At 31.0% G+C, this 57671-nt stretch carries 56 protein-coding genes and 1 pseudogene (1 of these 57 running past the window's edge); 17 read left to right on the top strand and 40 right to left on the bottom strand.

The window, feature by feature from the left end; translation table 11 throughout:
• The 3 genes from QNK89_RS07315 to QNK89_RS07305 form a co-directional block, all read left to right on the top strand.
• Nucleotides 1-1192 carry part of the coding region annotated (locus QNK89_RS07315; protein WP_340170366.1) for an MFS transporter on the top strand (this coding region is incomplete at its 5' end). The annotated region extends 31 nt beyond the left edge of the window, so 1192 of the 1223 annotated nt are shown.
• 70 nt (nt 1193-1262) lie between these two features.
• Complete coding sequence (locus QNK89_RS07310; protein WP_340170365.1) at nt 1263-1697, top strand: hypothetical protein; 435 nt, start codon at nt 1263-1265, stop codon at nt 1695-1697.
• A gap of 60 nt (nt 1698-1757) precedes the next feature.
• On the top strand, nt 1758-1922 hold the full coding sequence (locus QNK89_RS07305; RefSeq protein WP_340170367.1) for a peptidoglycan-binding domain-containing protein: 165 nt from the start codon (nt 1758-1760) through the stop codon (nt 1920-1922).
• Here QNK89_RS07305 and QNK89_RS07300 read toward each other — a convergent pair.
• The 3 genes from QNK89_RS07300 to QNK89_RS07290 form a co-directional block, all read right to left on the bottom strand.
• Nucleotides 1919-2671, bottom strand: a complete 753-nt coding sequence (locus QNK89_RS07300; RefSeq protein WP_340170364.1) for a UDP-2,3-diacylglucosamine diphosphatase — start codon at nt 2669-2671, stop codon at nt 1919-1921. The two genes, QNK89_RS07305 and QNK89_RS07300, sit on opposite strands and share 4 nt — an antisense overlap.
• A gap of 187 nt (nt 2672-2858) precedes the next feature.
• Nucleotides 2859-3311, bottom strand: a complete 453-nt coding sequence (locus QNK89_RS07295; protein WP_340170363.1) for a 6-carboxytetrahydropterin synthase — start codon at nt 3309-3311, stop codon at nt 2859-2861.
• A gap of 128 nt (nt 3312-3439) precedes the next feature.
• Nucleotides 3440-4774, bottom strand: a complete 1335-nt coding sequence (locus tag QNK89_RS07290) for an MATE family efflux transporter (RefSeq protein ID WP_340170362.1) — start codon at nt 4772-4774, stop codon at nt 3440-3442.
• A 90-nt stretch (nt 4775-4864) separates the two neighbouring features.
• Between QNK89_RS07290 and QNK89_RS07285 the strand changes: the two genes are divergently transcribed.
• Complete coding sequence (locus QNK89_RS07285; protein WP_340170361.1) at nt 4865-5662, top strand: universal stress protein; 798 nt, start codon at nt 4865-4867, stop codon at nt 5660-5662.
• On the opposite strand, the gene QNK89_RS07280 is transcribed toward QNK89_RS07285, so the two are convergent.
• The 5 genes from QNK89_RS07280 to QNK89_RS07260 all read right to left on the bottom strand — a co-directional run bounded on the left by QNK89_RS07280 (nt 5646) and on the right by QNK89_RS07260 (nt 15353).
• Nucleotides 5646-6491: an alpha/beta hydrolase gene (locus QNK89_RS07280; RefSeq protein ID WP_340170360.1), complete on the bottom strand. Its 846-nt coding sequence runs from the start codon at nt 6489-6491 to the stop codon at nt 5646-5648. The genes QNK89_RS07285 and QNK89_RS07280 overlap by 17 nt on opposite strands.
• Nucleotides 6488-9244 carry a PD-(D/E)XK nuclease family protein gene (locus QNK89_RS07275; RefSeq protein WP_340170359.1) on the bottom strand — a complete coding sequence of 919 codons (2757 nt, stop codon included), beginning with the start codon at nt 9242-9244 and terminating at the stop codon, nt 6488-6490. The genes QNK89_RS07280 and QNK89_RS07275 overlap by 4 nt, the downstream gene beginning before the upstream one ends.
• Nucleotides 9245-9409: 165 nt before the next feature.
• Nucleotides 9410-10840, bottom strand: a complete 1431-nt coding sequence (locus tag QNK89_RS07270) for an OmpA family protein (RefSeq protein WP_340170358.1) — start codon at nt 10838-10840, stop codon at nt 9410-9412.
• A 121-nt stretch (nt 10841-10961) separates the two neighbouring features.
• The gene (kbl, locus tag QNK89_RS07265; protein WP_340170357.1) at nt 10962-12158 is read right to left on the bottom strand and encodes a glycine C-acetyltransferase; all 1197 of its coding nucleotides are present in this window, start codon (nt 12156-12158) and stop codon (nt 10962-10964) included.
• A 39-nt stretch (nt 12159-12197) separates the two neighbouring features.
• Nucleotides 12198-15353 carry a UvrD-helicase domain-containing protein gene (locus tag QNK89_RS07260; RefSeq protein WP_340170356.1) on the bottom strand — a complete coding sequence of 1052 codons (3156 nt, stop codon included), beginning with the start codon at nt 15351-15353 and terminating at the stop codon, nt 12198-12200.
• 206 nt (nt 15354-15559) lie between these two features.
• Here QNK89_RS07260 and QNK89_RS07255 point away from each other — a divergent pair, with 206 nt between their 5' ends.
• The gene (locus tag QNK89_RS07255) at nt 15560-16168 is read left to right on the top strand and encodes a superoxide dismutase (protein WP_340170355.1); all 609 of its coding nucleotides are present in this window, start codon (nt 15560-15562) and stop codon (nt 16166-16168) included.
• 311 nt (nt 16169-16479) lie between these two features.
• Here the strand turns inward: QNK89_RS07255 and QNK89_RS07250 are convergent, their stop codons facing one another.
• Entirely contained in the window at nt 16480-18378 is a 1899-nt protein-coding gene (locus QNK89_RS07250; protein ID WP_340170354.1) for an amidophosphoribosyltransferase, read from the bottom strand.
• Nucleotides 18379-18463: 85 nt separating this feature from the next.
• The gene (locus QNK89_RS07245) at nt 18464-19393 is read right to left on the bottom strand and encodes a PfkB family carbohydrate kinase (protein ID WP_340170353.1); all 930 of its coding nucleotides are present in this window, start codon (nt 19391-19393) and stop codon (nt 18464-18466) included.
• A 201-nt stretch (nt 19394-19594) separates the two neighbouring features.
• Here QNK89_RS07245 and QNK89_RS07240 point away from each other — a divergent pair, with 201 nt between their 5' ends.
• Entirely contained in the window at nt 19595-20176 is a 582-nt protein-coding gene (locus QNK89_RS07240; protein WP_340170352.1) for a hypothetical protein, read from the top strand.
• Between the two features lie 432 nt (nt 20177-20608).
• On the opposite strand, the gene QNK89_RS07235 is transcribed toward QNK89_RS07240, so the two are convergent.
• Genes QNK89_RS07235 through QNK89_RS07225 form a run of 3 tightly spaced genes read right to left on the bottom strand, consistent with a single transcriptional unit; the run spans nt 20609 to nt 22654 of the window.
• On the bottom strand, nt 20609-21250 hold the full coding sequence (locus tag QNK89_RS07235) for a ribonuclease H family protein (RefSeq protein WP_340170351.1): 642 nt from the start codon (nt 21248-21250) through the stop codon (nt 20609-20611).
• A gap of 47 nt (nt 21251-21297) precedes the next feature.
• The gene (locus tag QNK89_RS07230) at nt 21298-22095 is read right to left on the bottom strand and encodes a hypothetical protein (RefSeq protein WP_340170350.1); all 798 of its coding nucleotides are present in this window, start codon (nt 22093-22095) and stop codon (nt 21298-21300) included.
• Nucleotides 22088-22654, bottom strand: a complete 567-nt coding sequence (locus tag QNK89_RS07225; protein WP_340170349.1) for a phosphoribosylglycinamide formyltransferase — start codon at nt 22652-22654, stop codon at nt 22088-22090. Before QNK89_RS07225 ends, QNK89_RS07230 begins: the two co-directional genes overlap by 8 nt.
• Nucleotides 22655-22836: 182 nt before the next feature.
• On the opposite strand from QNK89_RS07225, the gene QNK89_RS07220 reads away from it, so the two are divergent.
• The 5 genes from QNK89_RS07220 to pyk all read left to right on the top strand — a co-directional run bounded on the left by QNK89_RS07220 (nt 22837) and on the right by pyk (nt 27149).
• Nucleotides 22837-23070, top strand: coding sequence for an acyl carrier protein (locus QNK89_RS07220; protein WP_340170348.1), 234 nt, complete (start codon nt 22837-22839; stop codon nt 23068-23070).
• 11 nt (nt 23071-23081) lie between these two features.
• Nucleotides 23082-24332, top strand: a complete 1251-nt coding sequence (gene fabF / locus QNK89_RS07215) for a beta-ketoacyl-ACP synthase II (RefSeq protein ID WP_340170347.1) — start codon at nt 23082-23084, stop codon at nt 24330-24332.
• A gap of 9 nt (nt 24333-24341) precedes the next feature.
• Nucleotides 24342-25085, top strand: coding sequence for a ribonuclease III (gene rnc, locus QNK89_RS07210; protein ID WP_340170346.1), 744 nt, complete (start codon nt 24342-24344; stop codon nt 25083-25085).
• A gap of 148 nt (nt 25086-25233) precedes the next feature.
• Nucleotides 25234-25722, top strand: a complete 489-nt coding sequence (locus QNK89_RS07205; RefSeq protein ID WP_340170345.1) for an IPExxxVDY family protein — start codon at nt 25234-25236, stop codon at nt 25720-25722.
• Nucleotides 25722-27149, top strand: coding sequence for a pyruvate kinase (pyk, locus tag QNK89_RS07200; protein WP_340170344.1), 1428 nt, complete (start codon nt 25722-25724; stop codon nt 27147-27149). The genes QNK89_RS07205 and pyk overlap by 1 nt, the downstream gene beginning before the upstream one ends.
• Before the next feature lie 239 nt (nt 27150-27388).
• Here pyk and dinB read toward each other — a convergent pair whose 3' ends face one another.
• Nucleotides 27389-28489: a DNA polymerase IV gene (gene dinB / locus QNK89_RS07195; RefSeq protein WP_340170343.1), complete on the bottom strand. Its 1101-nt coding sequence runs from the start codon at nt 28487-28489 to the stop codon at nt 27389-27391.
• A gap of 43 nt (nt 28490-28532) precedes the next feature.
• Between dinB and QNK89_RS07190 the strand changes: the two genes are divergently transcribed.
• Nucleotides 28533-29000: a CYTH domain-containing protein gene (locus QNK89_RS07190; protein ID WP_340170342.1), complete on the top strand. Its 468-nt coding sequence runs from the start codon at nt 28533-28535 to the stop codon at nt 28998-29000.
• 71 nt (nt 29001-29071) lie between these two features.
• Here the strand turns inward: QNK89_RS07190 and QNK89_RS07185 are convergent.
• From QNK89_RS07185 to QNK89_RS07155, 7 genes and pseudogenes are all read right to left on the bottom strand, one after another.
• Nucleotides 29072-29334 (bottom strand): annotated as a pseudogene (locus QNK89_RS07185) (LysM peptidoglycan-binding domain-containing protein); the annotation flags it as partial.
• A 512-nt stretch (nt 29335-29846) separates the two neighbouring features.
• Nucleotides 29847-30809, bottom strand: a complete 963-nt coding sequence (locus QNK89_RS07180) for a hypothetical protein (protein ID WP_340170341.1) — start codon at nt 30807-30809, stop codon at nt 29847-29849.
• A gap of 11 nt (nt 30810-30820) precedes the next feature.
• Nucleotides 30821-31783, bottom strand: coding sequence for a DUF6175 family protein (locus QNK89_RS07175; RefSeq protein WP_340170340.1), 963 nt, complete (start codon nt 31781-31783; stop codon nt 30821-30823).
• A gap of 11 nt (nt 31784-31794) precedes the next feature.
• Nucleotides 31795-32322 (bottom strand): hypothetical protein, encoded by a 528-nt coding sequence (locus QNK89_RS07170; RefSeq protein ID WP_340170339.1) that lies wholly within the window; start codon nt 32320-32322, stop codon nt 31795-31797.
• 2 nt (nt 32323-32324) lie between these two features.
• Nucleotides 32325-33632, bottom strand: coding sequence for a hypothetical protein (locus QNK89_RS07165; RefSeq protein ID WP_340170338.1), 1308 nt, complete (start codon nt 33630-33632; stop codon nt 32325-32327).
• Between the two features lie 65 nt (nt 33633-33697).
• On the bottom strand, nt 33698-34195 hold the full coding sequence (locus QNK89_RS07160; RefSeq protein WP_340170337.1) for a hypothetical protein: 498 nt from the start codon (nt 34193-34195) through the stop codon (nt 33698-33700).
• A gap of 45 nt (nt 34196-34240) precedes the next feature.
• Nucleotides 34241-34513, bottom strand: coding sequence for a hypothetical protein (locus QNK89_RS07155; protein ID WP_340170336.1), 273 nt, complete (start codon nt 34511-34513; stop codon nt 34241-34243).
• A 131-nt stretch (nt 34514-34644) separates the two neighbouring features.
• Between QNK89_RS07155 and QNK89_RS07150 the strand changes: the two genes are divergently transcribed.
• A complete protein-coding gene (locus tag QNK89_RS07150; RefSeq protein WP_340170335.1) occupies nt 34645-35646 on the top strand; it encodes an NAD(P)H-dependent glycerol-3-phosphate dehydrogenase in 1002 nt (333 codons plus the stop codon).
• A 24-nt stretch (nt 35647-35670) separates the two neighbouring features.
• Here the strand turns inward: QNK89_RS07150 and QNK89_RS07145 are convergent, their stop codons facing one another.
• The 3 genes from QNK89_RS07145 to QNK89_RS07135 are packed head-to-tail and all read right to left on the bottom strand — an operon-like array spanning nt 35671 to nt 37503.
• Nucleotides 35671-36066, bottom strand: coding sequence for a hypothetical protein (locus tag QNK89_RS07145; RefSeq protein ID WP_340170334.1), 396 nt, complete (start codon nt 36064-36066; stop codon nt 35671-35673).
• Between the two features lie 24 nt (nt 36067-36090).
• Nucleotides 36091-37110: a phenylalanine--tRNA ligase subunit alpha gene (pheS, locus tag QNK89_RS07140; RefSeq protein WP_340170333.1), complete on the bottom strand. Its 1020-nt coding sequence runs from the start codon at nt 37108-37110 to the stop codon at nt 36091-36093.
• Nucleotides 37111-37146: 36 nt separating this feature from the next.
• On the bottom strand, nt 37147-37503 hold the full coding sequence (locus tag QNK89_RS07135; protein WP_340170332.1) for a hypothetical protein: 357 nt from the start codon (nt 37501-37503) through the stop codon (nt 37147-37149).
• Nucleotides 37504-37554: 51 nt separating this feature from the next.
• On the opposite strand from QNK89_RS07135, the gene QNK89_RS07130 reads away from it, so the two are divergent.
• On the top strand, nt 37555-38073 hold the full coding sequence (locus QNK89_RS07130) for a CvpA family protein (RefSeq protein WP_340170331.1): 519 nt from the start codon (nt 37555-37557) through the stop codon (nt 38071-38073).
• Between the two features lie 60 nt (nt 38074-38133).
• Here the strand turns inward: QNK89_RS07130 and QNK89_RS07125 are convergent, their stop codons facing one another.
• From QNK89_RS07125 to QNK89_RS07060, 14 genes are all read right to left on the bottom strand, one after another.
• The gene (locus tag QNK89_RS07125; RefSeq protein WP_340170330.1) at nt 38134-38763 is read right to left on the bottom strand and encodes a carbonic anhydrase family protein; all 630 of its coding nucleotides are present in this window, start codon (nt 38761-38763) and stop codon (nt 38134-38136) included.
• Nucleotides 38764-38801: 38 nt separating this feature from the next.
• Nucleotides 38802-40670 (bottom strand): SulP family inorganic anion transporter, encoded by a 1869-nt coding sequence (locus QNK89_RS07120; RefSeq protein WP_340170329.1) that lies wholly within the window; start codon nt 40668-40670, stop codon nt 38802-38804.
• Nucleotides 40671-40750: 80 nt separating this feature from the next.
• A complete protein-coding gene (locus QNK89_RS07115; protein WP_340170328.1) occupies nt 40751-41422 on the bottom strand; it encodes a DUF2490 domain-containing protein in 672 nt (223 codons plus the stop codon).
• Nucleotides 41419-42231: a universal stress protein gene (locus QNK89_RS07110; protein ID WP_340170327.1), complete on the bottom strand. Its 813-nt coding sequence runs from the start codon at nt 42229-42231 to the stop codon at nt 41419-41421. Before QNK89_RS07110 ends, QNK89_RS07115 begins: the two co-directional genes overlap by 4 nt.
• 10 nt (nt 42232-42241) lie before the next feature.
• The gene (locus QNK89_RS07105; protein ID WP_340170326.1) at nt 42242-43810 is read right to left on the bottom strand and encodes a SulP family inorganic anion transporter; all 1569 of its coding nucleotides are present in this window, start codon (nt 43808-43810) and stop codon (nt 42242-42244) included.
• 87 nt (nt 43811-43897) lie between these two features.
• Entirely contained in the window at nt 43898-44197 is a 300-nt protein-coding gene (locus tag QNK89_RS07100; protein ID WP_340170325.1) for a hypothetical protein, read from the bottom strand.
• A 58-nt stretch (nt 44198-44255) separates the two neighbouring features.
• Complete coding sequence (locus QNK89_RS07095; protein WP_340170324.1) at nt 44256-45011, bottom strand: tetratricopeptide repeat protein; 756 nt, start codon at nt 45009-45011, stop codon at nt 44256-44258.
• A 42-nt stretch (nt 45012-45053) separates the two neighbouring features.
• Nucleotides 45054-46820 (bottom strand): BatD family protein, encoded by a 1767-nt coding sequence (locus tag QNK89_RS07090; protein WP_340170323.1) that lies wholly within the window; start codon nt 46818-46820, stop codon nt 45054-45056.
• 43 nt (nt 46821-46863) lie between these two features.
• The gene (locus tag QNK89_RS07085; RefSeq protein ID WP_340170322.1) at nt 46864-47685 is read right to left on the bottom strand and encodes an aerotolerance regulator BatC; all 822 of its coding nucleotides are present in this window, start codon (nt 47683-47685) and stop codon (nt 46864-46866) included.
• 57 nt (nt 47686-47742) lie between these two features.
• Nucleotides 47743-48777: a VWA domain-containing protein gene (locus QNK89_RS07080; protein ID WP_340170321.1), complete on the bottom strand. Its 1035-nt coding sequence runs from the start codon at nt 48775-48777 to the stop codon at nt 47743-47745.
• Between the two features lie 107 nt (nt 48778-48884).
• The gene (locus QNK89_RS07075) at nt 48885-49889 is read right to left on the bottom strand and encodes a VWA domain-containing protein (protein ID WP_340170320.1); all 1005 of its coding nucleotides are present in this window, start codon (nt 49887-49889) and stop codon (nt 48885-48887) included.
• Nucleotides 49889-51574: a hypothetical protein gene (locus QNK89_RS07070; RefSeq protein ID WP_340170319.1), complete on the bottom strand. Its 1686-nt coding sequence runs from the start codon at nt 51572-51574 to the stop codon at nt 49889-49891. The genes QNK89_RS07075 and QNK89_RS07070 overlap by 1 nt, the downstream gene beginning before the upstream one ends.
• A gap of 8 nt (nt 51575-51582) precedes the next feature.
• Complete coding sequence (locus QNK89_RS07065) at nt 51583-52446, bottom strand: DUF58 domain-containing protein (protein ID WP_340170318.1); 864 nt, start codon at nt 52444-52446, stop codon at nt 51583-51585.
• Between the two features lie 83 nt (nt 52447-52529).
• A complete protein-coding gene (locus QNK89_RS07060) occupies nt 52530-53531 on the bottom strand; it encodes a MoxR family ATPase (RefSeq protein ID WP_340170317.1) in 1002 nt (333 codons plus the stop codon).
• 195 nt (nt 53532-53726) lie between these two features.
• Between QNK89_RS07060 and QNK89_RS07055 the strand changes: the two genes are divergently transcribed.
• The 3 genes from QNK89_RS07055 to QNK89_RS07045 are packed head-to-tail and all read left to right on the top strand — an operon-like array spanning nt 53727 to nt 56421.
• Entirely contained in the window at nt 53727-54476 is a 750-nt protein-coding gene (locus tag QNK89_RS07055) for an SDR family NAD(P)-dependent oxidoreductase (protein WP_340170316.1), read from the top strand.
• Nucleotides 54477-54483: 7 nt separating this feature from the next.
• Complete coding sequence (locus tag QNK89_RS07050) at nt 54484-55257, top strand: phosphodiester glycosidase family protein (protein ID WP_340170315.1); 774 nt, start codon at nt 54484-54486, stop codon at nt 55255-55257.
• A 30-nt stretch (nt 55258-55287) separates the two neighbouring features.
• Complete coding sequence (locus QNK89_RS07045) at nt 55288-56421, top strand: ATP-binding protein (protein ID WP_340170314.1); 1134 nt, start codon at nt 55288-55290, stop codon at nt 56419-56421.
• A 346-nt stretch (nt 56422-56767) separates the two neighbouring features.
• Here QNK89_RS07045 and QNK89_RS07040 read toward each other — a convergent pair whose 3' ends face one another.
• Both QNK89_RS07040 and QNK89_RS07035 read right to left on the bottom strand, forming a co-directional pair.
• Complete coding sequence (locus QNK89_RS07040; protein ID WP_340170313.1) at nt 56768-57061, bottom strand: hypothetical protein; 294 nt, start codon at nt 57059-57061, stop codon at nt 56768-56770.
• A 19-nt stretch (nt 57062-57080) separates the two neighbouring features.
• Nucleotides 57081-57671, bottom strand: a 591-nt coding sequence (locus tag QNK89_RS07035; RefSeq protein ID WP_340170312.1) for an OmpA family protein, incomplete at its 5' end; no start/stop codon positions are given.

Raw genomic sequence — 57671 nt, 5'->3', positions numbered from 1 at the left:
TTTATTGGTTTTTGCTTGGTCTATGCAATTTATAGTTATAGAATGGCAAGTGTATGCACTTACAAAAAGTCCTTTAGCACTAGGAATAATTGGCTTAATGGAGTTTTTACCTGCCTTTATTATGGCATTATTTGCTGGACATATTGTAGACCAAAAAGAAAAACGAAATCTACTAGCGCTTTGTATTACAGTATTTTCTTTAATTAGTTTTGGTCTTTTTTGGTTAGCATCAGATCAAATTATCGAAACATTCTCAACCAAAACTATTCTATACTCTACTTACGCATTAGTTTTTTTAGGTGGTATTCTTCGTTCCTTTTTTGGTCCAGTACTTTTTTCTCTTGTAGCCTTAATTGTACCAAGAAAAATTTATCCTAATGCTGCAACCTGGAGTAGTAGTATGTGGCAAATGGCTCGTGTTTTAGGTGTTGGATTTGCTGGTTTTTCTATTGCATGGATTGGTGTACAATGGTCTTTGTGTATTGTTTTTAGTTTAGTAATACTGTCTATATTTGTTGTTTTTCTAATAAAAAAGAAGCCTATTTTAAATCCTAAAATAGGAGAACCTATACTGCAAAGTTTAACCGAAGGCCTTAGTTTTGTTTTTAAAAGCAAAGCTATTTTAGGAGCTTTAACATTAGATATGGTGTCGGTTTTATTTGGAGGAGCAGTAGCGCTTTTAGCCGTTTTTGCAGAAGATATTTTAAAAGTTGGACCACGTGGTTTTGGTATTTTAGTTGCTGCACCTTCAGTTGGTGCTTTTTTAACGATGTTAGTAATTACTTATATTCCAATAAGTAAAAATGCAGGAATAAAATTACTAGCTGCTATTTTTGGGTTTGGTGTTTGTATTATTACATTTGGGTTATCATCTACATTCTGGGTTTCGGTAGTGGCATTGTTTTTTAGTGGTGTAACAGATGGTGTGTCTATGGTAATTAGGCAAACCATTCTTCAACTTAAAACACCAGATAATATGCGTGGTCGCGTCTCTTCAGTTAACTCTATGTTTGTTGGATCTTCTAACGAGCTTGGTGCTTTTGAAAGTGGTGTTACGGCTAAATTAATGGGAACAGCAACTGCTGTTGTATTTGGTGGCACCATGACTTTAATAACTGTAATAACCACAGCAATTGTCTCTCCTAGTTTTAGAAAGCTAGATTTAACAAAAGACTTTGAAGCTAACGATTAATTAATTACCTCTAAAATTCTCTGATCTTTACTACTAGTCTAAGTGCTAAATCAACCAATACAAGTAACTAATGAAAAAAATATTACTCTTTATTCTTGCAGTTATAGTTCTAATGTTTGCCTATTCAGAATACAAAGAACACCAACGTTTTCATCCCAATAATGCAAATATTCCAGTTTCTAATACTATAGATCTAAATTACCACAATCCAGAAATTGTTTCTAATTATTATAACGCTTTAGAAGCTGCAAACAATTTTATGCAAATGCAATGGAGTGCTAACCAAATAGACGTTAGAAGTCCTGAAAAAGTTAATGAAGAAACTACTTATGCTGTTTTAGAGTATGGAAAGAAAGTAGCAATTATAAACTTATACAAAGCTATTTTAGAGCGTTCTAAAGGGCTTAAAGCAGACGGATTAACTAACGATGACATTAAGATTTTTGAAACCAAAGGTCTTTCTATAGAAGATTATAAGAAAGTAGAACTTGCATTAAAACAATAAGGAGTTAATATTAAAAATGATGCCAAAACAGGCACTTTACCCTAAGCAAATAGCCCATTTATTTTTGAACTACAGAAGCTGTTGGTTAAAAAAGGATACTCAATTCCTGTAGATGGTGTTTATGAGAGTATTACTTCTGAAGCTTTGAAAAGCTTTGAGAAAAAAAACAATCTGTATCCAGACGGGAAAATTGATATTATGACTTTAAAGGCATTACTAGATTAGTATTTTTTTAACTCCATGGTGTCTCCATTAAAAACGCCATAAGTATAGTAACCAACCCAATCGCCTAGATTTATATATCTTGAAGTGTCGTTTAGTTTGATGTCTAAAGGTAAATGTCTGTGTCCAAACACAAAATAATCGCGATGCTTAGTTTCTAATTTACGTTTACAATATTGTGCTAACCACTCGTTATCTTCGCCTAAAAATTTAGCATCGTCGTCTCCAGAGATTAATTTATTTTTCACAGAAAGGTACTGTGCAATACGTACACCAAAATCTGGATGTATCCAGCGATATAACCATTTAAAAAACGGATTGGTAAAAATCTTTTTCATACGCTTATAACCTTTATCTCCTGGACCTAAACCATCTCCATGGCCAATAAAAAAAGTGGTATTATTAAACGTGTATTCTTGTGGTTTGTGAAAAACAGGAATGTTTAACTCCTCTTCAAAATAACCATTCATCCATAAATCGTGATTCCCAACAAAGTAATAAATTGGGATTCCAGAGTCACTAATTTCTGCCAGTTTGCCTAGTGTTCTTGTAAAGCCTTTTGGAACTACGGTTTTATATTCCATCCACATATCGAACAAATCGCCTAAGAGGAAAATTGCTGCTGCATCTTCTTTTACTTCATCTAACCAAGCAACAAATTTTTGTTCGCGAGGAAAGGACTGCTCTTTTGTTGGAGCACCCAAATGATTATCTGAAGCGAAATAAATTTTCTTTCCTTTTGGAATTTGCATGTTGTAAATATAACCAATTCCTACAAAGGTAGGAACCTCTTAATAAATAGTAGCTTGTCTTTTTCTTTGAACTTAAACTTAATAGATAAGTGCGTTTAGGATTGCAACGGCATCCTTTTTTTGCTACCATAAATGGCAAAAAAAGATATAGTGGAAAGCCTGACCTTTAGGTAACGCTCAAAACATCTTAACTATTCTCGGATGCGTACCACTCTGCATAGGAACTTTCTGTTTCTTGAAGTTTTAGAGAATGTAATGCTATGTTTTCTGGCAAACGCTTTTTAATTTTTTTTGCAAAATCTATTACCATCATTTCACTTGTTGGTTGATAATCTACCAATAACACATTGTGTCCTCGGTCTTCAAGTTCTTTGGCTAATTCTACATGTGGTGTATTTTTATTGAATACTGTTGCATGGTCGAACACATTAACAATTTCTTCTTTTACAATTTTTTTTAAATCTGAAAAATCTATTACCATTCCAAATTTTACATTTGTGTTGTCTGAAATTGGTTTTCCAAAAACGGTTACAGAAAGTTTATAACTGTGTCCATGTACATTTTTACATTTTCCATCGTAACCATATAGTGCGTGGCCTGTTTCGAAAGAGAATAGTTTTGTAATACGAATGTTTCCCATTATCTACGGTTTTTGTACCTGTTATATAAATAAATTATAACAATAACAAAGGCTAGAATTGCAAAAAAGCCACTGCCTCCTAAAAAATTTAATATTTCCATATATTTATAATACTTAAAACACCAAAGTTAATTCTTTTGTGATAGTGGTGAAAATTCTTTTCTAAATTTTATTATTAATGGCAAACCTCTTGCTATAATCCAGAATGTAAGCGCTATAAAAATTCCTGTTAATTTTAAATTGTTTTTATCGAGTAAATATAATATTGGTAAAAAAATAACAAACGTAGAGAATAGGAGAAGGTTTCTAAGATCTTTCATTTTACCTAATCCTTTAAACATGCCATCAAAAATAAAGGCTAAAGCGCAAATTGGCTGCATGGCTAATACAATCCAAAATACTTTATAAAATTGTTCTAAAACTTCTGGGTCTTTTGTGAAGACATGACCTAAAGGATAATAAACTATAAAGCCTAAAACAGCTATTACTAACCCAATAATTACTCCATATTTAATTAATTTATTGCTTAAGGTTAAGAGCTTATTGTATTCTTTACCTCCTAATAACTTACCAGATAAAATATTGCCTGCACTTGCATATCCATCTATTAAAAAAGCACCTAAAAACCATAAATTTATTGCAATGGTATAAGCTGCAATGTATTCTTTACCATAGCTAGTTGCATATCTTGTTGCAAAGTATAAAGTAACATTTAAAGCTAATGTTCTTATAATTAAATTACCAATCATTAATAAAAAACGCTTAATTTCTTTATTAAAAGGAAAACTTATTAATAACGGAATATCTGTTTTTTTAAGCATAAAGTAGGCTGAAAGTAACGCCATTAAAAATTGTGCAATAACACTTGCATAAGCTGCACCTTGAATATGCATTGCTGGAATAATATCTGTAATACCATATACTAAAACAAAATCTAAAACAATATTAACTAAAGCGCCAATAATAGCTATAACCATTGGGTAATAAGTATTCTGGAGACCTCTAAACACACCAAAAACTGCAATTGTAAATAATGTGAATGGAAAACCAAAAACTCGAATTCTATAGTAAGAAACCGAGTAGTCTAAAATAATATCTGAGGCATTATATAATTTAAATATAGACTCTGCAAAAGGATAAGTACCAATAATAATTAATATACTTAAAGAAGTGATTATAAAAATTGCTTGAGCTGGAAGATTTTTAACCTTATCTAATTTGTTCGCTCCTAAGTACTGTGAAACAATAGAAGAAATGGAACTTCTAGTTTGACCAAAAACCCAAATTAGCATTGATAGAAAAACAGAAACAATACCAACAGCAGCTAGAGATTCTGTAGCATTAAAATCTACATTTCTAACAATGGCAGTATCTGTTAACGATAATATTGGCTCCGATACACCAGATATAAGCGCAGGAATTGCTAATTTGTTTATATGTTTTAAGCTAATATTTGTGCTCAAGATGAATTTAGTGTTTGGAGAATACGAAGGTCGGAAGATTTAGTATAAAAACTGTACTTTTGTAGTCTAAATACTCTTAATAGTTATATTATGAAAAATATTTTAGTTCCTGTTGGGTCGTCTAAAAATGCTAAAAATCACTTGCAATATGCTGTAGATTTTGCTAGAGCAACTGGTGCAAAACTCTACGTTGTTCAAGTATACAATGTTTATACAAAAGCGGGAACAATGATAAAGGTCGATCATATTATAGAAAGAGAAAGTAAAGCTTTTTTAGAGCATCATGTGTCTCAAATTGAACATAAAGGTGTAGAAGTTGTTACTAAAACTTTTAAAGGAAAGTTAGTTAACACTATAGATTTAGTTTGTAAGGCTTTTGATATCGATTTAATAATTCTAGAACCAAGAACAAATTCTATAAAAGACGAGGTGTATTTAGGTAAAACTTCTGGTAAGATTATTAAACGAACTAATATACCTGCGCTAATAATACCTGAATGCTATGTGTTCAGGCCAATTAATTCTATTTTATTGGCATTAAAATCTGCAATTATAAAAAAAGAGGAGGCCTTAAAAACCTTAAAAATGGTTAAAGACGATTTTGACTCGGTTGTAAACTTATTATTAGTTAAAACACCTTTTTATAACGATGGGGATTGTGATGTTAATGCAGAATTAGGTGCTATTGTAACTAATATAACTAAAAGCGAGAATGCTACTACATATCATGGTGTTTTAGAACATTACAAAATTACTAGTCCTGATTTACTTTGTGTAGTGAGGCGCAAACGTGGTTTTTTTGGAAAGCTTTGGGAAAAGAATGTGGTTTTAAAAAAAGATTTCCATATTTCTCAATTTCCTGTTTTAGTACTTAGTGGCTTAAAATAAACTTAATACTATTTTTCACAACAGTGTCAAGAGCTAAAGGTATCTCTTTTTCTAACCAAGGATGTTTTGCATTAAAGACATGATCACTATTCTCTACTGGTAATAACAATGAGTTTTTATTCCAGAGATGAAGATTCTCTGCTTCATTATATTTAACCGATGGGTCTTCTTTGGCGTGAATAATTAAAAATGGAATGCTAAGTTTTTTTGCTGAATATTCTATATCTAAGCGTGATTGATTTGTTATAAAATTTTCATGGAATTGATAATTATGTGGCATCTGCTGCTTAGTTCTTCCGTTTAAAACAAACTTAACACCATCCTTTTTCCATTCCTCTAAATCACCTATAGTTGCTGTGCGTTTTGCAAAATCACAAACACTAGCCCAAGTTATTAACCTTTTTACTCTAGAGTCTTCTGAAGCTCTTAAAATAGCTATTCCTCCACCTCGAGAATGCCCAATTACAGTTATATTATTAAAATCTATCTCTGCGCTAAAGTTATTGTTCTCCATTAAAAAATAATTTATAACAGAATCTAAATCGTTTAATTCCTTTGTGTAATTGTTTTCGGCAAAGGCTTCTAAATCTGGAAAATCTATTGGGTTTTCTATATTACCTCCATTATGGGAAAAATTAAATTTTACAAAAAACAGATTCGCTTCTTTAAAAGCTTCTGCAACCAGATCCCAACTTCCCCAATCTTTAAAACCTTTATAACCATGACAGAAAATAACTAAAGGTTTTTGTTTTTCTGTTTTATTATAAAAGACATCAAAAACTATAGATTTAGACTGTTTTTGAGTTAAAACTAAGTTTTTTTGAATCATTTTATCTCTTTTTCTATAAAATTAATTTTTGGATTACAAATTTCAATAATTAGCTTTTTAAGTTCTTGATAGTAATCATCTAAAGTCTCTGTTGTAATTAAATTATCTTTGCTTCCTCCACGAACTTGATCTCTTTTAGTAAATTTTAAAAACCCTGACTGTAAATTTTTAAAGGAAATAATACCAGCCTCTATTGGAAAATTAAGTGGCTTTTCTTTATTCATCATATAAGCATAAGCCAATATTTGAAAGCTTTTACTGTATTTTTTATAATCGCTTGTTAAGTCTTCCCAATCTATAATTGAAACTTCATTATCAAGGACTTTACCTGTTTTATAATCTATAATTCGAGTAATACCATTGTATTCATCTACGCGATCTACGGTTCCTTTTAAATTAACTTCAAAATCTAATTCAGATATATTTAATGGTATTTCTGCTTTTTGTTCTAAAGCCAATATTTTAATAGTATTCCCTTGTTTTAAATCTTGAATTTCTAGTTTTAAAAAATTCTCTACATAACGTTTTGCTATTTCATAAATAATAAGGTTTTTACCTTTAGTCATGTCTCCATCTGCATAAGCTTTAAGGAAGAATTGCGATGTTTTAGAATCTATTAGAGGTTTCATTTTATCAATATCTCCTATTTTTAACACCTTACCAATATAGGGTAAATATAAAGCCTCTAAAGTATCATGAACTACTGTACCCATGGTATTAGCTGCTACAGTTTCTTCTACGTCTTCAAGGTCTTTTATTCCTAATAATTTTTGATAGTAAAAATCTAAAGGATTTCTAACATAACTAGTTAAAGATGAAGGAGAGAAACCTTTTTTAGCAAGCTCTTTTAATTGTTTTATTACAGGCTCAGTTTTAGTAATTTCCTTTAAACTCGTTTCAAAATTTGGTACAATAGGCGTTATAATAGTATGTTTAATAGTATGAATTTTTTCTAATTCTAATTGATTAATAAAGCGGCTTTTTTCGCCACCAGTTAATACATCTGCTTCGGTATTGTATAAAATATATATATTTTTTGCACGCTGTAATAATCTATAAAAATGATACGTATATACGGCATCTTTTTCTTTATAAGTTGGAAGGTTATTCTCTATTTTAACATCAAAAGGAATAAAAGAATTGTTGCTTTTTCCTGAAGGCAGAACACCTTCGTTTACACTTGATATAATTACTGTTTCAAAATCTAAAACTCTAGATTCTAACATTCCCATAACTTGTAAACCTTGTAAAGGTTCGCCTTGAAAATCTAGTGTTTCAGATGTTAGAAGCTCCTTATAAATACTAAAAAGAGCAGATATATCGTTAATATGACTATAGTCATCATTTAATCTTAAAAGCTCATTAAATAGCTTATTAAAACGAAACAAATACTCCAAAGACAACATGTTCTCTTTTTTGTTTAATGATAAAAAGTCTTTTATTGAATCTATTATTTTAAAACAAGTTTCTAGGGCAAACATAGCATTGTTTTGCCAATTACTAAAAACCAATTCTAATATTGGGTTAGTGCTTTTAGAGTAAGTTTTTAAATCTGTAAGCGATAAATAGACTAGGTTATTTTTTTTAATAGTATCAATAAGTTCTGTAGCGTAATTTATATTATCTACGTTAAATAATGGTCTTATGTATTGATGAGATAATAAACCAATAATGTCTTTATAGTAATATGTATCTGCAGATTTTTTATGTATAGCAAAAAGCTGTTCAAAAAGTGATGCTAATGTAATAGAGCTTAAGGGAAATCCCATTGTAATGTTTAACATATTAATTTCTGAAGGAATAGAATTTAATACTGGGATTAATAAGTTTTCGTCACCAAGAACAACTGCGGTACTTTTAAAGTCTGGTTTTTCTTTTGCAATCTCTTTTAATAGTGAACCAATAGTTTTTGCTTGACCTATATTTTTAGGCACACCAAAAACTTCTATATTTTTATCTTTTGTATAGTTATTTGTAATCCAATTAAAAGGATTAGTGTTAAAATACTTCCAATTAACTTTATGTTGTCTTGTAAACAATCCTGCGTCATGAATTGAGTTTTCTATAAACACCTCATCAATATCCCAAAACACCTCAGCATAATCATTATTTAAGAACTCTTGAATTATTGTTTCTTCAGCAGAATTTAGAGCATTAAATCCTAAAAAAATATGTTTTTGAGTGTTGGTGGCACAGTAGTTTTGAATGTTTTCTACGGCTTCTCTATAAATTAAACCTTGATAGCCTGTTTTTTTTTCTATTAAAGTTGTGGAGAAATGGTGATAATAAAGTTTAAGTTTCTCCCAGAATTTAAGGTAATTCTTTACAACACTAGTTTTATTGTCTTCCAAAGACCAATGATCAAGGGTTTTAATTGCGCTTAAGTAATCAAAAATATTTTCTTGATCTATAAGGTAGCGATCAATTTCATTAAAGTCTTGAAGTAAAATTTGAGCCCATTTAGAGAAGGTTTCAAATGGTTCTTGTTCTTTTTTAGGAGTGAGTTCTAAGTACGTGTTATAAAACTCAAATAACAACTCTGTATTAGAAATTGGTTTTAGTTGTGCTAATTCCTCTACAAATTCTTCTATACTAATAATAGTAGGAGAGAATATTGTTTTTTTAACAACAGCAGATAGTTCTTGTCTTAAAAATACTCCTGCTCTTTTACTAGGTAAAATAAAACAAAGGCTAGAAAAATCTTCACCTTTGTCCTTAAGGTTCTCTAATACCTCTAAAATGAAAGATTTCATACCTGTATTATTTTTATAGTTTTAATAATTACTTGCTATTTAACATTAACCCATCTTCTGGTTAAGATATTTAAACGCTTTAGTTTATTTATTATTATATAAAAATAAAAAACGCTTCGGTAAACCGAAGCGTTTTTAAAAACTTATTTAAAAGTATTGATAAACTTATTTTTTAAGTTTAATCTCTGTACGTCTATTGTTAACTCTACCCTTTCTTGTAGCATTAGAATCTACTGGGTAATCTTCACCAAAACCGTAAGCAGTTAATCTAGCTTTAGAAATACCGTTAGCAACTAAATGATCTCTAACGGCGTTAGCTCTTCTTTCAGATAATAACTGGTTAGATGATTTTGCACCTACACTATCAGTATGACCTTCAATTGTAAAGTTAGAATCTGGGTATTCTTTTAAGATAGCTGTAATGTTAGCTAAAACTTCTTCTGTTTGCTTCTTGAAATTTGACTTTCCAGAATCAAATAAGATTGTTCTTGCATAGCTATTTAATTGATCTATTACTTTTTGAGTTGGTTGAACAACAACTTCAGGACAACCTTTGTTTGCTACTGTTCCTACTACTTTAGGACAATCATCATCTTTGTCTAATACACCATCACCATCAGTATCTGGCCATGGGCAACCCATGTTTGCTGCAGGACCTGCTACACTAGGACATTTATCTTTAGCATCGGCTACTCCATCACCATCAGCATCAGGACAACCGTTTAAAGACTTAAGACCTTTAACAGTAGGACAATCATCGCTTCCATCTACAACTCCGTCACCATCAGTATCAGGACAACCGTTAAACTCAGCTAAACCAGCTTCGTTAGGACAAGAATCTTTAGAATCTTCTATTCCATCACCATCAGTATCAGGACAACCGTTGAAAGCTTCTAAACCAGGAACTTCTGGACAAGCATCATTCTTATCAAATATACCATCACCATCAGTATCAGTTCCTCCAAATCTTACAGTAAATCCTGCAGTATGTTGGAAATGAGAATCTAAATACTCTTCAAATGCGTGCTTATATCTAGACTCAACAGATAAACCAATGTTTTCTGAGAACCAGTATGTTAAACCTAAAGAACCATTTAAAGTTCCAGCACCATTGTTATTGTTTCCGCTAGCAAAATTATTGTTATAAGGGCCTTCTTCAACCCAAGTATAACCACCACCAACACCTACTGTTGGATCTATTTTTTTGCTTTTAATTAATTCAGCAAAGTGGTATCTTACATTAGCATCAAGAGCGTAGTAGTTTAAATCTGCAACACGTACATTAGGTACAGCATTACCGAATTGACCATACTTTTCTATTTTGTTCATAGACCCTGAAGCCTGTAAAGAAAAGTTTTCTCCCATATACTTAGATACAGAAATGTTAGATAAAGATGGTAAAATATTCCAGTGGTCTTTTGCATTAAAAAACTCATCAAAGTACTCTCCTTGTGGTGCGCTCTCTCCAACTGGGAAGAAATCTACCGCGTTTATCCCAAAGCCTATAGCCCAAGGATGGTCTTCGTTTTGTGCATTCACATTACTAAAACTTACAACAAGTACTAGAGTGAATAATAATCTGCTAAGATTTTTCATATTCAAAAAATTTAATTTTTAAGTGTTAATTAATGACAAAAATAAGTTGTTAAACATTATTAACAAAGATAAATATATAAAAATATTGATTATTGTGAAAAAATATTAAACCTTAAATTTTTTATTTAATAATTTCAAGCTTTTTTCCAACCTCTATAAAGGCTTGTATCGCCTTGTTTAACTGAGTTTGGTCGTGTGCAGCAGAAAGCTGAACTCTTATTCTTGCTTTCCCTTTAGGAACGACCGGAAAAAAGAAGCCAATAACGTAAATTCCTTCTTTTAGCAACATATTTGCCATTGTTTGAGATAATTTAGCATCATATAGCATTACTGGAACAATTGCAGAGTCTCCATCAATAATATCGAAACCAGCAGATTTCATTCCTTTTTTAAAGTAGTTTGTATTGTATTCTAGCTTATCTCTTAATGATGTATCGTTCTTTAACATATCGAAAACCTTAATAGATGCGCCTACAATAGCTGGTGCTAGAGAATTTGAAAACAAATACGGTCTAGATCGTTGACGTAATATATCAATTACTTCTTTTTTGGCAGTTGTGTATCCTCCCATTGCTCCACCCATTGCTTTACCAAGTGTTCCTGTAATAATATCTACACGTCCTAAAACACCTTTCTCTTCAAGAGTACCAATTCCTGTTTTTCCTATAAAGCCAGTTGCATGACATTCATCAATCATAACTAAGGCGTCATACTTATCTGCTAAATCACATATTTTATCTAATGGTGCAACAAGTCCATCCATTGAGAACACTCCATCTGTAACAATTATTTTATGTCTTGCTCCATTTTTATTGGCATCTATTAACTGTTGCTCTAAATCTGCCATATCGTTATTCTGGTAACGGTATCGAGCTGCCTTACATAAGCGTACACCATCTATAATTGAGGCGTGATTTAAAGAATCTGATATTATTGCATCTTCTTTTCCTAATAAAGGTTCAAAAACGCCTCCATTTGCATCGAAAGCTGCTGCATATAATATGGTGTCTTCTGTGCCATAAAAATCTGCTATTTTTTGCTCCAGTTCTTTATGTATATCTTGTGTTCCACATATAAAACGTACAGAACTCATTCCAAAACCATGAGTGTCCATTGCATCTTTTGCAGCTTGAATTACTTCTGGATGAGATGATAAGCCTAAATAATTATTAGCGCAAAAGTTTAAAACAGTCTCACCTGTGTTTAGAGTAATTTCTGCTCCTTGTGGAGATGTTATTATACGCTCTTCTTTATAAAGACCATTATTCTTAATATCTTGTATCTCTTGTTGTAAATGTTCTTGAATTTTACCGTACATGTTTTTTTATTAATTGTTTAATGCAAATTTATAAAACTATTAATTATATGTTTTAATTGTTATGTGTTTATTAATGTATAGTAGCAACTTTTTAGTTACTTTAAAGTTCATTTCTTCTAAAACATCTTGATAATGTTGTAATTGATGTTGGTATTTAGGGTTGTGAAGTCCTGTTTTGTAATCTATAATTACAACTTCGTTTTTATTATTTATAACTAATCTATCTGGCCTGAATATTTTTCCTGTTTTAGAAATGATATCACGTTCATTATAAATGATATTGTTTTCAAAAAAAAACGGCTTTAAATCTGGATGGTTTATAATTTCTATAATTGATGTTCTTAAAGCTTTAGCTTGGGCTTTATTTATTATTCCAGAGGTTTCAAAATCGTCTATAGCAAAATCGACATCGCTCTCAACTTTTATATGCTCCATAATATCATGCACTAAGTTTCCTTTTTCTAATGCATCTTCTTGTTTAGTGTCCCACAAATAGCCTGAATTTGCTATAACCGTAATATTATGATCTTCTTTTGCTGTAGAGATAAACTCTTGTTGCTCTATAGTTTTAATTCTTTGTTCTTCTTTTTCTGATTCTGGTTTTTCTGGCGCTCCAAAACTATGTATAGATTCTGTATTACTCCAAAGACTTGCTTTCATTAAATAATCTATTAATAAACCAGAATACGATTTTAAATTCACCTCTCCTTTTTTATTAATATCTCGCTTACCTATTATATAAAGTTGTTCTACAGGACGAGTTAATGCAACATACAACAGGTTAATACTATCGAGCTCTAATTCTGCTTGATGTTTAGCATAAATAGCGTTGCCTTGTGCTCCATAATTTTCGAAAGCACTTCCATAATTTAACAAAGCATATTTAAAACCATTATTGTTTTCTGGATCTAAAGTATACCATTCCTTTGGCTCTATATCTTCATATATATTGATGTCTGAATAAGGGAAAATAACAAGCGGAAACTCCAATCCTTTAGATTTATGGATTGTCATTATTTGTATAGCATCCTGTTCTTGAGGAGATACTATACTTAACTTTCCTTTTTTAGTGTCAAAAAATGCTAGGAAAGCATTTAAATCTGAAATATGCTTTTGTGAGTATTCTAAAACCGTGTCTAAGTAAAACTGAACATAAGCGTTTGAGTGTTCTATTAATTTAAAAGTTCTAACTACTGTTTCTGCTAGATCAAACAAGCCTTGTTGTACTAGCTGATTTGGGTTAATAGTTATATTGAAAGCTTCAAAGCTTTTAAAAAAGAATTCAAGATCAAGAAAAACATGATTTTTAAAAAAAGTGTGTTTATCTTTAACGTTATACTTATCTGCTAAAAAATCAAGAATATTAACTTTACATTCTGTATCGTTTGGGTTAACCAAAACCGTAAGTACATTATTTATAAACTGTACTTCTGGTGCATTGTTAATAAGCATCGTTTCACTAGATGTAATTTTTATGTTTTTACTACTTAAAGATTGGGCAATTGCTATACCGTGTTTCTTTTTTCTAACTAAAATACAAATGTCTTTTAGTGCATAACCCTTTTTTTGGCAATTGATTATCGTCTCAAGAACATGCTGCGTATAAACCTCATCTTTATTATCATTCTCTTCAAAATCTATAAGATTAATATTTACATAACCTTCAATATTTTTTGATGGTTTTTGGTATGAATGCTCGTAAAGGTTTGCATAATCTGCATTACTAAAAGTTTGTGTAGAAAGATGCTTAAAAAAAGCATTATTAAACGTTACAATTGCTTCAAGGCTTCTATAATTAGACTCTAAGTTTTTAACATTTTGTTCTACGTAAAATGGTTTTGCCGTTTTATTAAACAATTCCATAAACTGTTCTGCTTTTCCTCCTCGCCAACGGTAAATAGCTTGCTTAGCATCACCTACAATCATGGCTGTACCTTTTTCTGCTTTTAAGTTTTCTCCAGATAATGTGTTTTCTACCAAAGGAATTAAATTTTCCCATTGCATTTGCGAGGTGTCTTGAAACTCATCTATAAAATAATGCTTAAATTTTTCTCCCATACGCTCGTATATAAATGGCGTTGGTTGGTTTTTAATTTTGTTACTTATAATAGCGTTAAACTCGCTAATAAGCATCTTGTTCTCTTCGGTTATAATAGCAATTAACTCCTTGTTAATAAAGGTTAAAACAGATAAAGGTGTAAGGTTTTTGTAAATAGCAATTAACAATTTGTGCTTCAAAATAACAGCTTTACTTACATTAAAAGCTGTAGCTATTTGCGGCTGTATCGCTTCAATACTTTTTGCTTTATCTCCAGAAACACGTTTTGGATTCAAGGTTCTAGTTTCTATGTCATCTTGCCATTTTGCAATAAAATCTACATAAAAGTTACCGCTAGCTATTTTTTCAAAATGCTTAGGTAAATAACCTCCAGAAAAATCACTAAAAACTATACCATTAGATTCTATTAAATTAAAAAAAGTTTGTGCTACTTCTACAACTTGTTTCTCTAAATTATTGATTTCTAAAAGTAAATGCTTTTTAAAACCACTAAAATCCTCAAGTGTTTTGTTATTTAAAGATTTTACAAATTCTAAATCGCTTTCTTTTGTGAGTAACTTAGCAATACTATTAAAATCTCTTGCTACGTCCCAACTTTTATCATCGTCTGCTTTCTCTAAAGCAAAGTCTACTAATACTTTTGTTAATGCTACATTGGTTCCTGCTTTTGCTATTAAGCGATCTACAGCTTCGTTTAGTAAAGATTCCGTATCTAATTCTACTTCAAAATTAATAGATAGTTGTAAATCATGAGCAAAAGTTCTAATTAATCTGTGGTTAAATCCATCTATGGTAGAGATATCGAAAGCTGCATAATTATGCATAATAGTGTTTAAAATATCATTAGATTTTTTTTGAAGAACCTCAGGCTTAATCTTTAGGTCTCGAACAATCTCTATAAACATAGGATGCGGATTCTCTAATTTTTTAACTTCAGCAAAATCCGTTAGCATCTCTAAAATACGTGCTTTCATTTCTGCAACAGCTTTATTTGTAAACGTAATTGCAAGAATGTTTTTAAATTGATAATTGCCTGAAGCCAAAAATAAAATTTTTAAATACTCTTTAACCAATGTAAAGGTTTTACCGCTACCTGCAGATGCATTATAAACTTGAAATGAAGAGTTAGACAACATCTTTATAAATTTGAGTACAAGATAAAAACAATTACCATGAAGCGTATTGAATTTTTCATTTTTTAAGAGGAAAATCTAAGACATTTTTTAACTGCTTGTTAAAGTATTATTAAAACAAAAGACTTAGCCGGATTTAAATTTTTAATTGATTTGTTAAAGTGTTAAATTTACAAACAAAGAATTATTAACCTAATACACAAAAAATTATGGCTTTCGAATTACCGAAATTAAAATACGCATACGATGCTTTAGAACCAAATATAGACGCTCGTACAATGGAAATACACCACTCTAAACACCACAATGGTTATACATCTAAATTAAATGCTGCTATTGAAGGAACAGATTTAGAAGGAAAAACAATAGAAAACATCTTAACTAATCTTGATATGGATAACAAAGGTGTTAGAAATAATGGAGGTGGTTTTTATAACCACTCTTTATTTTGGGATGTAATGAACCCAGAAGGAAAAGGACGTTTGTCTGGAGATTTAAAAGACGCTATTGAAGCTGCTTATGGTTCTGTAGATGCTTTTAAAGATGCTTTTAGCAAAGCTGCTTCAACACAATTTGGCTCTGGTTGGGCTTGGTTATGTGTACACAAAGGTGGTAAGGTTGAAGTGTGTTCTACACCAAACCAAGATAACCCATTAATGCCAGGTGTAACTTGTGGAGGAATACCAATTTTAGGTTTAGATGTTTGGGAACACGCTTATTATTTAAACTACCAAAACAGAAGACCAGATTACATTAATGCATTTTTTAATGTTATTAACTGGAATGAAGTAGAAAGAATATATGCCTTAGCAAAATAGGCTAAACACTTAATATTTGATTAAAAGAGCTGGTTTAACTAGCTCTTTTTTTTGGTATAAACCGAGTAAATACAGCCTAAATTTAAAGATTTTGGTAAATAAAAAAGGTGAACGAAAGTTTACCTTTTTTGCCCCAAATCTACCATGAACTTAACCTACTTATGTTATGGTAAGCTCTAATATAGTAAAGTGTTTTTATTAAAATTGTTTTTTTAGATAAATGGTAAATATATCTTCTGAATTACAAATACCGAAATTGTAGAATAATTTGATATTCAACAAAATAAAAACACAAAAGTATCTAAAAAGTACTAGTATGCTCTCTCTTTATTACCCTCATAAAAATTAATAAATGCTCGATTTACCACTCTGTTTCCACCAACTGTTGGATAGTTTCCAGTAAAATACCAATCTCCTAAATGATTAGGACAGGCTTTATGTAAATTCTCGACAGGTTGAAAAATAATTTCTACTTCAGCATTCACAGACTCATCACTTAACAATTCTGAAATTTTAGCAGAAATCTCTTCGGTAGTAAATTGGTTATAAATTTCGTTTACAAAGTTTTTTACGTCTTTATCTGCTAAGTTTTCTTGTGCTTTACATTTATGATAAACCGTTTCAACCAAATCATATTTATTATTATCCTTTAAAAGAGCTAAAGCTGCATTAAAAGCAACCAAAGTTTCTAAATTGGCCATATCTATACCATAACAATCTGGAAATCGTATTTGTGGTGCAGAAGAAACAACTACTATTTTTTTAGGATGTAATCTATCCATCATTTTAATAATACTCATCTTTAAGGTTGTACCACGAACAATACTATCATCTATAATAACAAGGTTATCTGTAGGTTTTATAACTCCATAAGTTACATCGTAAACATGGGCAACTAAATCGTTTCTACTACTATCTTCAGTAATAAACGTTCTTAATTTAACATCTTTTATGGCTATTTTTTCAATACGCGGTCTTTCTTTTAAAATGTCAACTACTTTTTCTTTAGACAATTTTCCGCCTCCAGATAAAATGGCTTTTGTTTTACGCTCATTAAGGTATTCTTCAACCGTTTCAATCATTCCATAAAATGAAGTTTCGGCAGTATTTGGAATGTAGGAAAACACAGAGTTAGCAGTATCATTACCAATAGCTTTTAAAACTTTAGGCATTAATAATCTACCAAGCATTTTTCGCTCTTGATAAATTTCGGCGTCACTTCCTCTAGAAAAATAAATACGCTCAAAAGAACATGCTTTACGTTCTAATGGTTCTAGAATTTTAGTAATTGAAACGTCGCCAGATTTTTTAGTTATAATAGCATGACCAGGATCTAATTCTTTAACATCATCAAAGGCAACATTAAATACTGTTTGTATTACTGGACGCTCTGAGGCGACAACAACAATTTCATCATCCTTATAATAATAAGCTGGTCTAATTCCTGCTGGATCTCTTAATACAAAAGAATCTCCATGTCCTAGCAAACCAGCCATTGCATAACCTCCATCCCAATTTTTTGCTGCTCTTTTTAAAATTTTAGCAACATTTAAACGCTCTGCAATTAAAGGAGAACAATCGCTTTTTTTATACCCTTCTTTTTTTAATTTCTTATATATTTTACTAACAGCATCATCAAGAAAATGACCTATTTTCTCCATAATCGTAATGGTATCTGTATATTCTTTTGGGTGCTGCCCAAGTTCTACTAAACTGCTAAATAACTGCTTAACATTAGTCATGTTAAAATTCCCAGCAAGTATTAAGTTTCTATGCTGCCAGTTATTTTGGCGTAAAAACGGGTGAACACTTTCTACACTGTTTTTACCAAAAGTACCATAACGAACATGACCTAAAAGCACTTCGCCAATGTATGGTATATTGCTTTTTTGAAGCGCTACACTATCGTTATATTCTGGGTTAGCATCTAACTCATTATTTATGCGTTCGTTAATTTGAGCAAAAATATCTTGTATAGGTTGCTGTGCTATAGAACGTACTCTACTTATGTAACGTTCTCCTGGTTTGGTATCTAATTTAATACTTGCAAATCCTGCACCATCTTGACCACGATTGTGCTGTTTTTCCATCATTAAATACATTTTATTTACTCCGTAAAATGCGCTTCCGTATTTTTCTTTGTAGAATTCTAATGGCTTTAAAAGCCTAATGTGTGCAATTCCGCACTCGTGTTTTAAAGCATCACTCATTGTTGTTGTGTTGTGAGTTAATTAGATATTATATTTTTTATATATGAAATAAAAAACGCGCTCAATAATTGAGCGCGTTTTAATATTAGTTTATTTCAATTTCAAATTGTGTTAAGTCTTTAAACTGTTGCAAGCGTTCAAATATTTCTTTATCTGTTAATGTTAACATGCGTTCTGTACCAAATTTCTCTACACAAAACGAAGCTAATGCCGAACCGTATATTACTGCATTTTTCATGTTTTCAAAAGAGATATTTCCTGTCTTTGCTATGTAACCTGCAAATCCACCTGCAAAAGTGTCTCCTGCTCCTGTAGGATCAAAAACTTCGGCTAGTGGTAAAGCAGGAGCGTAAAACATATTACCTTCACTAAATAGCAAAGCACCATGTTCTCCTTTTTTAATCACTACATATTTTGGTCCCATTTTATGAATTTTCTTAGCAGCGTTTACTAGTGAATATTCTCCAGATAATTGTCTTGCTTCTTCATCGTTAATAGTAATAACATCTACGTTTTTAATTACTGAAAGCAAATCGTCCATTGCAATATCCATCCAGAAATTCATGGTATCTAAAATAGCCAATTTTGGTTTTTTAGACATTTGGTCTAAAACACTTTGTTGAACTAAAGGATGTAAATTTCCGAGCATTAAAATATCTGCATCTTTATGGCTTTCTGGCACTACTGGAGTGAAATTTTCTAGTACATTTAGCTCTGTTGCTAAGGTATCTCGAGAATTCATATCGTTATGGTATTTACCACTCCAAAAAAACGTTTTACCTTCTTTTACAACTTCAATACCTTCTATACTTATTTTTCTTTCTGTTAAAAGATCTAAATATTCTTGTGGGAAATCGCCACCAACAACAGACACTGCTGCTGCATTAACGTTATCGAAATTTGCGGCAGAAAAACCTATATAAGTGGCTGCACCACCTAGTATTTTATCGGTTTTACCAAATGGTGTTTCAATAGCATCGAAAGCTACTGTACCTACTATTACTAATTTACTCATGTAAAAGTTCTTAAATTAAAGTGCAAATATAGGTTTTTTAGTCTCTTTTTTTACAATTTACTTTCTTAATAAAATTGAAAAACGATTCAGTTAATCTTACAGATATTAGCAATTCACTTATAAAAAAGGACGGTTCACTAGTCTTTATTTTTTTTGAAGCTCTAAATGGTAGATGTTTGCTTTGAATTAAAAAAAATGAAAATGAAAAAATTTAAAAAGGCAGTTATTTATGCTTTAATACTTACTGTTGTGATTAATGGTTTTGGATTTTTTATAGGTGCAATTAATTCTAGCTTAGATTCTATGATTATTGAATTTAGAAAAATAGCTCGAATAAGTATTCCTCTATTTTTTATTCCTGCATTTTTGTCAATAATGTTTTATAAAAAAGATGTTTTTAGTAAAGTTTTTAAAGGTTTAAAACACTTTTTAATACCTATAATAATTTCCTTTATAGCTGTATATTTACTTGTCTATTTCAACCTGTCATCTAGCAAAAAAATATCTATTGGAGCTCTACATAGAGTTGCGCGATCTAACGCCTTTCTATCTTTAACAATTTTTATCTTTAGTTCGTTTATTATTTATCTTAAAAATTCAAATACACAAAAGAAAATAAACGTTGTAAATTTGCGTCCTTCCTTAATTAAGGTCTTTCTTGTTTTCTTTTTAGTAACTACTGCTTTTAATATTCTGCTTTATTTTATGGGCAATTCAAGCTGGACAGGTATTGGTGTTGTTTTAAGAATATTTGTTTCTGGATCATTAATAAAGAAGATTTAGAAAAAGCAATCCAAAAAGCAAATGACTTTTATAAAAATGAAAAAGAGCTTATTGCGCTAAAAGAAATTATTGAAAATGAAAACATACAAGTCTACAAATCTGAATTTGCAGTAAGAAAAGGCAAAAAGATTAAAATAATTAATACCGAAAATATTCGTTGTTTTTATAGTGAAGGTAATGCAACTTATTTAAAAAGTGACACTAGTAATTATATTGTAAATGATGCGCTTCTAAGTTTAGAAGCTAAGTTAAATCCAAAAGAATTTTATAGAGTAAACAGAAAGTTTATTATTAATTGTGAAGCAATTAAAAATGTAATATCTTATAACAATAGTAGATTTAAAATCGAATTAAAAGCCTTTAATGAAAGTGAAATTATTGTGAGTAGAGAGCGAGAAAAAGATTTTAAATGCTGGTTAGAATACTAGTTTACTACTTTCTCCCAAAATCTGCAGGTATTTCTCCCCAAGCTTTAGTTTCCCATTTTACAATAGTTGTTTTGTAGTCGTTTTCTTTTAACCAAGTAACCGCACGTTCCACTAAATCGTAAACAGGTTTGTTTTTAGTATTACGCTCTAATTTACTATTGCATGTTTTTTTTCTAACCCAACTCATAGCTGTCCTCGAGTCTGTATATATAATACGATCGCTATCATGTTTTTTTAAAAAACTTAAACCATGAACAAGCGCTAGGAACTCACCAATATTGTTTGTGCCTTCTGCAAAAGGGCCTTGTATAAATAATTGCTTTTTAGATTTTGTATCTACACCTCTATATTCCATAATTCCAGGATTTCCGTTAGAAGCCGCATCTACTGAAATAGAATTGTAGTTTGGTAAACCAATTTTTTTTAGCTGGTCTTTGGATAGCTCACTTTTAAAAGACTTGTTTTTCCCTATATAATCAAAATAATTACCATTTAGAGCTTCTTTAGCCGCATCAAAAGTTGCAAAAGATTTGTATTGTGCACCTTCGTAGTCTTTAATTAAAGACTTACAAGTATTCCAAGAATCAAAAACACCAGTTTTATGTCCTTTCCAAATGGTGTAATATTTTTTCTTTTTTTTACTCATATATAGGTGATTATGCTAAATTTCCTTCTGTAAAGACAAATATATATTTAACAAAAAGCATTAATAATTGTTTCCATTCTTTTTACATCTTCTAAACATACTAATTTAAGTGTTTTTATAAACAGATTATCATCCATTATTTCAATTTCTAAATCTTTATTTGGAAGAATTTTACTCATAATACTGTTAATTATAATAATATTGTGAGATTTTTTAATTGTAAAACATTCGTAGTCTTTTAATTGTATTTCGTCATCATTTCGTATAGAATCTGAAAACTTTTCAAAAGATGATTTCTCTCTAAAAACATAATGTCCATTAATTGAATCTATTTTAATCCATAACATTAAGTGAGATTCTATATAATCTTCTCTGTAATATTTAGAACTATGAATTTCTGGAGCAGGAACAAAAATATAACTGTTTTCAAATTTAAAAGAATTTGAATAAGACCAATCATCGTAACTGGTTAGAATTTTAGTGCTATTTAGTGTTTCAATTTCAATATCCTTAAATTCAATAGTTCTAAAGCGAGTACTTTTTCTCAAGTAATTAAGTGCAATTTCTGCTTGCTTTTCACCTTCTGTTGGAATTTTATCTAATTCTTTTTCAGAAAGTGTTCTAAATCCGTTGTTATGAGAAAGCCAAACACCACTTTCTGCTTCTTCTAAGGTTAATTTAGTTCCAGATTCAGGATCAATAATATATCTATCCTCTAAACTTTTTTTTAATTTTTTTTCGTTTTCAGTTTCTAAAAAAGGTTTTCGTGCTATTGTAGTATATACGCTCCAAACTAATAGAGATAATCCTAAAGTCATTAATACCGTAATTAAAAAATCAATCATTTAAAAGCTTTTCAATCACCTCAGGAAAATATTTTATTTCCAATTCATGAATTTTAGCAGCAATATCTATGGCAGTATCTAGCGTTTTCACCTCGCATTTTGCTTGAAAAATAATCGCTCCTTCATCATAATGTTCGTTTACGTAGTGAATTGTTATGCCTGTTTCGGTTTCTTTTTGGTTAACAACTGCTTCATGAACATGCATTCCATACATACCTTTTCCACCAAATTTTGGTAGCAAAGCAGGATGCACATTAATCACTTTATCAGGGAAATGTTTCAATATATTTTCAGGAAATTTCCAAAGAAAACCAGCAAGAATAATTAAATCTGGATTGGTAGATTTTAAGATATTTAGCACATCTTTAGTTTCTGTAAACGCTATTTTATTGAATGATAATGCACTTATTTTCAGTTTTTTACAGCGTTCTAAAACTTTGGCATGCGGATTGTTAGTTAATACTTGAATAACAGACGCATTGTCGCTATTTTGAAAAAACCTTATTAAATTTTCAGCATTACTTCCGCTTCCGGACGCAAAAATTACTACACGTTTCATTTTCTAGTATTCAATGTTAAATCTTCAAACAAAAAAAAGAATAAATATTAACAATTAAAGGCTAAAACTGAAATACCTCGAAATTAATTATTAACTTTCAAAGTCTTTTTTAATAGAAAGATGAGTTTTAAAATAAAGTTTTTTATTTTTGTCTCTTAATTAAAACTAAAAAAATTAAAATTATGTCAGACATTGCATCAAGAGTAAAAGCGATAATCGTAGACAAATTAGGTGTTGACGAAAACGAAGTTGTAACAGAAGCTAGCTTCACAAACGACTTAGGAGCAGATTCGTTAGACACTGTTGAATTAATTATGGAATTCGAAAAAGAATTCGATATCCAAATTCCAGACGACCAAGCAGAAAACATTGCAACAGTTGGTCAAGCTGTATCATATATTGAAGCTTCAAAATAAGCACTAATATTATGGAACTTAAGCGAGTTGTAGTTACAGGTCTTGGCGCACTTACACCAATTGGTAATACCAAAGATGAATATTGGGAGGCTTTACTTAAAGGTAAAAGTGGTGCTGCGCCTATAACTTATTTTGATACTGAAAAGTTTAAAACAAAATTCGCTTGTGAGTTAAAAAACTTTGTCGCCACCGATTTTCTAGATAGAAAAGAGGCGCGAAAAATGGACAGGTTTACGCAGTACGCAATGGTCGCATCTGATGAGGCCATTGCGGACTCGAACCTTAATTTAGAGACCATCAACAAATTAAGAGTTGGTGTTATTTGGGGAGCAGGAATTGGAGGTATTGAAACATTTCAAAACGAAGTATTAAACTTTGCAAAAGGAGATGGTACACCAAGATTTAATCCATTCTTTATTCCAAAAATGATTGCAGATATAGCCCCAGGAAACATTTCCATTAAAAATGGATTTATGGGACCTAACTATACAACCGTATCTGCTTGTGCATCATCTGCAAATGCAATGATAGATGCTTTAAATTACATTCGTTTAGGACATTGCGATGTTATTGTTACAGGAGGAAGTGAAGCCGCTGTTACTATTGCTGGAATGGGCGGATTTAATGCTATGCATGCATTATCAACAAGAAATGAAAGTCCAGAAACAGCTTCTAGACCTTTTGACGGAACTAGAGATGGTTTTGTTTTAGGTGAAGGTGCTGGAGCAATTATTCTTGAAGAATATGAGCACGCAAAAGCAAGAGGTGCAAAAATTTATGCTGAAGTTTTAGGTGGAGGCATGTCTAGCGACGCTTACCACATGACAGCTCCACATCCAGAAGGAATAGGCGTAATTGCAGTTATGAAAAACTGTTTAGAAAATGCTGGTTTAAAGCCTGAAGATGTAGATCACATTAACACACATGGAACATCTACACCACTTGGTGATGTTGCAGAACTTAAAGCAATTTCAGAAGTTTTTGGCAATCATGCTAAAAACATCAATATTAATTCTACAAAGTCAATGACTGGCCACTTATTGGGTGCTGCTGGTGTTATTGAGTCTATAGCTTCTATTTTGGCAATGGAACATGGTATTGTACCTCCAACAATTAATCATACTACTATTGACGAGAATATAGATTCTAGTCTAAACTTAACACTTAACCAACCTCAAAAACGCGACATTAAAGTAGTAATGAGTAATACCTTTGGTTTTGGTGGACATAATGCATGTGTATTATTTAAAAAGCTAGATTAATATATTCGGATGAAACGCATTCGAAACATATTCTCAAAACATAAAGTAGAAAGAGGAGAATTTTTCACCACCATTTCAAAAATTATAGGCTACAAGCCAAAAACGATTAAACACTATAAAACAGCGTTTACACATCGTTCTATGAATATTAAAAATACTAAAGGCCATGTTATAAATTATGAGCGTTTAGAATTTTTAGGTGATGCTATGTTAAGTGCAGTAATAGCTCACCATTTATACATGGAAGTACCAAGTGGAGATGAAGGTTACTTAACAAAAATGCGCTCTAAAGTAGTAAGTAGAGCACATTTAAATGCACTTGGTCGCGATTTAAAACTTTTAGATCTTGTAGAGAGTAAAATCCCTAAAGGCCAATTTGGAGATAACATTCATGGCAACTTATTCGAATCTTTAGTAGGAGCTATTTATCTAGATGGTGGCTATATAACTTGCGAAAAATTTATTTATAAACGTGTTATTACACCTTTTGTAGATATAGAGCAACTTGAAGGCAAAGTAATTAGTTACAAAAGTTTACTTATTGAATGGTGTCAAAAAGAAAAAAAGACTTTCGATTACAACGTGTATGAAGATACAGGAAACGATAATATTAGACATTTCTCTGTAAAATTATCTATAGATAGTAAAATAGTATCCAAAGGTCGAGCTACTTCTAAAAAGAAAGCCGAAGAAAAAGCATCAAAACGTGCCTTCTTTGTTTTTCAAAATCAAATTACTAAAACTTTATTATAATTCTCTCTAGTTTTTTGCACTTAAAACAGAACTAAGCAAAACTATAACGTTTTCGTATTAAGTTCTTGTTAAGATTAACAAAACTAGGCACTTCAATTCATTTTAAATACTATATTTACAATTGGTTCAAAGTAGATATGGTGTTAATATGGCAATTAATAAACTTGTTTTAAATGATTTTTTAGAAGAAGAAAAGTTTTCTCTAATTGGTATTCATTGCACAATAGACGATTATCGTTTAGCTTTTTTACTTAACAAAGCTTTAGATATAAAGCTAACAAGACTGGACTTCGATATAGACAATAACAACCAACAGGCTAATTTTTCTATTTTCGAATGGGAAGACAGCTCGCAATTTAAAACATGGAATTTAGTATCCAATACTTGTAAAGTAATTAGCAACCAAATAGAGAATACTTTAAATTCACTATTTAGCCAAAATCCAACTGTAACGAAAACACACCATTTAGTTCCAGAATATGGTAAAGCAAATTATCTGCTAAAAATAGATAATGAATGCCTTACCAATAATGAAAAACTTATTTTAGAAAAAATACTTAAAATAGATCAAGTTATTACAGCTTACAGCATTGCGCAAGAAAGCTTAAAATCTAAAGATCAACTAATATTTAACTAATGTTATCAACAAAGAAGACTAAAATAGTAGCGACCTTAGGTCCTGCAACAAGCTCAAAAAAAGTTTTAAAAGCAATGTTAGACGAAGGTGCTAACGTTTTTAGAATTAATTTCTCTCATGCAGATTATAAAGATGTTAAAGAACGTGTACAAATGATTCGTGAATTAAACGAAGAATTTGGTTATAACGCTTCCATTCTTGCAGATTTACAAGGCCCTAAATTACGTGTAGGAGTAATGAAAGGAGAAGTAATAGTAAATCCAGGAGATGAGATTATTTTTGCTACTGGTAAGCGTTTTGAAGGCACAAAAAAACGTGTTTACATGACTTACGACAACTTTCCACAAGATGCAAAAAAAGGCGAGCGTATTCTTTTAGATGACGGAAAATTAATTTTCGAAGTTGTATCTACAGATAAAAAAACAGAAGTCAAAGCAAAAGTTATACAAGGTGGACCATTACGCTCTAAAAAAGGTGTAAACCTACCAAACACAAATATTTCTCAACCTGCATTAACAGAAAAAGATATTGAAGATGCAATATATGCTTGCCAACTAAAAGTAGACTGGATGGCATTATCTTTCGTCCGTCATGCCGAAGACTTAATGGTATTACAAGAACTAATAAAAGAGCATAGCGAACATAAAATACCAATTATTGCTAAAATAGAAAAACCAGAAGGTGTTGCAAACATCGATAAAATTGTAGCCTATTGCGATGGTTTAATGGTAGCTAGAGGAGATTTAGGAGTAGAAATTCCTGCCGAAGAAGTACCATTAGTACAAAAGCAATTAGTTTTACGCGCAAAAAAAGCTAGAATCCCAGTAATAATTGCCACACAAATGATGGAAACCATGATAGATAGCCTTACGCCAACACGTGCAGAAGTTAACGATGTTGCAAATTCTGTAATGGATGGAGCAGATGCCGTAATGTTATCTGGAGAAACAAGTGTTGGTAAATATCCAGTAGAAGTTATAAAACAAATGGCAAGTATAATACTCAGTGTAGAAGACAGTGATTTAATAAAAGTACCACACGAGCCACCTACAGTTAGAACAAAACGTTACATAACAAAATCTATATGTTACCATGCTGCTTTAATGGCAAACGAAATTAACGCTAAAGGAATCTCTACATTAACAAATAGTGGCTACACAGCCTTTCAAATTTCGGCTTGGAGACCTAAATCTCACATATTTGTATTCACTTCAAACAAACGCATATTAACACAACTTAACCTGCTTTGGGGAGTTAAAGCATTCTTTTACGATAAGTTTGTAAGCACAGACGAAACCATAGAAGATGTAAACAAATTGGCACAAGAAATGGGTTATCTTAAAAAAGGAGACATGCTTGTAAGCCTAGCAGCAATGCCTATTCAGGAAAAAGGAATGGTAAATACACTAAGGATTACGGAGATTTAGTAGACAGTAATTAGTCCTGCTTAATAAAAATATTTTGGGCGTTTGCAAGCAACACGCTTTCCTACTCACTCTCTGCGAGGAGCTTAAAACAAACCGTTTAATCGCTAACACAAACTAAAAACAGTTATTATAAATTAAGGCCAGTTACATTTTTGTAGCTGGTTTTTTGTTTAATAATTATTCTATTAAGTTAGAGACTTTTAAGATAAGTTGGGCTATTTTGTTAGAAGGTCAAATATTTAAAACCCAAACTTCAACTGCACACTAACACTGTTTTGTTCTACTTTTTTAACCTTTTTTTCAGTATTTAAATTAGACAAAGATATACCTAAAAGCCGTACAGAGTTATTCATTTTTTCTTGGTATAATAAATCTTTGGCAGTCTCTAAAATCACATCTTTATCTGCCATAAAGTAAGGCAAGGTTTTACTGCGAGTCTGTAAAGTAAAGTCGCTGTATTTTATTTTTAATGTTATTGTTTTTCCAGCTACTTTACTTTTATTTAAACGTTTAGAAACCTCTTCTGCTATGTACTCTAGTTTTTCTAGCATGAAAATTTCTGAAGAAAGGTTTGTATTAAAAGTACGCTCTGCTGCTAAGCTTTTTCTAATACGATTAGGCTTTACATCGCTATTATGTATTCCTCTAACTATGTAATAATAGTATTTACCAGATTTTCCAAAGTTTGTTTCTAAAAACTCTAAAGATTTAGATTTTAAATCTAGTCCTGTAAAAACACCTTTTTGGTACATTTTTTCTGCAGTTACTTTACCAATCCCATGAAATTTTCTAATATCTAACGCTTCTAAAAACAGTAAAACTTCTTCTGGATTAACTGTTTTTTGTCCGTTAGGCTTATTATAGTCACTAGCTACTTTAGCAACAAATTTATTAATAGAAATTCCTGCAGAAGCAGTTAAACCTACCTCTTTAAAAATACGCGTTCTAATCTCTTCTGCAATAAGCGAAGCACTTGGATTGCCTTTTTTGTTTTCGGTAACATCTAGGTATGCCTCATCAAGCGATAAAGGCTCTACCAAATCTGTATAGTCTAAAAAAATAGCTCTAATTTGTTTAGAAATTTCTTTATAACGTTCAAATCTTGGTTTTACAAATAATAATTCTGGGCACAAACGCCTAGCTTTAACACCACTAATTGCACTACGTACTCCAAATTTTCTAGCCTCGTAACTTGCTGCACTTACAACACCTCGATTTCCACTTCCACCTACTGCTAGAGGTTTTCCTGTAAGTTCTGGATTATCCATTTGTTCTACAGATGCGTAAAACGCATCCATATCTACATGAATTATCTTTCTTATAGGTAAATTGTCTAGCATGATGTAAATTTAGGCATTAAATATAAAATGAATCCTTTTAATTATGATAGAAATTGAACGTAAGTTCTTAGTAAAATCTCAAGATTTTAAAAAAGACTCTCACAAAAAATATAAGATAGTTCAAGGCTTTTTAAGTACCAATAAAAAAAGAACCGTTCGTGTTAGGCTTAAAGGAGAACAAGGTTTTTTAACTATTAAAGGCAAATCTTCTAAAAACGGGTTATCGCGTTTTGAATGGGAAAAAGAAATTTCTAAACAAGAGGCAGAATCGCTTTTAAGTATTTGTAAAAAAGGCATGATAGATAAAATATGCTATGAGGTTACAGTAAAAAACCACACTTTTGAAATAGATGAATTTTTGAAAGACAATAAAGGATTAATAATTGCAGAAGTTGAGTTAAACTCAGAAAAGGAAAGTTTTGAAAAGCCAAACTGGTTAGGAGAAGAGGTTACAGGAGTGCTTAAATATTATAATTCCCAACTAAGCAAAACACCTTTTTGTAAATGGTAATAACTTATAACTTGGTTTAAAACCAAAAAAAACCGCAACTTACGTTGCGTTTTTTTATTTTACTTTTAGTTCTAGTCTAAAGCAGGAATACGTAATACTTGTCCTGGATAAATTTTATCTGGATGCTCATGCATTGGCTTATTTGATTCAAAAATTACTGGATATTTCATGGCATTACCATAAAAATTCTTTGCAATTTTTCCTAAAGTATCTCCACTTACAACAGTATAAAACTGAGCTTCTGGTTCTACATTCTCAACTGTCATTTTTCATCAACAGTAGCAATACCATTACTGTTACCAACAACTAATATCGCTTTTTAGCGTATAGCTTGACCGTAAGGTTATTAATAACAGCTACAGACCTTATAATACTCTGATTGGTTGTTGTATAAAGATTCCAGCGCGCACCATTATATTCTAATAATCCTTTATTATTAGCAACATATATGTATTCATCAGTGCCTTGACTGATGGACCAATTTTGATCATCGGCACCATAATCTTTAGGCACAAACCTTTCAATTGGAGGAAATTCTTGACCGTAACTACTAATTAATGTTAGGAAGCTGACTAAGCATAGTGTTGTTTTAATAAATATTTTTTTGGATACATGTAGTGTGTGTGTAGAATTTCTGTTAAGGTAACAAATAGTTTTCAAATACTATAAACAATGATCTTTCTCCTTGTCTACAATAAAGATGTATAGGTTTTTTTTAATAAGAAATAAAAAAACCCAATCTTATGATTGAGTTTTTTTGTGCACCGCATTGAGTTGTTTTAGTAAATAAAGAAAATCAAAAATTATTTTTAGTCACTAATTTAAGAGATTGAATTTATTTTAGAATTACCACCATCCTCTGATATTGTAAACAACCTTTGGTTGATTTCTAGCATACGCAACACCAATGTCGCGAGCAGATTTTATAGATGCTTTTTGAATATCAACATTATCTTGTTGAATCTTCATTTTAAAATTCCATTCACGTTTATCTAATTCATTTATTCTTTTTGCAATTACATTAGAAAAACTTAAGGCGTCCTTGTAACATGATGAAGTAGGATCAATTTTTCCAAGATAAACAGATGCATTTTCCGCAGCATCGGCGTCTAAACTTATATTCCATGCATTCTTGGCTTCTGCAAAATCAAGTTTACATTGACGGTCAATTTGTTTTTGATAAAGTGGCCCGACAGAATTCATCGCTTTTTCATAACAATCTTTACTGACTTCAGGGATAGAAGTTAACGTAGCAATTGCAGCATCAAAGTCATTTTTGTTTGCTTGCATTTCAGCTTTCTTTAAAATAAAATCACATTTATCATTATAATATTGTATGATTTTAGTTTTCCCATTATTTATAAAATTCTGGAAGATAGGATTTCTTGTTTTAATTTGTTTAAGAGCGGCAATGTAGGCTTTTGTGTCGCTATTACCAACTCCTTTGACTGTAATGGTTTCTGAACTAAAAAGAGTGCCTTCAACACCATCACCAATGTAAAAGTTTATCTCTAGAGTTAAAGCAACTTTTTTCGGAGGACCAGGAAGTATTTCTTGAAACAAAACGGAAATGTTTGGTGTTATAATAAACCTGGAGTTTTGTGTTCCACCCAAACCATTCATCGTTACAATTTTACTCAGTTTGTTTTTTAATAAATTTTTAGCAGCACTTGGCAAACCATCAATTTGCTCTGAAACAAATGTAGAGAGCTGAATCCTTGCTAAATCGTCAGTTTTACCAAGATTGTTTTGACCAAAAGAGATGCATACGCAAAATAAAGGCACAAAAATTTTTAATAAATATTTCATTTTAAATAATATTATTTAGAACCTAAATAAAGTTTAACTTCACCTAGTCCTACAGTTGTTAATTTGTTTTCAATTCCCATACCTGAAAGGTATTTACTTAAATTTTTCGCCCAAGTTCTGGCATCAAGACCCCTAACTCTTCCTTTCTTTTCGTAGGTCATTGGAATCCTAACTTGTTCAAAATTCATCATGGTAGCTTCTGCATCCATAGTTGTAAATGCTCCACCAACAGTATTATCCTCCATCCACTCTTCAATTAAAAATCCTAATTCGTCATCTCCAAAATCTTCTGATTCTAAATCGTATTCCCAATCATCCCACACACGAATTCCAACAGCACATTCTCTACCTTTTTCAAACCATCTTTCAAATGCAGTTTGAAGTTCCGCCAAAAACGCATCAATATGAGAAGCAACTGCTTCTTCTAATAATACAGGTAAAGGACTAGAAAAATCTGGCGCACCAGTTCCTGACGCTTGAGCAATTTGTTTACCAGTATAAGAATCTATTGCTTTTAAAATAAAAGTAACCGCTTTTTCCATTCCATCATCATTTACTGTCCACCCCAATTTTAAAATTATATCAGCTTTAGCAACTTTTTTTAGAGCATCTATTGGAGACTCTGCAACTTCAGCACCACCATATTTTGATGATCGCATTGCTTCTTCAGCAGCTGCGCTTTCAATTTTGTCTAGCTGGCTTTTTAGATTTTTAGCATCAAAATCTCTTTGACTTAACATACCATTAATCTGAGTGATAACTAAATCTAAGTCTGTATCACGTTGTAATGCAATTCTGTAAGAAGGAATATCTTTCACAACACCTTGATTGTCGTATGACTCAGAATAATTATTATTGTAACACCAATTATCAGCAGGTACTACCATTAATGTTGGTTTTTTTGCTTGAGAAAAGGATACACTAACGAAAAGTAATGATACTATTAATAAAAGTTTATTTGTTTGATTTTTCATTATTTATATTTTTAAAAGCCACTACTAAGAGACTTAATTATATTTTCTTTTTCTAATTTTTTTCTTAGAAGACCAACGTTTACTGTCACTAGTGAACCAATACGGAATTTTTTCTTTCCAAGTTTTTGTCTATCAGTGACCTCATCTACAATATTTACGTATTTAGCAAAATTGTTTGGATCATTCCTTTTTACGCTTGCAAAAAACTCTTTAAAAAAATCTTCGCGTTCTGTTTCCAAATTAATTGATCTTGCTAGTGCAGGCTTTTGCTTACACTTTCTTCCTTGAGCATTTACACCTTGAAAAATAATTGCATGTACAGCGTTTTTCTGAGCTTGAACACCAGCAAGTCTCTCATCCATTACAATTGAGAAAACTTTTAGCGTGTATGTGCCACCAGCTGCTTCTCCTTGACATTCTATAGAATAATTCCATTTAGCAGTCTCTTTGTCAGCCTTTTTCCTTTTACGTTTAGATTGTGCATCAGCAGAACCAATTGAAATTAATAATATTCCAATAAAAATTAATAAGTTTTTCATATTTATTTCTTTTGCATAATTAACATTCCTGTACTTAGTTTTTTAGCTTTACCTTTAAATAGGGTTTTATTAATATCTTGAGTATTTTCTTCATCAGCCCCAAAACGATTATCCCAAATTTGTTTTTTGTCAACTTTAATTGTTGCAATTTTTTTGTATCCAATCATTTCATATGTTTCTGGATCAGCAATTTCTTCGAGAACTTCAAAACTTTCTCCTCCTTCTAAGCCTTCTTTCATACCAATCTGAGCAAAAATCTTACCGTCCTCAATAATAATGGGTGATTTAGGTTTAAAAACTTCGTATTTTTTTTGAAGTTTTGAATAAACTTTATCGAGATTACGTACTGTAGATAATTCAATAATCTGCTGTTCTGTTCTTTTTTCTTTCAGTGAGAATGTAACTAAACTGGTTGCTTTTTCATCTCCAATAAACTCAAAATTAATGTCTAAAGCAGATAAATCAACATTTTCCCCATTCTTTTTTGACTTGAAAAGTTTTTTAAATTTAGCGTATGTCTCGTCAGTCCAATCCAAGCGATATAACCATGCAGTAGTCCAGACAGAATAACCCTCTCTAGTTTTTGTGTATGTTTTTTCAGAGGCTTTTAGTGCAAGATCCCTAGCCATTCCTGATAACTTATTAGCTGCTGCATCTGAAACACCCTTTATTACTAATGCAACAGCTTCATTTGATACAAAATTTAATTTAGTAAAAACAACAAATGTATTTTTGATTAAATTTACACCTGCATTTTTAAGTTCACCAACACCCCTTACGGTTGTTCCAGCTACTTTTTTATCTTTTTCACTAGCACTGTATGCACCTCTTTCTTTGATGAGGTTAGACCAATTGTAGTTTTCTTCGTCAAATTGATCTAAAGCAAACCATTTACTAACCATTTCAAAAGGTAATTTTTTTGATGCTATAAATTTGTCTAATTCAAATTTAACTTGAGAGTTGTCAGCTATTATTCCTGCAGTTGCATCACTAGCTGCTCCGCTTATTAATTTTCCAGCCCCACTTTTTTTAATTCCTAGTTTTTCTATTTCATCATCTGATAACTTATAATCTGATAAGTTAAGAGAATTTAAATCAATTCTATGATCGTTATATTTATCCGGAAATGGCCATGATTGATATGCATTTGCTACAATGTCTGAATTTTCGAAAGCATCTCCGATAATCAATATATTATGGAGTGAACTCCTTTGGTAGGTTGGCATTTCTTCTACCTTCTTTTGAGCTAAAGTTGCTGAACTAGCTGATAAAAAAACTAATAGCAATAAAATTTTTTGATTTGTTTTCATGTGTTAACGTGTTTGTTATAATTTAATATAAAATTAAGTAAAAAATATCATTTATATGGCTCATATTAAAAAAAATTTGCAGCAGTAGCTTCTGCAGCTTCTTCAGCATCTGGTTCTACTACTGTTATTGCGTTTCCTTGTTTAAGCTGTCTTTCCCATATACCTAAAACTATAGTATATGGTCCTTCTGTAATTTGTCCTGGCCCATAATTACCTGTATAATCCCAATATAAATTATTTGGGTTCATACCATTTGGGTCTTGAGAGCTTCTAAATGTATTATCATTTCCACCAGATAAAAACTGTAAAAAGTTTTCGTTATCAAACTCATTTAATGCGCCATAATCACTAGTATATGTTTTTTCCCATGCCTCATATTTTTGCATGAAATACTGTATGTTATCATAAAAAACATAATCGTAATCAAAATTATAACGCTGGTATCCATTTAAAAAATAAGAAGTATCGTTAAATGGGTTGTATAACTCTATAGTATTATTATCTATTTGGTATACATCAAAGCTGTCATAACCATCTATATCGTGATCTATGTCTATAATCATGTTATAGGCATTATAATAACCAATAGGTATGCCAAAACCGTTTCCTTAACTTCCTATACCAACTAAATTATTGTAACCATAAAGTGTTCCATTTCTAAAAGAGACTGTAAATGCAATTTGTAAAAAAGGAGATTCATCATAACCAATGGTTTCATTAATGTCTACATACCATAACTTATAAGAATTTAGTAATTGATTAATTGTTAATCCTTGTGGTACATTATTTACATAATCGTCTTCTACTATAACTTCTGTATAGCAAGAGGTTAATAAAGTTGCTATTAAAGCAAATACTGAAAGTAATTTTACTGTCTTCATAATCGTTTCGTTTTAAGGATTGATATTATATAGCATTTAAAAGCTATGCCAAAGTAATTAACAAACTGTTTAACAGTGTTTTAATAACAATTAATAATTGCGTAATTTTGTTATTATAATTGAAAAATTTTATGCGCAAAAAATTAAAATACGCTGTTTTTGGATCTGGAAGTTGGGCAACCGCTATAGTAAAAATGCTTTGTGAGAATAAAGAAGAAGTTGGCTGGTATATGCGAAGTGTTTACACAAAAGAACATTTATTAAAAGAACAACACAATCCTGAGTATTTAAGCTCTGTAGAGTTTCATCTTGAACAATTAAAATTAAGTAACGATATTAATGAAATGGTTGCTTACGCAGATGTTTTAATCTTTGTAATTCCATCTGCTTTTATAAATGGAGAGCTTAAAAAACTAAAACTTGAACTTAAAGATAAAATTATAGTAAGCGCAGTTAAAGGTATCGTTCCAGAAACAGGATTGCTTTTAGGAGAACATTTTCATGAGCATTTTAACGTGCCATTTGAGAATATTGTTGTTATTGCTGGACCTTGCCACGCAGAAGAGGTTGCTTTAGAAAGGCTTTCTTACCTCACCATTTCTTGTGCAGATGCGTTGAAAGCGCAAGCTGTTGCAGATGCTTTGTCTTGCGATTACATAAAAACTAAAACTAGCGACGATATTATAGGTACAGAATATGCCGTTATGCTAAAAAATATTTATGCAATTGCTGCTGGTATTGCACATGGCTTAGGTTATGGTGATAATTTTCAGAGTGTGCTAATGAGTAATGCTATTAGGGAGATGAAGCGTTTTATTAAGAAAATGCATAAAATGAAACGTAATATAAACAACTCTGCCTACTTAGGAGATTTACTAGTTACAGGTTATTCTGTGTTTTCTAGAAACCGTATGTTTGGAAACATGATAGGTAAAGGCTACACTGTAAAATCTGCTCAAATGGAAATGAGTATGGTTGCTGAAGGTTATTATGCTACTAAAAGTGCTTTTTTACTTAACGAAAAGAACCTAAAAAAAACAAAACTACCAATAATTACTGCTGTTTATGCCGTTTTATACGAAGGTAAAGACGCAAAAAAAGTGTTTAAAAAACTTACTGATAAGCTGGATTAACCAAATTTCTCCTGTGAAGGAGTGTTATTTTACTAAAACACCACGCGCTTCCATTAACGATAAAGGCTGTAGAGCTTGAAGATTAATAGTGTTTTTTCTAAAAGTATATGTTTTATCGAACATCTTATTGTTTTCAAAAAAAGTAACTTTAAATTGATTGTTTAACGCAAATAAGTCTTCTTGCATTAACTCTATTTTTGCATAGCTTTTTTTAGGAAGTAGGTCTAATTTCTTTCTAAAGATTGAAGTCATTTTATCTTCAGTATAGCCACTTGTAACAATTAAAACCATCTCTAAATCAACGTCTTTGTCGTTAATGATATAAGCGTTCCAATCTTGGGTTTTATATATGTCATTATACTCGTTTACAATAGCTATATAAACGTCTTTTACTACAGGTATTTGGATGTCTTTTTTCATCTTATTTTTTTGATAAGAATCTAATTATATAGAAGATTTAAACTGCTCTAAAAACCTAACATCGTTTTCGCTTAACAAGCGTATGTCTCCAATTTGATGTAATAACATTGCTATACGATCTATACCAACTCCAAAAGCAAAACCAGAGTATTCATTAGCATCTATGCCACAATTAATTAATACATTTGGGTCTACCATACCACAACCACCAATCTCTAACCAACCTGTTCCTTTGGTGATTTTATAGTCGGTTTCTGTTTCTAATCCCCAATAAACATCTACCTCAGCACTTGGTTCTGTAAAAGGAAAGTAAGATGGTCTTAATCTTATTTTAGCTTTACCAAATAACTCTGTTGTAAAGTATTGTAAGGTTTGTTTTAAATCTGCAAAGCTTACATCTTTATCTATATATAATCCTTCTAGCTGATGGAAAAAACAATGAGATCTTGCTGAAATTGCTTCGTTTCTAAACACACGACCAGGTGAAATAGTTCTAATAGGAGGCTGATTGTTTTCCATATAACGTACTTGTACAGAACTGGTGTGCGTACGCAATAATATATCTGGATTTGTTTGAATAAAAAACGTGTCTTGCATGTCTCTTGCAGGATGATATTCTGACAAGTTTAATGCTGTAAAATTATGCCAATCGTCTTCTATTTCTGGACCTTCACTTACATTAAAACCTATTCGAGAAAAAATATCTATAATATCGTTTTTTACAATAGAAATAGGATGTCTTGCTCCTAAAGAGACAGGTTGTCCTGGGCGAGACAAATCGTTAACAGATTCTGTGTCGTTGGTTGTGTTTTCTAACTCTTCTTTTAATGTATTAACTTTATCTTGAGCAGTCGTTTTTAGTTGGTTTATTACTTGACCAAATTCCTTTTTATGCTCGCTCGCAACATTTTTAAATTCAGAAAAATAGTCGTTAAGTAAACCTTTTTTACCTAAATATTTTATTCTAAAGGCTTCAACCTCTTCTTTAGATTGGGCTTTAAAGCTTTCTGCTTCTGCAATAAGTTCTTTAATTTTATCTATCATAGCGTCATTATAAAATGATGGCAAATTTACTAATTTCTACTTTATATACTCTGTTTCAATAAAGTAATTTACAATGGCTTCTTTCATTAAAACACTTTGTTCTCCTGCTTTTAAAGTTGGCAATTGCTCTTTAGAAATGTAATGAGGCCAACCGTCTTCGTCAACAAAATCGAACTCGTAATAGCCATAAGGAACCAATAATTTACATATTGCAATATGCATTAAATCTAATTTATGATCTTTTTTAAACTTACGATCTAATTGTCCTAATTCTTGTATTCCTATTAGGTAAATAATTGCATCTAAGTCAAGTACATCTCCTTCTGCAAAATGCTTAGACAACTTATCTACAACCAGTTTCCAGCGCTCTTTTAATTCTTCGTCTCTTGCCATAATAATTTTAAAGTCGCAAAGTTAATTTATATTTGTCTAAAATCTATTATTATGGCTGTTATTGATATTGTTTTAGGTGCTTTATTACTATTTGGGCTTGTTCGTGGGTTCATGCAAGGTCTTTTTGTAGAAGTTGCTTCTTTAGTTGCATTAGTTACAGGAGTTTATGGTGCAATACATTTTAGCTATTTTGTTGCAGATTTTATTCAAAGTAGAACAGAATGGGCAGAAAAAACTATAAATATTACTGCATTTGCCATAACCTTTGTGCTTATAATTATAATTATCGCTCTTGCCGGAAAAGCATTAACAAAACTTGCAGATTTTGCTACTCTAGGGATTTTAAATAAGTTGTTAGGTGGTGTTTTTGGAGCTTTAAAAATAGCCGTTATTTTAAGTGTTTTATTAATTGTTTTTAATAAAATGAACGACACTATAACATTTGTAGATGAGGGACATATTGAAGATTCAATACTATACAATCCTGTTAAGTCTATTGCACCAATAATTTTTCCAAATATTATAAAATCTGATAAAGATGAGGAAAAAGAGAGTGAAACAGAATCTTAAAAAAATTCACTAAATAAAAAAGCCACTCGATTGAGTGGCTTTTTTATATCTAGAAAGTTATTAAAGCATTTCTACTTTTCCAGAATGTAAATTATAAACACCTCCAACAATTGAAATCTCGTTATTATCTTCCATTTCTTTTAAGATTGGACTTTTCTCGCGAATACGATTAATGGTTAACTTCACGTTATTCTCAACCGTTTTTGCAACAAAAGCTTTGTTTGATGAATTAGCTTCGCCATCAACTTCTTCTGCACTTTGATGAACTGCCGGTAAAATGTTACTTAACAAATGTGTTATGTTACCTAATTCTACTCCATCACAAGCTGCTTTTACTGCTCCACACGCTTCGTGACCAAGAACTAAAACTAATTTACTTCCTGCTACTTTACAAGAGTATTCTAAGCTTCCCAAAATATCTGTATTTTCGAAATTTCCAGCTACGCGAGATACAAAAATATCACCAATGGCTTGGTCTAAAACTGTTTCAACAGGTACTCGAGAATCTATGCACGATAACACAACTGCTTTTGGAAATTGTCCTCCTGTGGTTTGAGAAACTAATGCAGAATTATCTACTGCTTGAGAGTTACTGCTAACAAATCTTTTGTTTCCTGCTAATAAATCTTGTAAAACACTTTTTGGTGTTAATGTGTCTTGTATTTGTTTTGTTATTGCTATATTTTTCATTTTAATTTTGAAATTTAGTTCCTTTAAAAGGAAAATTATTAATTTTTTATTGTGTCTTTCACATTGGTTTTAACCCATTGTAAACAGGTTTTAAAATCTTTAAAAATATGTTCATTTGGTATAAAATCTGGAATAATATCAATACGCTCCATCATGTAAAGAGGTTGCTTTAAAAGGCCTACAAATAAGACTTCAACATCATTTTTCTTAAGGTCTTGTAACATGTCTTCCATAGCATATAAACCAGATTGATCCATATATTGCATGCGACCTAATCTTAAAATAACAGTTTTTGCTGTTTTGGGAATTTGTTGCGTTAATGCTTGAAAATCGCTTGTCGATCCAAAAAACAAAGGGCCTTTAAGGTGTTTAACAAATACTTCTTCTTTAAGGTTTGAAGGAAAATCACTTTCATCTGCCCAAGCTTCTTCTTTTAAAGATTTGACATCAGAACGTTCAGCTGTTAAATCCCCAATTTTTTTCATAAACATTAATGAAGCAATTACTAAACCAATTCCTACGGCGTAAATTAAATCCCAGAAAGTTGATAATACTAAAACTATAAGCATTATTAATACTTCTGAGCTTAGTTTTAATGGTCCTAATTTAATATCCTTGGGCAAACTTGGAATCGCTTTTAAACCTTTATAATCCATAACTCCAATTCCTACGGTTATTAATATACCTGCTAAAACAGCGGCTGGAATTTGCGAAGCTATACCACTAAATGCTAACATAATTAATAATAGCATTATACCAGCAATCATTCCTGAAAGCTTAGTTTTTCCTCCAGCATTAATATTTACCACTGTTCTAATAGTTGCTCCAGCTCCAGGAATTCCTCCGAAAATTGACGCTATACTATTTCCGATACCTTGTCCTATTAGTTCTTTATTGGGCTTATGCTTGGTTTTAGTCATGTTATCTGCAACGACACTTGTAAGTAATGAATCTATAGCTCCTAACAGCGCAAGTGTTAATGCAGGAAATATATATGGTGTAATACTTCCAAGATTAAAGCTAGTAAACATTTCTAGTCTTGGAATTGGGATACCTCCAGGTATTTCTGAAATTGGTCTATACCCTAAATTAAATCCGTAGGCAATTCCAGATACTACTACCAAAGCCACTAATGTGCTTGGTATTTTTTTTGTAATTCGTTTAAAACCAAAGACAATAAAAATTGTGGCAAGTGCTAAAGCAAGTTCCAACCAATTTATGTTTTTTAAAGCTCTTGGTAGTATTTTCAATACACCTATGGTATTTTTACCTGTTTTTTCGGCAATAGTCTGAGACTCTTTTAAAATTTGTTCTGGCGTAATTGAATTTGCTCTCGTTTGAGTTTCTTTAAAGTTTTCCAAAACTAAAATACCTTCTCCAGCTTCTTCTTTTAAAATATTTTTAAGCATCACTTCTTCGGCTTGAGGCTTAAATGTTTCTACAAATACTGCGTCTTCTTTAGGGTAATAACCAATTGAAGGTAAGATTTGAGTTAGTAATATTATAACTCCAATGGCTGTCATAAAACCAGAAACTACAGGATATGGAATGTATCTTATGTACTTTCCCAGTCCAATCATTCCCAATCCTATTTGAATTAGTCCTGCAAGTAAAAAAACAGTTAGAATAACTGGTAAAGCTTTTTCTACATCACCATCATTTGTAGCTATTATTCCAGCAATTATTACCATACTTACTGCAGTCATTGGTGCAGTGGGTCCAGAAATTTGAGTGCTAGTACCTCCAAAAAGTGCAGCGAAAAAACTAATAAATATAGCTCCATACAAACCACCCTCAGGTCCTAATCCTGATGAAACACCAAATGCTAGTGCTAGTGGTAATGCAACAATTCCAGCGGTAATACCACCAAAGGCATCGCCTTTAATGTTTGAAAATAAATTTTTCATATTTCTGATTTTAACTTTAGCTTCTAGAGTAGTTTTTTCATTTGTACTTTAAAAGTAAATCTTACTCAAAATTTACTTAATTAGAAATTTACAAATGCAATTAAGTTAATTTGATTCCTTCCTGAGTTTTCAAAAAATTGATTCATATAACCAAGCTCTAATCTTAACGCATTAGAAAACTTATAACCTAATCCACCATACACTCGATTTCTATCGAAAACTGATGATTCTGTATTCAAGAAAATCTCATTATACGTAGAAAGATATAAAGGACTCAACTCATCTTCTTTACTTTGAAGTGGGACGTTAAGTCCTAAAAAATATCTAAAACGCATTTTAAAATCATCTTGTACAAAACGTTGCTCGAAACGGTAACGATGACTTAAACCTACTTTACCAATTTTTTGCTTAGTGGTAAACTGTTGAAATATACGATGCTCGTTAACCGAAACTTTTTCATCGGTTTCACCAACATAGTTTTCTGATAAAATATAGCCATAACCTAACAACACATTATTATTGTTTTCTGTTAAGTTATAACCTAAACCAGTTCGTAATAGTAACTGCTCTAAATCGCCAATAGCATCATAATTACGGTATTGAACCTCGTTATGGATATTCCAACCATTATTTAGTTTTTTATTACCAATATAGATTAACCAATTACCTAAATTACTGTCTTGAGCAAAAGAAAATATTGGTAATGTTAATGCTAAAATTAATACTACCAAAGTGGTTTTGTTTTTAATCATATTTCTTCATTTGTAAGCAACATTGAAATATTTAGCTTATTTATTACTTCTTTAACTTCAGGTTTAAGAGCTTTTGAAGCTTTTTTAACTGAATGCACTCCACGATTTAAACAGAATAAATTCACATTGTTTTTAAGTAAATAATTTGAAAGGTTTTTAATAATATTGTCGTTTTTTTCGAAAACAAACTCTACTGTATCATTATCTTTTAAAGTATTATTTGATTCTGAAACAGTTTTATTTTCAATAATCCTAAAAGCCTTTAATGGTTGCTTAGTATGTGATACTAAGTCTTTGGAAAATGCCATATTAAAAGATTCTTTTTCACTATTAAAAACTCCTAAAGACAAATCATACCCTGGTTCTAAAACATTTTTATTACCAGCTATTAAAATAGTGCCTTGGTGTTGCTTTAAAACATAATCGGTAATATTATCACCTACAAATTTTATAGCATTAGGTTTTCTTTTACCTAAAACAATAATATCGGGTTTACTACTTTTTATACGTTTTTCAATTTCGTTTTTTACGTTACCTAATGTAAAATTAGATTTTATATTCAATCCATAGTCTTTATTTATAGGGTTTAATATAGCTGCTATTTGTTTATCAATATCTATATGCTCCTGGTTAATAACACGCATGGCAGATAACTGGCTCTCTGTATCTACAACATCTGTAGGTTTTTTTACATAAAAAAACTCAATATCTGCCTTAATTATTTTGGCAAGGCTTACTGTACTCTTCAATATGTTGTCTGTTGTATCTTTCAAATCAGACAACACCAATATTTTATAATTATTTTTCATAATTTCAATGTTAAGCTGTTCTTGGTCTTAATTTGAAAAACTCAATAAAACTCTCTGGGTTTTCAACAATTCCTCGCTCTGAGACTAACTGAATATCAATATTTCGTTCTTTAGCTTTAAAAGCGAAATCTTCCAAAATTTCGATAATATCATTATCCAAATACCTTGTTTTTCTAACATCTAATTCTAAATAGGTGTCCCTTGGCAAACTATCTAATTCTTTTAAAATAGATCCCTTATTAAAAAACGTTACTTCTTCAGCAAGCGTCATTTTTATTCTATGCTTCCCATTACTCTTGTCTTCGATATTTAAGAAATGAGAGTTTTGGAAACTTTTAACTAAAATAACGACTATTCCAACAGCTAAACCTAGTCCAATTCCCCAAAGAAGATCTATAAACACAATCCCAAAAACCGTAACCGTAAATGGAATAAACTGCTTCCATCCTAGGTCGTACATCTTTTTAAATAATCCTGGTTTTGCTAATTTATAACCTACAATTAAAAGAATTGCTGCTAATACAGATAATGGTATCATATTTAATACCCTTGGTATTAAAATAACAGATATTAATAAGAAAAAACCGTGTATTATTGCTGACATTTTGCTTCTTCCTCCTGATTGAATATTTGCAGAACTTCTAACAATTACTTGAGTAATTGGTAAACCTCCAATCATACCTGAAATAATATTTCCAGTTCCTTGAGCAAATAACTCTCTATTTGTTGGTGTTACATTTTTATTTGGATCAAGTTTATCTGTAGCCTCAACACATAAAAGTGTTTCTAAACTAGCAACAAGTGCTATGGTAAATGCCACAATCCAAACATCTTTGCTTGATATTGCCTTAAAATTTGGAAACCTAAATTGACCTATAAATGAATCTACACTGTCTGGAATAGGTACACTTACTAAGTGAGAACTCTCAATTGCTAGGGCTGAATTCCCTTGTGTTACAACAAAAAATATAATTCCTACAACAACAGCCACTAAAGGACCTTGAACTAAGTTGAAAATCTTTCCTTTTTTAGATAACACCTTATCCCAAAGTAATAAAATAGCTAAACCAACAATTCCAATAATTGTTGAACCTAATTGAATATGATCGAAAACATTTAGTAATTGCGTTATGGTATTTTCTCCATGAACATTAAATAGAGTAAACCCTTTGTCGTAGCCAAAAAAGTGAGGAATTTGTTTTAATATAATAATAATTCCAATACCTGTTAGCATCCCTTTAATTACAGAAGAAGGAAAATAATATCCTATAATTCCTAATTTTAAAACGCCGAATAAAATCTGAATAATTCCTGCTAACACAACAGCTACCAAGAAATTTTGATAACCACCTAAACTACCAATTGCAACAAGTACAATAGCAGCTAATCCTGCAGCTGGTCCACTAACTCCAATTTTAGAGCCACTTAAAGCTCCAACAACAACACCTCCAATAATTCCTGCAATTAATCCCGAAAATAATGGCGCTCCACTGGCCAATGCAATACCTAAACATAAAGGTAAAGCAACAAAAAACACGACTATACTCGCTGGTAAGTCATTTTTTAAAGTTTTAAACATATATAAATTGATTTTTACTATTGAAAAATCAATAGTAAGTTTTTTAATAATTTTTGATTAGACTTAGTGTCCGTTTTTAAAAAATTATTAAATGAATTCGGGTGGTGGAGATATTAAATTTAAGTGTGGATTTGCGTACTTTTTATAAGTATAGCTTTGGCTTTCTTCTCTTTTAGAATAAAATAAGTCCTCAGATTCTAAAAGATTTTCAACTACAAAAACTTCTAGTTCTTTATTCTTCTCTTTTCCTTTTTCCTCCTCTTCCTCAGAAGCATCTAATAAATAAGAAATATCAATTGTATCATCTACATATAGCAATACAGAAGGTGCTATTATGGTAGCTATAAAAAACACTGTAAAGAAAACTGATAGATAACGTTTTAACATTTGCTATAATTGAAAGGCAAATATAATATATAATTGAGGTTATAGTGTTAAAGAAAATCTAAAAAATGTTCAACAGTTTTATATCATTACTAGAAATCCAGCCTGTTTTACCATCTGCAAGTTTAATTTTTTTCCAACTATTAATAGTATCTAAAACCTGTACTTTAGTACCTTCATGTAGCATAAATGCTTCATCACTGCGTAAGTTAGGTTCGATCTTTACTTGAGATTCTTGAGCAAATACTATAGCTGGTTTCAGTTTTTTTACACCACTGTAATTATAGAATGTGATTGCTAACGCTATACATGCAAAAACAATAGAAAAAACACTACTTACAAAGTAAAAACGTTTTTTACCTGTAGCATGAGTAAAATAATAGAATAAATAAAATAGAACAAAAAACACGACTAGAACAACGGCTATTTTTGACCAAGTGTTAAAAGAAAAGCTGTTTGTAACTTTATTTACAAACCTAATTAAACCTACTTCTGGTAAGTTTTCTATGGCATCTATTCTCATATTATTAGCAAAAGCCATATTATTTTTAATGTCTTTATCTTTAGGTTTTAATGCTAAAGCTTTTTCATAATAATAAATAGAAGGAGCAATGTGATTAAGCTTATAATGTGCATTTGCAATATTAAAATAAAGTGCTGCAGAATGCTTATCTGTATTTAATATTACTTCATATCTATCTATTGCTTCAGCAAATTCACCTTCGTTATAGAGCGCATTTGCTTGATCAAAAACTTTTTCATTTTGAGCTGTAAGGCTTCCAAAGAAAAATAATAATATGTATAAAATGTTTTTCATCTTTATTTCTATGGATTCTTGACTAAACAAGAATTACAAAAGTTATCTTATTTGTTTGTCTATTAAATTAATGGTGCTAGCAGCCTTGTCATAATCTTGTTGCATAGTAACGGTTGTAATTGGTGTATATCTTGCCATTTCACAATTCTCTAATATGCTTTCAAAGTCTTCAACTGTTCCTTCATTTACTTGTCTATCTAGTAATAATACTTTTATTTTATCTTTACTTAAATCGCTAGTTTCAATATTTAACTTTGCTTTTAAATAGTTATGTAGTGCTTTTTCTAATGCTACATAAAATGCTTCTTTCTGCCCTAAGCTTTTTTTAGCTACTCCTAAATATTTTTTAGCTAATCTATCTGCTTTTCTTAATCTATTTCCAACAAGATCTCCTGCTCGTTGGTCTCTTTTTCTACGGAAAACAATTGCTAATGGAATTGCTAATAATGGCGATAACAAACTTGCCCAAAATGCTTTAGAATTAAAGAATGATTGTTCGTTTTTAGAACTAAAATTTGGTTTTGTTTTTATAAATGCAAATTGATTGTTGTTTAGTGTTACAGGTTGTTTTTCTGTTCCTTCTGTTATTAAATTATTATCTGATGCTCCATAAACAGGACCTTCAAGAACATTAATTATGGTTTGGTTGGAAGAAATACGCTTATAGGTTTCGGTTTTTAAATCGAAATAAGAAAAAGATATGGTAGGTATTGAGTATTTACCTTTGTATTGAGGTACAATAGTATAATTGTCTGAAATTTCACCTTGCATACCATTTAAATTTGTACGAACATTTTCATTATGTTCTGGCTCATAAACTTCTAGAGAGTTTGGTAATGTTAATTTTGGTAATGTTAGTAGTTTTAAATTTCCATTCCCAGAGACTGTTACTTTTGCCTGCATAGATTCGTTCGCATTAAGCTCACTTTTAGAGGTGCTTAAATTAAATTTAAAATCTCCTACTGCACCAGAAAAATCTGATGGCTTACCTAATTCTGGTAGTGGTTTTACATTAATATTTCGCTTTCCTGCAACTACAGGAACATTTACCTTACTCATTAATCTTTGCCCAAAAATATCACGTCTTTGGGTTGGTATAGTCGCTGTAACGTCTAGTTTTAATGGTTCTATTGTTAATTTACCTGTTTTTTGAGGGTACAAAACAGTTCTTCGCAATACCACATATTGATAATCTTCTCCTTTATATTTTCCTTTTTCTATTTTTAATCCTTTAGGATTAATATTTTGACTCCAAAAATCGTCGTACTCTGGATCATCTGTTTCTCGCCAATTATCTACTCCTGTATTTCGTGCTACATATAATTTATAAACTACAGTTATGGCTTCGTTTAAATATGGATTTACATTAGAAACCTCTGCTACCAAATGAATATTATCACTAGCAATAGCGCTGTTTGGATCTTTTGGTTTTTGTATTTCTTTGGTAACAGTAATTGCAATTGTATTGGTTTTATAGGTCTGTTTATCTATTTCTATACTAGCAGAACCTATTATTAAACTTCCCATACGAGTTGGTGCTAAAAAATAGCTAAAAGTCTTCTCGAATGAACGTTTTCCATTTATCCAAGAATTACTGACAGATTGGTTTGGGCCTCCTACCACATTAAAACCATCGAAACTTGGTGGCTTAAAATTATCTCCATCTTTATCCATAGAAAAGTCTACACGCAAACGCTCGTTCAAGCCTAAAGTTTTTTTACTTACCCTAGTTTGGAATTGTACTTGCGATCCTACTATACTTGTTGTGAGTATAATTAATAGAATTGCTATGTGCTTTAAGTGTTTCATTATCTAATGGCTTTCGTATCTATTACGAAATAACAAAATAGTTTTACCAATCTTTTTCGGTTTGAATTTTAGCGCCTTTTGCTTTTTCTGCATTTATTTTCTCTTGCACTTTTTGCTCTTGGTTATCCATTGCTTCTAGGAGGTTTTTTATTTGCTGAGGCGATAGTTTTCCTGGTTGTTGCTGTGGTTTTTGTTGCTCCTTTTTCTCGTCGTCTCCCTTTCCATCCTTATCTTTTTTTTTATCTGGCTTACCTTCATCTTCTTTATCGTCGCCTTCTCTTTTGTCCTTATCGCCTTTATCTTTACTATCTTCTTTATTGTCTCCTTCGTCTTTCTGGTCTTTGTCTTTTTTGTCTTCTTTATCCTCTTTATTATCATCACCATCTTCTTGTGGTGGATCTTCTTTTTTTGCACATTCTTTTGCTAGCACATAATTATAACGTGTTTCTTCGTCTAACGGATTATTTCTAAGTGCATTTTTAAATGCTTCTGAAGCTTCTCTGCATTTTTTTTCTTGCATTAATATATTTCCTATATTATGGAATGCTCTATGCTTTTCTAATTTATCTGTTGCATTTTTAGCTGCTTGTTGATTACGGTATAATGCCTCATCAAAATTGCCGTTTTTATAATATGAATGTCCTAAATTATAAGTTCCTGCAACACTTGTTGGTTTTTTAGAAATAGCTTTTCTATACTCCATCTCTGCAGAAACAAAGGCATCGTTACTAGCTAAATCATTTGCTTCACTTATTAAATTATTAGTTTTTTGATTTAATATTTTTAACTGCTTTTCTGTCTCCTCTTGTTGTGCAAAAGAGAAAGATACTGCAAATATTAATATGTAAATTATATGTTTTTTCATTGTTAATTATGAACTCATAAATATATGAAAGCCTTGATTTAGTAGGTGTTAAGGATTTTATAAATTCTCGTTAAAAAGATTTAGCTTTTTTAACCAAGCTGTTTTTCGTTCTAACAGAAAAATATCTATAAATAAAAGTAAAATTCCTAGGCCTAAAAACCATTGAAATTGAGATTCGTAAGCAACAAATTGTTTGCTTTCAAATTCCGTTTTATCCATTTTATTTAAAATATCTCTTATCTCTTCGACTACTTTATCTGTACTATTTCCGTTTATATAAACTCCATTAGCTTCTTTTGCAATATCTTTAAGAGTCTCTTTATTTAATTTTGTAATAACGGTTTCGCCTTGTCTGTCTTTTTTATAATTTAAAATTACTCCATTTCTTTTTAAAGGAATTGGACCTCCTTTTACATCTCCTACACCAATTGTAAAAATTCTTATACCTGCTTCTCCTGCTTCTTCAGCGACACTTGCTGCAGCTTCACTATGGTCTTCTCCATCGCTAATTATAACCAATACACGATTGGTTTGCTGGTCGTCATCATAATATGTTTTTGCTAGTTCTATAGCTTCGTTAATTGCTGTTCCTTGAGAAGACATCATGTCTGTATTCATATTATTAAGAAACATTTTTGCAGAACTATAATCTGTTGTTATAGGTAATTGCGGGAATGCCTTACCTGCGTATGCAATAATACCTATACGATCACTTGCTAAACTATTAATAATTTGAGTAACTAATTGCTTCGATTTTTCTAATCTGTTTGGTGCAATGTCCTCGGCAAGCATACTTTTTGAAACATCTACTGCAAACACAATATCTACTCCTTCGCGTTTAACCGTTTCTAATTTTGAACCAATTTTAGGGTTTACTAAAGCCATTATTAAACTGGCAAAAGCTAAACATAATACTACGATTTTTAACACCGATTTAAATAAAGATCTATTAGGGGTCAATCGTTTTAAAATGTCCTGATTTGCAAATTTATTTTGTGTTTTACGTTTCCAAATTTGAAGCGCTAAAAACAACACCAATATTATTGGTATAACTAGCAATGCCCAAAACCATATTTTTTCTTCTAATTGCATTTATTATTCAGTATTCAGTCGCAGTTTAGCTACTTATTTGCGAATGTGTTTTTATTAGTTAACACTTAAACAACATTAAGTGTGACATCTCTTTATCTTTTTAAATTCTATACAAAACTCCTAAAAACGGTAATTCTCAACAGCAACTCAAACAACAACAAAATTCCTGCTACCCAAACAAACCATCTAAATTTCTCTTCGTAATTATAAAATTTAAACTCTTCTATTTCTGTTTTTTCAAGCTTATTAATCTCGTCGTATATTTCAGCTAATTTTTTATTGTTAGTTGCTCTAAAATATTTTCCTCCTGTTACTTCTGCTATTTCTTTAAGTAATTCTTCGTCTATTTCTACCTTAACTCTACCGTATTGAAATTGCCCATTTTGCTTATAAGATATTGGAGACAAAGCCATACCATTTGTTCCTAAACCAATGGTATAAGTTTTTATACCAAACTCTAGTGCTAGTTCACTCGCAATTTTTGGGTTCATAGAACCAGAATTATTAACACCATCTGTTAGCAAGATAATAACTTTACTTTTTGCTTTACTGTCTTTTAAACGGTTTACAGAGGTGCCTAAGCCCATACCAATAGCTGTTCCTCCCTCTATTATTTTATTAAATTTAATTTCGTTTAAGGATTGTAATACAATGTTTTTATCGCTTGTTATTGGTGTTTTTGTATAACTTTCTCCTGCGTATTCTACAATTCCAATACGATCGTTTGGTCTTCCTTTAATAAAATCTGCAGCAACTTTTTTTAAGGCTTGCAGCCTGTTTGGTTTTAAATCTTTAGCAAGCATACTTGCTGAAACATCTATTGCCATAACTATATCTATACCTCTTGTAGTTTTTGTTTTTGTGGATACATCTACCGTTCTTGGTCTGGCTAATGCAATAATTAAAAAGGTAAGTGCCACTAATCTTACAGCAAAAAGGAAGTGCTTAAATTTTGGTAACCATGAACTGGTAATCTTAAATCCTTTTAAACTTGAGATTTTTAATTGAGCATTTTGCTGTTTATATTTAAAATAATACCACACCAAAGCCAGTGGAAGCAATAATAGCAACCAGAAAAATTCTTTGTTTAAAAATTCTATGCCTTCAAACATTATTCAGTTTTTGGATTTAGTTCTATTGAATTTAAAATGCGTTCTACAATTTCATCTGCATATTCATCGTCTTGTGGAGAAATAACTATTATTTGCTGTAATACATTTTCTGCAGTAAATAGTAGAAAATTAAATTTAGCAGACCTTAATTTATCGCTTCCTATGGATGGAATATTCATGGTGCCATAAGATTTTAAACCTTCTGCTCCATTTGGTGTTTGAAATTTCTCTTTTAATGCAACAATGTTTTTGGCTCCTTTAGCTTCTATACCTTGTATGCCTTTTTCTGATAGTTCTGCTAAATCTATCTCTGGCGCTTTTTCTTGTTGTTGCGAATCAGGATTTTGGTTCTGGTTTTGAAACTGTATTGTATTTAATGTTATATTAAAAACGTCTAACATTGTTCCATAAGAAAAGCTGCTAGATTTTGGCTCATTCTCTTGTTCTTGAGCTATTGGTATTTCTATACGCTTTAAAACCTTTGGTGTTGAAATTATAATTGGAGGAAAACCATAATCGCTTGTTACCCATTCTCCTTCTAAAAGTTCTTTACTCTCATGACCAAGAATAGTGTCTTTTACGTAACTAAAACCATATTTATAACCAAAACCTGCTAGTGTTCCTACTAATAAAAAGGCAACTATACCAATGGTTAAAATTACTTTTATGGTTTTCTTTCTTCGTTCTTGCTCTTCTTTATATTGTTTATCTAGAAGTTTCTCTTCTTCTGTTGGTTCTGGTAGTGCTTCTTTAACATGATCAATCTCTAAGTCTACAGTATTTCTATCTATTTCAGCTAAAGCAACATCTGGAGTCCCTTTTGCAAATTTTACTAAATCTGCTCGCTTTAATATAGTTTCAATATTTCTAATATCGTCTTTACTTAGTTCTATTTGATTTCCATCTTTTAACAAGTTTAATCTAGAAACTAACTCGTCTGTTGTACTTTCTAAAGCACGATCGTATACTTTTTCGTCTAAATATTTTCGAATAATAAAAGTTAAGTCTGAATAGTAGCCTTTTAGGTTTTGGTTTTGAAGGTAATTACTTTCGTCTAGTTGTTTTAAAGCCAACTTAGCGCGATCGTAAGGCGGCAATAGTGCTATTTCTTCTTCTTTAGTTAATGGTTTTACTCTCAAAATAAACCACCATAATAGGAAAGCAACCAAAGCGATTGCTAGTAAGATTAAAAATAAATATTTCCACCAATTCCCTATACTTTTGTCAACTTTTATTATTGGTTTAATATCGTATAAGCCTTGTTTTGTGGTGTCTACAACAACCTGTCTTATCTCAACTCTTAAAGAATCTGTATAAAATTCTTTAGCGCCAATTAATACTTTTTGTTTTGGTATGGTATAAGCTCCAGAATCGAATTGTGTTAATCCGTATTTTTTAATAAGGTTGTATCTGTCGTTTTTTTTGGTTGTATCTATTGTATAAGATTCTATCATTTCCATAGGTGAAAATGTTTGACCTTCAGGAAAAATAACTAAAGAAGTTGTGTCTGTATCAACTTCAATTTTATAAGTTACTTGTGCTCCTATTTTAATTGAGGTAGAATCTATATTTACTTTGACTTGACCAAATGACAATAGAGAAAAAAGAGCAAAGAAAAAAGACAGAACTATTGTAGTATTCTGTTTTTTATAAACATTCGCTATTTGTAATTTGTAATTCATCATTCGCTTAATTATCTTCTTTTAAAGTAGCCTAATAATTTTTTCACATAGCTTTCATCTACTCGACAATCTATTGTTCCTGCTCCGGATTTTGCAAAACTATCTTTATAGTAAGCGACTTTTTCATTGTAAAAATTACTATAATTTTGTCGTACTTTTTTTGACGTTGTATTAACCAACATTAATTCTCCAGATTCTTGATCCTGCATTTGTACAATACCAAGATTAGGAATGGTTTCTTCGCTTTTATCGTAAACTCTAATACCAGTTACATCATGCTTTCCTGCAGCAATTTTAAGTGTTTGCTTATAATCGTCTACAATAAAATCGCTCAAAACAAAAACAATCGCTTTTTTCTTCATGACGTTTCGCATAAATTTTAAAGCTTCTGCAATATTTGTGCCTTTACTTTTAGGTTTTAACTCTATTAATTCTCGAATAATACGCAATACGTGAGAACGTCCTTTTTTGGGAGGAATGTATAATTCTATTTCATCTGAAAATAAAATTAATCCTATTTTATCGTTATTTTGTTTTGCTGAAAAAGCTAGTGTTGCTGAAATTTCTGTTATTATTTCATTTTTAAATTGTTGGTCTGTACCAAACAGCTCTGAACCTGAAATATCTACCATTAAAAGCATTGTTAACTCACGTTCTTCTTCAAAAACTTTAACATGAGGTTGGTTTGTTCTAGCGGTTACATTCCAATCTATATTTCTTACGTCATCACCAAATTGGTACTGGCGAACTTCAGAAAAAGTCATCCCTCGTCCTTTAAAGGTCGAATGGTATTCGCCTCCAAAAATATGATCAGACAAGCGTCGTGTCTTAATCTCGATTTTACGTACTTTTTTTAGTAATTCTTTGGTATCCATTTCTACATTGAGCAATTAACATTAAACAATTTTCAGAAAGTTAATATTAAATTATTTATTGATTTCTGATAAATGATAATTGTCTATGGTACCTCGACCACATTTACAATTTTATTAATAATGTCTTCGCTTGTTATGTTCTCTGCTTCGGCCTCATAAGTAATGCCTATTCTATGTCTTAAAACATCGTGAACTACAGCTCTAACATCTTCTGGAATTACATAACCACGACGTCTAATAAAAGCATAACATTTTGCTGCTGTTGCTAAGTTAATACTTCCACGAGGCGAAGCACCAAAAGAAATTAATGGTTTTAATTCTTCTAGTTTATATTGTTCTGGGTAACGTGTAGCAAAAACAATATCTAAAATATATTTTTCTATTTTATCATCCATATATACCTCACGAACTACTTCTTGTGCTTTTAAGATTTGAGCCACAGAAACTACTGGATTTACTTTATCCCAAGAACCTTTTAAATTAGCTCTCATAATTAACTGCTCGTCATCCTTTTTAGGGTAATCGATAACCGTTTTAAGCATAAATCTATCTACTTGCGCTTCTGGTAATGGATATGTTCCTTCTTGTTCTACAGGATTCATTGTTGCCATTACTAAAAATGGCTTATCTAAAATAAACGTCTCGTCTCCAATAGTTACTTGCTTTTCTTGCATCGCTTCTAATAAAGCAGATTGTACTTTCGCTGGTGCTCTATTAATCTCATCGGCAAGTACAAAGTTTGCGAAAATGGGTCCTTTTTTAATAGTGAAATCATTTTCTTTCATATTAAAAATTAGAGTACCTACTACATCTGCAGGCAATAAATCTGGAGTAAATTGTATACGACTAAAACTACCATCAATCGCTTTAGATAGCGTGTTAATAGCTAATGTTTTTGCCAAACCAGGAACACCTTCTAGTAAAATATGTCCTTGACCTAAAAGACCAATTAGTAAACGCTCAATCATGTGTTTCTGACCAACGATTACTTTGTTCATTTCATAGGTTAGTAAATCGACAAAAGCACTTTCTTTTTCAATTTTTTCGTTAATTGACTTAATCTCAATTGCACCTGTTTCTTCCATCTTTTTTATAAATTTTAGTATCGATTGTAATATTTGGTAATTTAGAAAGTGCAAAATGTTAATTTTTTCGATACAATCGTGTTAATAATTGGTTAAAAAAATCAATAAACAAAAGGCTCTAACCATTTTTTGTTTTCTATTTTTAAGTCTGATAAAACTAATTAAAAAATAGTCTCGTTTAGTTGAGAAATAAATATGAAAAGAACAGCGTTAATTACTGGATCAACAAGTGGAATTGGAAGAGCAACTGCTCACGAGTTTGCTAAACATGGAATAAGACTAATAATTTGTGGTAGGCGTCAAGACCGCTTAGAAACTATACAAAAGGCATTAAGTAAACATACCGAAGTACATATTTTAAATTTTGATGTTCGTGATAGAAAAGCTGTTTTTTCTGCTATAGAATCGCTTCCTGAAACTTTTAAAGAAATAAACATATTAGTTAACAATGCAGGAAATGCTCATGGCCTAGACCCAATACACGAAGGTAATTTAGACGATTGGGATGCTATGATGGATATAAACGTAAAAGGACTACTATATGTTAGTAAAGCTGTGATACAACAAATGACAGAACGCAACTCTGGGCATATTATAAACATTGGCTCCTCTGCAGGAAAGGAAGTCTACCCAAAAGGCAATGTCTATTGCGCTAGTAAACATGCTGTTGTTGCAGTTACAGAAGGTATGCGTATGGATTTAAATCCTTATGGAATAAAAGTAGCTGCTATTAATCCTGGTTTGGTAGAAACCGAATTTTCTCAAGTGCGGTTTAAAGGAGAAACACTAGCAGATAATGTCTATAAAGGTTACAAAGCGCTGCAACCAGAAGATGTTGCAGATGTTATTTACTTTGCAATTTCTAGACCAAAACATGTTAATATAGCAGATGTGTTGATGTTTTGTACTGCTCAGGCGAGTAGTACTATTGTTAAGAAGGGATAGAGTTATTATGAGATTAAAAAGCTACATATTAGTTTTAATTAGTTGTGTTATACTATTTTCCTGCAAATCGGAAAACGAGAATGCTGTTGCTATTTGTAATACTAAAAATATAATTCAACCTCCTGAAGACACTACAATTATTAGCTACATAATAAATCCCAAAAAACAAACTTTAAAATTCTACTGGAAAAACAAACACGATTCTTTAATTAAAACCTTTAAAAATCTTAAAACAGAAGTTGAAAACAATAATGAAAAATTAATTTTTGCAGTAAATGGAGGTATGTTTAAAAAACATTTTTCGCCTCAAGATTTATATATTGAAAAAGGTAAAATACTTTCTAAATTAGATACCATTCAAAATGGTTTTGGTAACTTCTATTTGCAACCTAACGGAGTGTTTTCTATAACAGAAAAAGCCGTTTCTTCTATTACTACAACACAAAATTTCATGTCCACTAGTAATAATTATTACGCAACACAATCTGGGCCAATGTTAGTTATTGATGGAGAATTAAACCCAAAATTTAATAAAGGTTCTTCTAATTTAAATATAAGAAACGGAGTTGGTGTTTTGCCAAATGGAGATCTTTTGTTTGCTATGTCTAAAAAGGAAATTAATTTTCACGACTTCGCTACTTTTTTTAAAAATAACGATTGTGAGAGTGCACTATATTTAGATGGTTTTGTCTCTAAAACCTATTTACCTTCAAAACATTGGGAACAATTAGAAGGTGAATTTGGTGTTATAATTGCCGAAATAAAGCCTAAAGAAAACTAAAACAGATGCCTTCTTTAACAGTAAAAGAACATGATTAACAAACGTCTTTTAATTAAAAACTTACTAGCTCACAACGATGAGAATAGTTTTTATGACAAAAAACGAAAAATAGACATAAGTCAAAAAGAAGGTAAAGCTAAATTTTTAAAGCATGTTTGCGCCTTGTCTAACAGTAATCCTAAAAATAATTCTTTTATTGTTATTGGTGTTGAAGATGAAGACAATAGTATTCTTGGTGTCGATTTTTTTGACGATTCAAAAATTCAAAACATTATTAATGCATATCTAAACAATCCACCAATTGTGCAATACGAAAATATTTCTTTTCCACATTTGCCAAATGATAAGGTTGTTGGTTTAGTAACAATTCGAGCTATTGAAGGCTTAACATCTTTAAGAAAAAACATCTGGAAATATTATGGTGGTGCTGTCTTTTTTAGAGATGGAAGCATAAGCATGCCTAAGGTATTTAAAAGTGATATTAAAGACGTAAACTCTAAAATTGTTGCAGCTATAGAAAACCATTCTCATAACAATATAGAATATACACTTGATGGTGTTTTCGATTTTATGGCTAAGCGTAACGATTATAATCCGCAATATAAAGTCTTTAAAGAATATTTTGTTGTGTGTTGGGCTGGGCAAAAAAAAGAAGTAAAAGACGAAGTGTTTTACTCTAGAGTAGATATAGAACTTATTAATGAGCAGGTTCGTTTATTTTATTCGGCTCTTGATGAAGTTTCTATTTCTTTTGATGCAGATCGTTTTAAAATTGTAGAATATGTTTCGTTAGGGCTTCAAGAAAATTATAAATATTATCCATTAGAGGAAACCGTAATTCTGTTTCACAATAATGCAAACTATAGTATAGAGAGCACCTTAGTGTTTCAATCTCCTAAATTCGATAAAAAAATATTGCATCATATTTATAATACTAATAATGCTTTATTAGACTATTTAAAAAAAGGAAGAAAGCTTACACAAACACAAGAAAATGATTTAACAAATTTGCCTGCAACTTATTTAATTTGTTACCTAAACGGCTTTACTGAAGCGATAGAAAAACTTAATGAGGCTAAACCTTTTTTAAAAATTTTTAATGACAAGATCTATAGTAATTATAAGGAATCTCTAAGAATTTTACGTAAAGTAAAATATAACTAATCCATAAAAAAAGCCGTTTCTGTAAAATATTATAAAAACAGCTATTCTTTATTTAAAGAGTGTGTTGGTTATTTTCCACCATCTAAGGAGTCTTGCCAGTCTTTTAGTTTTTGCCACTGTTCAGAAGCAGCCAATTTAGCCTCTTTTGGCCAAGTACCTGGCTTATGTATCTCGAAACGTTTACCTCCACTTTTTAATACTTCTTGGCACTTATCTAAAGAACAATCTGCTAATGCTGCCCAAGTAGTAACTTCGTGATTGTGAAATAATTCTTTAATTTTTGGGCCAATACCTTCTACTACAGTTAAATCGTTTTCTTTAATGTTCTTTCCAAAAATAGATTTTGCTAGAGTTTATCAAAAGTTACAATAGCAGTACCAACAGCTAAACTTGCTACCTCTGGTTCAGATATAGAAGAATTTCCTCCAGAAAATGTAGATTTTTTATTTACTTTACAGGCCTTTAAGTCTGCTTCTAATTTAGAAATTCTATTCTTGTAAACATCAACATTCGCTGTTGTGTTATTGTCATTTTTATTACTACCTAAAAGTCTAACTAATAAGTAACCTAAAATCCCACAAATAGCACCAACTAATAATGGTATCAACCAGCATGGTATGTTTAATAATAATAAAGTCATAATTATAAATTTTTAATTGTTAGTTTAATATTACTACTACTCTTCTGTTTTTTGCTTTACCTTCTTCGCTAGTGTTATCGGCAATTGGCTCGTCTGGCCCTTTAGAAGAACTGTTTATTTTACTAGAAGAAATGCCGTTACTTACTAAGTAATTTTTAGCAAATTCTGCTCTATCTAGACCTAATCTTATGTTGGTTTCTCGTTTTCCTGTATTATCTGAATGCCCTATAGGTTTTATTGAAGCACCTTCAGTTTTATCTAAATATCTAACCATATTTGCAACTTTTAGTCGTTGTAAATCATTAAGATTAATGGTTGCAGATGCTGTATCAAAATACAATATTAGAGGATTGAAAATAATTTCATCATGAAGTACTTTTAACTCATCTGTCTCACTAGTATCATTAACATCTCTTGTGTTTATAGAGTAGTTTAATGGTCCATAATATGTACTTGAAGCATCTGGAATTAAAGTATTATCTAATTTTCCAGTTGTATTTATCATTTTAGAAGAAATACCATGAGAAACAAAGTAGTTTTTAACTGCATTTGCTCTAGCTAGTCCAAGGTTAGGAAAAGCTGACGTATTATTTTCATTACTAGTATAGTG

This window comes from Lacinutrix sp., from assembly GCF_037625555.1.
Taxonomy (GTDB): domain Bacteria; phylum Bacteroidota; class Bacteroidia; order Flavobacteriales; family Flavobacteriaceae; genus Lacinutrix.
The sequence above is the reverse complement of the archived record's forward strand: the minus strand, read 5'-3'. Positions and strand labels throughout refer to the sequence as shown.

Bases quoted from the DNA above. Each gene is read 5' to 3' on its own strand.
- QNK89_RS07310 (WP_340170365.1), top strand. From the start codon at position 1,263: ATGAAAAAAATATTACTCTTTATTCTTGCAGTTATAGTTCTAATGTTT.
- QNK89_RS07300 (WP_340170364.1), bottom strand. From the start codon at position 2,671: ATGCAAATTCCAAAAGGAAAGAAAATTTATTTCGCTTCAGATAATCAT.
- QNK89_RS07295 (WP_340170363.1), bottom strand. From the start codon at position 3,311: ATGGGAAACATTCGTATTACAAAACTATTCTCTTTCGAAACAGGCCAC.
- QNK89_RS07285 (WP_340170361.1), top strand. From the start codon at position 4,865: ATGAAAAATATTTTAGTTCCTGTTGGGTCGTCTAAAAATGCTAAAAAT.
- QNK89_RS07280 (WP_340170360.1), bottom strand. From the start codon at position 6,491: ATGATTCAAAAAAACTTAGTTTTAACTCAAAAACAGTCTAAATCTATA.
- QNK89_RS07275 (WP_340170359.1), bottom strand. From the start codon at position 9,244: ATGAAATCTTTCATTTTAGAGGTATTAGAGAACCTTAAGGACAAAGGT.
- QNK89_RS07270 (WP_340170358.1), bottom strand. From the start codon at position 10,840: ATGAAAAATCTTAGCAGATTATTATTCACTCTAGTACTTGTTGTAAGT.
- kbl (WP_340170357.1), bottom strand. From the start codon at position 12,158: ATGTACGGTAAAATTCAAGAACATTTACAACAAGAGATACAAGATATT.
- QNK89_RS07260 (WP_340170356.1), bottom strand. From the start codon at position 15,353: ATGTTGTCTAACTCTTCATTTCAAGTTTATAATGCATCTGCAGGTAGC.
- QNK89_RS07255 (WP_340170355.1), top strand. From the start codon at position 15,560: ATGGCTTTCGAATTACCGAAATTAAAATACGCATACGATGCTTTAGAA.
- QNK89_RS07250 (WP_340170354.1), bottom strand. From the start codon at position 18,378: ATGAGTGATGCTTTAAAACACGAGTGCGGAATTGCACACATTAGGCTT.
- QNK89_RS07245 (WP_340170353.1), bottom strand. From the start codon at position 19,393: ATGAGTAAATTAGTAATAGTAGGTACAGTAGCTTTCGATGCTATTGAA.
- QNK89_RS07240 (WP_340170352.1), top strand. From the start codon at position 19,595: ATGAAAAAATTTAAAAAGGCAGTTATTTATGCTTTAATACTTACTGTT.
- QNK89_RS07235 (WP_340170351.1), bottom strand. From the start codon at position 21,250: ATGAGTAAAAAAAAGAAAAAATATTACACCATTTGGAAAGGACATAAA.
- QNK89_RS07230 (WP_340170350.1), bottom strand. From the start codon at position 22,095: ATGATTGATTTTTTAATTACGGTATTAATGACTTTAGGATTATCTCTA.
- QNK89_RS07225 (WP_340170349.1), bottom strand. From the start codon at position 22,654: ATGAAACGTGTAGTAATTTTTGCGTCCGGAAGCGGAAGTAATGCTGAA.
- QNK89_RS07220 (WP_340170348.1), top strand. From the start codon at position 22,837: ATGTCAGACATTGCATCAAGAGTAAAAGCGATAATCGTAGACAAATTA.
- fabF (WP_340170347.1), top strand. From the start codon at position 23,082: ATGGAACTTAAGCGAGTTGTAGTTACAGGTCTTGGCGCACTTACACCA.
- rnc (WP_340170346.1), top strand. From the start codon at position 24,342: ATGAAACGCATTCGAAACATATTCTCAAAACATAAAGTAGAAAGAGGA.
- QNK89_RS07205 (WP_340170345.1), top strand. From the start codon at position 25,234: ATGGCAATTAATAAACTTGTTTTAAATGATTTTTTAGAAGAAGAAAAG.
- pyk (WP_340170344.1), top strand. From the start codon at position 25,722: ATGTTATCAACAAAGAAGACTAAAATAGTAGCGACCTTAGGTCCTGCA.
- dinB (WP_340170343.1), bottom strand. From the start codon at position 28,489: ATGCTAGACAATTTACCTATAAGAAAGATAATTCATGTAGATATGGAT.
- QNK89_RS07190 (WP_340170342.1), top strand. From the start codon at position 28,533: ATGATAGAAATTGAACGTAAGTTCTTAGTAAAATCTCAAGATTTTAAA.
- QNK89_RS07180 (WP_340170341.1), bottom strand. From the start codon at position 30,809: ATGAAATATTTATTAAAAATTTTTGTGCCTTTATTTTGCGTATGCATC.
- QNK89_RS07175 (WP_340170340.1), bottom strand. From the start codon at position 31,783: ATGAAAAATCAAACAAATAAACTTTTATTAATAGTATCATTACTTTTC.
- QNK89_RS07170 (WP_340170339.1), bottom strand. From the start codon at position 32,322: ATGAAAAACTTATTAATTTTTATTGGAATATTATTAATTTCAATTGGT.
- QNK89_RS07165 (WP_340170338.1), bottom strand. From the start codon at position 33,632: ATGAAAACAAATCAAAAAATTTTATTGCTATTAGTTTTTTTATCAGCT.
- QNK89_RS07160 (WP_340170337.1), bottom strand. From the start codon at position 34,195: ATGATTATAGACATAGATCACGATATAGATGGTTATGACAGCTTTGAT.
- QNK89_RS07155 (WP_340170336.1), bottom strand. From the start codon at position 34,513: ATGAAGACAGTAAAATTACTTTCAGTATTTGCTTTAATAGCAACTTTA.
- QNK89_RS07150 (WP_340170335.1), top strand. From the start codon at position 34,645: ATGCGCAAAAAATTAAAATACGCTGTTTTTGGATCTGGAAGTTGGGCA.
- QNK89_RS07145 (WP_340170334.1), bottom strand. From the start codon at position 36,066: ATGAAAAAAGACATCCAAATACCTGTAGTAAAAGACGTTTATATAGCT.
- pheS (WP_340170333.1), bottom strand. From the start codon at position 37,110: ATGATAGATAAAATTAAAGAACTTATTGCAGAAGCAGAAAGCTTTAAA.
- QNK89_RS07135 (WP_340170332.1), bottom strand. From the start codon at position 37,503: ATGGCAAGAGACGAAGAATTAAAAGAGCGCTGGAAACTGGTTGTAGAT.
- QNK89_RS07130 (WP_340170331.1), top strand. From the start codon at position 37,555: ATGGCTGTTATTGATATTGTTTTAGGTGCTTTATTACTATTTGGGCTT.
- QNK89_RS07125 (WP_340170330.1), bottom strand. From the start codon at position 38,763: ATGAAAAATATAGCAATAACAAAACAAATACAAGACACATTAACACCA.
- QNK89_RS07120 (WP_340170329.1), bottom strand. From the start codon at position 40,670: ATGAAAAATTTATTTTCAAACATTAAAGGCGATGCCTTTGGTGGTATT.
- QNK89_RS07115 (WP_340170328.1), bottom strand. From the start codon at position 41,422: ATGATTAAAAACAAAACCACTTTGGTAGTATTAATTTTAGCATTAACA.
- QNK89_RS07110 (WP_340170327.1), bottom strand. From the start codon at position 42,231: ATGAAAAATAATTATAAAATATTGGTGTTGTCTGATTTGAAAGATACA.
- QNK89_RS07105 (WP_340170326.1), bottom strand. From the start codon at position 43,810: ATGTTTAAAACTTTAAAAAATGACTTACCAGCGAGTATAGTCGTGTTT.
- QNK89_RS07100 (WP_340170325.1), bottom strand. From the start codon at position 44,197: ATGTTAAAACGTTATCTATCAGTTTTCTTTACAGTGTTTTTTATAGCT.
- QNK89_RS07095 (WP_340170324.1), bottom strand. From the start codon at position 45,011: ATGAAAAACATTTTATACATATTATTATTTTTCTTTGGAAGCCTTACA.
- QNK89_RS07090 (WP_340170323.1), bottom strand. From the start codon at position 46,820: ATGAAACACTTAAAGCACATAGCAATTCTATTAATTATACTCACAACA.
- QNK89_RS07085 (WP_340170322.1), bottom strand. From the start codon at position 47,685: ATGAAAAAACATATAATTTACATATTAATATTTGCAGTATCTTTCTCT.
- QNK89_RS07080 (WP_340170321.1), bottom strand. From the start codon at position 48,777: ATGCAATTAGAAGAAAAAATATGGTTTTGGGCATTGCTAGTTATACCA.
- QNK89_RS07075 (WP_340170320.1), bottom strand. From the start codon at position 49,889: ATGTTTGAAGGCATAGAATTTTTAAACAAAGAATTTTTCTGGTTGCTA.
- QNK89_RS07070 (WP_340170319.1), bottom strand. From the start codon at position 51,574: ATGATGAATTACAAATTACAAATAGCGAATGTTTATAAAAAACAGAAT.
- QNK89_RS07065 (WP_340170318.1), bottom strand. From the start codon at position 52,446: ATGGATACCAAAGAATTACTAAAAAAAGTACGTAAAATCGAGATTAAG.
- QNK89_RS07060 (WP_340170317.1), bottom strand. From the start codon at position 53,531: ATGGAAGAAACAGGTGCAATTGAGATTAAGTCAATTAACGAAAAAATT.
- QNK89_RS07055 (WP_340170316.1), top strand. From the start codon at position 53,727: ATGAAAAGAACAGCGTTAATTACTGGATCAACAAGTGGAATTGGAAGA.
- QNK89_RS07050 (WP_340170315.1), top strand. From the start codon at position 54,484: ATGAGATTAAAAAGCTACATATTAGTTTTAATTAGTTGTGTTATACTA.
- QNK89_RS07045 (WP_340170314.1), top strand. From the start codon at position 55,288: ATGATTAACAAACGTCTTTTAATTAAAAACTTACTAGCTCACAACGAT.
- QNK89_RS07040 (WP_340170313.1), bottom strand. From the start codon at position 57,061: ATGACTTTATTATTATTAAACATACCATGCTGGTTGATACCATTATTA.